This is a genomic window from Paraburkholderia sediminicola (assembly GCF_046030555.1).
GTDB lineage: Bacteria > Pseudomonadota > Gammaproteobacteria > Burkholderiales > Burkholderiaceae > Paraburkholderia > Paraburkholderia sediminicola_E.
Genome location: NZ_JAQQCH010000016.1, coordinates 115,343 through 171,837, shown reverse-complemented (window position 1 = coordinate 171,837; position 56,495 = coordinate 115,343). Strand labels below are relative to the sequence as shown.

Here is a 56,495-nt window from a genome sequence, read left to right as displayed (position 1 = left end):
CACGAGTTCAGCGTGCTGAAAAACCCACAAGTGCTGATGGTGCTCGGCATCAGCGTGCTCGCCTCGGCCAGCCTGTTTTCCACCTTCACCTACATCACACCGATTCTCGAAGACGTGACCGGCTTCACGCCGCACGCAGTCACGTTCGTGCTGTTGCTGTTCGGCCTCGGCTTGACGGTGGGCAGCACGCTCGGCGGCAAGCTCGCGGACTGGCGGCTGATGCCCTCGCTGGTCGCGTTTCTGCTGGCGATCGTTGTCATCCTGACCATTTTCGCCGGCACGATGCACGCGGAGATCCCCGCGATGATCACGATCTTCGTATGGGGCATTCTGGCCTTCGCAATCGTGCCGCCGCTGCAAATGCTAATCGTCGACCGCGCGAGCCATGCGCCGAATCTGGCCTCGACCTTGAATCAAGGTGCATTCAACCTCGGCAATGCAACAGGCGCGTGGCTCGGCGGCATGGCGATCGGCGCAGGCGCGCCGCTCACGACGCTGCCGTGGGTCGGCGTGGCGACATCCATCGGCGCGCTGGTGTTGACGCTGTGGTCGGTGTCGATCGACCGGCGCGCGCAGCGGATGGCGGTGGCGGGGTAATCGTTTAGCCATGCTTTTTGCGTAGCACGCGACGATATAGCCGGTCGCTTACGACTCGAGGCCGTAGTAGCATCTCGGCCGATGAAAGTCATCTTCACACGCGATTTCCTCGCACTCATTCTCAGCGTCGCTGTCGTCGGACTCGGCAGCGGCGCCACGCTGCCCCTCACTGCCCTTGCGCTGACGCAAGCCGGCTATGGCACCGACGTGGTCGGCCTGCTAACCGCCGCGCAGGCAGGCGGCGGCCTGATCGTCGTGCCGCTGGCCGGCTGGATCGCGGCGCGCTTTGGCGGCCGCCAGGTGATCGTCAGTGCGGTGCTGGTGGTTGCGCTCGCCACCGCAATGATGCAACTCACCTCGAACCTGTGGCTATGGGCCGTGTTACGCGTACTCTGCGGCGCGGCGCTGATGCTGCTCTTCACGATCGGCGAAGCATGGGTCAATCAGCTCGCCGACGACGCCACCCGCGGTCGGGTCGTCGCGATCTACGCGACCAACTTCACGCTGTTCCAGATGTCGGGCCCGATACTCGTCAGCCAGATCGATATGCTGACTCACTGGCGCTTCCTGATTTGCGGCGCGATCTTCCTGCTGGCTTTGCCGGCGCTCGCCAGCATCCGCAAAACGCCGCAAGCGTCGGAGGATGAACATGCCGCGCACGGCAGCTGGCGCCATGTGCTTCCGCAGATGCCGGCGCTCGTCATCGGCACGGGTTTTTTCGCGTTGTTCGATACGATCGCGCTGTCGTTACTGCCGCTCTTTGCGATGGCGCATGGCATTACTAGCGAAGTGGCCGTCCTGTTCGCGTCGGCCTTGCTGCTCGGCGACACGACCATGCAGTTTCCGATTGGATGGCTCGCCGATCGGCTCGGGCGCGAACGCGTGCATATCGGCTGCGGTGTGATCGTTGTGGTGCTGCTGCCGTTTCTGCCGTGGGCGATTAGTTCACCGTGGCTGTGCTGGCCCCTGCTCTATGTGCTCGGCGCTGCGGCTGGGGCGATTTATACGCTGTCGCTGGTCGCTTGCGGTGAGCGTTTTCGCGGCGTCGCGCTGGTGTCGGCGAGTTCGCTGGTGGGGGCGTCGTGGAGCGCGGCGAGTTTTGGTGGGCCGTTGGTGGCCGGCGCTCTGATGAAGGGGGTCGGTAATGATGCGATGGTGGGGGTGTTGCTTGTTGCCGCGATTGCGTTTTTGGCTGCCGTTTGGTGGGAGAGGCGGCGTGCGGTGATGCGGGTTGTTGGGTCGTGAGGTTGGTTTTTTTGCCTGCTCGGCGCGTTGTGTCTGGTTGCCTGTGGCGTTGGCCTTTCCTTGAATTGTTATTGGTCTATTAGTGTTGCCCCTGTGCGGGGCGGCACTTACTTTCTTTGCCGCCGCAAAGAAAGATAAGCAAAGAAAGCGGCTTTGCACCGCTAATTCTTAAGCGGGTCCCCCGCGCAGTCGCGGTAGTGGCACATCTGGAATCTGTGTTCTCGCACATTCCGCCTCGGTGACAAAGCCGTCTCACCTCCCGTCTCGCACTACGTGCTCGCCGGAACGGTCCATCCCTTAGCCAAGGGCTTCGTCTATGCGTCAGCGCAAGCCCTCGGCTTTGCCTCGGCGAGATGCCCCGGCACACCTCCGTGTTTGACGTCGGGACGCGTTGTGCGCGTTGTGCGCGCTGTGCTGTGCTGTGCTGTGCTGTGCTGTGCTGTGCTGTGCTGTGCTGTGCTGTGCTGTGCTGTGCTGCCGATACTCAAACGGGGAAGCCATCATGGCTTCCCCGTTTTCTTGCGTGCCGGCGGCTTCATTGGTGCCGTTACTTTTGCCCCGCTCGTTACTTCCGCGCCGGCAAAATCTCTCCCACACATGTCCCGAAGCCCACACGGTACCCATCGCCCTGGCACCAGCCGGCGAGCTTCAGTTCGTCGCCGTCTTCAATAAACCCGCGGGTGCCGCCTTCCTTCAATTCCAACGGATTCTTGCCGTTCGATGTGGACTCCAGCAGGCTGCCGCATGAATCTGCAGTGGGGCCGCTGATCGTGCCCGAACCCATCAGGTCGCCAACCCGCGTATTGCAGCCCGATACGGTGTGATGCGCAAGCTGCTGCGCCATCGTCCAGTACATGTGCTTGAAGTTGGTCCGCGAGATCGTGGTTGCCTGCCTCGCCGTTTTGGGTCGCAGGGTCACTTCCAGCGAGATGTCGAACGCATGCTTGCCATCGTGGCGCAGGTAAGCCAACGGCTGCGGCTCCTGCGTCGGCTGCTCGACGCGGAACGGTTCAAGCGCGTCGAGCGTCACGATCCAGGGCGAGATCGTTGTAGCGAATGTCTTCGCGTTGAACGGGCCGAGCGGTACATATTCCCATTGCTGAATATCGCGCGCGCTCCAGTCGTTCAGTAGCACCACGCCGAAGATGTGCGCCTCGGCATCCGCACAGGCAATCGGTTCGCCCAGCACATTGCCGCCGCCGATCACGAAACCCGTCTCCAGTTCGATATCCAGCTTGCGACATGCGCCAAACACCGGACGCTCCTGATCCGGCAGCTTCAACTGGCCGTTAGGACGCCGCACCGGCGTGCCGCTCACCACCACCGACGATGCGCGTCCGTTGTAGCCGATCGGCATCTCCGACCAGTTCGGCAACAACGCATTCTTCGGATCGCGGAACATCGAGCCGACATTCGTCGCGTGTTCCTTCGACGAATAAAAATCGGTGTAGCCTGGGATCTGCACAGGCAGATGCAGTTGCGCATCAGACTGACGCACAAGCGCCTTCGAACGCAAGGCTGCGTTGTCGCGCAAAGTGGCCGTGTCACGCGCTAACAGATTGCTCAGCTGGATGCGCACGCTGCGCCATGCATCGCGGCCAAGCGAGATGAAATCGTTGAGGGTGTCCTGCTCGAACGCCCGATCCTTCACCGCAATCAAGGGATCGGCCGAGGCGATCGGAAGCTTGAGCAAGCCGGCAGACTTGAGGACAGCCAGATCGACGATCTCATCGCCGATCGCCACGCCCACACGGCGTGTGTCGTTATTCCTGTCGCTGAAAATACCGAACGGCAGGTTCTGGATCGAAAAATCGTTGGTCGAGTCGTTAGCCGACTCGACCCAGCTCTTGCGCGACGGATCGAGCGTCGCCTGAAGATCGCTCAATGCGTTCATCGTTGCTCCGGGTTGAAATGTTTCTTGAGACCTTGCCAGCACTCGTAGTAATGCGCCTGCAGTTGCGCAGTTTCGAGCGCGAAACGGGTCGGCTTGATCAGCGTGCGTGTTTCGAACATGAAGGCCATCGTGTCGCCGACTTTCTTCGGCGTGGACGTATCGCTATGCGACGCTTTCTCAAAGGTATCCGCGTCCGGCCCATGACCCGACATGCAGTTGTGCAGACTCGCGCCGCCCGGCACGAAGCCCTCAGCCTTGGCGTCGTACACACCGTGCACGAGGCCCATGAACTCGCTCGCGACATTGCGATGGAACCACGGCGGACGGAACGTATCTTCAGCCGCGAGCCAGCGTGGCGGGAAAATCACGAAGTCGATCGTATCGACGCCCGGCGTATCGCTTTGCGATTGCAACACCAGAAAGATCGACGGGTCCGGATGATCGAAGCTGATCGAGCCAATCGTGTTGAAGCGGCGCAGATCGTATTTGTACGGCGCATAGTTGCCGTGCCACGCCACCACGTCGCGCGGCGAATGACCAATGTCCGCGCGCCACAAATTGCCGTTCATCTTGGCAACGAGTTCGAAGTCGCCTTCGCGGTCTTCATACGCGGCATGCGGCGTGAGGAAGTCGCGCGGGTTGGCCAATCCGTTCGAGCCGATCGGGCCGAGATCCGGAAGACGCAGCAACGCGCCGAAGTTTTCGCAGATATAGCCGCGCGCGGTGCCGTCCGGCAGGCTCACCGCGAAACGCACGCCGCGTGGGATCACCGCGATCTCGAACGGCTCGACATCGAGTTGGCCCATTTCGGTCGCGATATGCAGCCGGCCTTCCTGCGGCACGATCAGCAATTCGCCGTCGGCGCTGTAGAAGAAGCGATCCTTCATCGAGCGGTTTGCTGCGTACAGGTGAATCGCGCAACCGTTCATCCCTTCGGCTGAGCCGTTGCCCGCCATCGTCAACCAGCCGTCGACGAAATCGGTCGGTGCGGTGGGCATCGGCAACGCATCCCAGCGCAGCTGGTTCGGGGGTGTCGGTGGCACCTCGGCGAAGTTGGCGACGAGCCGGTCCGAAGGCAGTTGCGTGAACGGCATATGGACTGCCGCCGGACGAATCCGGTACAGCCACGAACGGCGGTTGTGGCCACGCGGCGCGGTGAACGCGGTGCCCGACAGTTGCTCGGCGTACAAGCCATAGGCCGCGCGCTGCGGCGAATTGCGGCCTTCGGGCAACGCGCCCGGCAAGGCCTCCGTCGCGAATTCGTTCGCGAAGCCCGACTGATAGCCCGGCTCGATTTCGAGCCGCGAGCTGGCGGTATTCGGTGTGCGGGTTGGGGTATCCATGCAAGGTTCTCCGTTAATACTTGATCTGTCGACTTGCGCGGCCTGTCTCAGGCCGTTTGCGGCTCGGATGGGCGCTCGCGCTGCCGCGTTGCCGCGGCCAACGCGATCACCAGCAACGCGGAGCACAGCACCGGCACCGCGGCCGCATGAAACAGCGATTCGTTCGACCAGTTCAGCGCGATCAATTGTCCGCCGACCAGCGGCCCGATCACCGAACCGATGCGTCCGATACCCAGGCTCCAGCCGATGCCGGTGGAGCGCAGCGTGGTCGGATAAAAATGACCGGCCAGTGCGTTGACCGCCGGCTGCCCGCCGACTACGCAGAAGCCGCCCGCGAACACGACCAGCAACAGCCACGGCAACGCATGCGCCACCGTACCGATGGTGCCGACCGCCAGCGCCGCGCCCGCGAAACACACGAACAGCACGCGCACAAAACCAAAACGCTCGATGAACCAACCGAGCAACAAGGTGCCCACCACGCCACCCGTCTGCAATACGGTACCGACGATCACCGCCGTGCTTGGCGAGTAACCGGCATCGCGCATCACGGTGGGCAGCCAGTTCGACAGAAAGTAAAGATCGATCAGGTTCATGAAACTGATCGCCCACAGAATCAGCGTGACCGGGCCGCGGCCCGAGCGGAACAGTTCAGCGACGGGTGCGCCGCCGTTGCCCTTCTCTCTTACGACGACACGCGTATTCGCATCGATCGGCAACGTCGGATCGAACTTTGCGAGCCAGCGCAACGCGCGCTCGCTGCGTCCTTTGATGACGAGGAATTGCAGCGACTCCGGCAACGCCGCCAGCATCCCGAACGCGAGCAGCAAGGGCACTGCGCCACCCACCCAGAATACCGCGCGCCAGCCATACGCAGGAATCAGCGCGGCGCTGATGAAACCACCTAAAGCCGCGCCCAGCGTGAAGCCGCACGACACCAGCATCATGCGCTTGACGCGATGCGCGGGGGTGGCGAACTCACCGACCAGCGCCATCGCGTTCGGCATGATGCAACCGAGGCCGAGCCCGGTGATGAAGCGCAACGTGATCAATGCGGGGATCGTCGTGACGAAGGGCGTGGCCAGCATCGACAACGCGAAGAAAAACGTCGCGCCGATCAATACCGGACGCCGGCCAATGCGGTCGGCCAGCACCGACAAGCCCAACGCGCCCAGCAGCATGCCGAACAGACTGGCGCTGAACACGGGCCCGAGGGCCGCCTTCGAGACATGCCATTCGCCGATCACGCTCGGTGCGACGTAGCCCATTGCTTGCGCGTCGAAGCCGTCGATCACGAGGCACAGCCCGCATAGCACGAGCAGCATCAACTGAAATGCCGGGTGATGCGTTTCGCCGAGCACGCGCTCGACTTCGATCACATTGGCGGCAGCCGCAGCCGGTTTGGCGCTCATTGGGTCGTCCCCTCTTCCTGACTGAATTGTTCGGTCACGGCGCAGGCTCAGGCGGCGATCAGGAAACGCTCCCTTTCCGGCGAAGGCAACGCAGACGCAACCGTCACTGCAGCCGCGCTGCAATTTACGTATAGTAAAACCAATTACGAATAGTGAAATTAACGTATACCCTGGAAGCGTGCCGCGAAAACCCCGGCAGCCTGTGATGACAAGCGTTCGACCGATAACGTTATGAGCATTTTGTTCAAGTGCGCGCGACGCGGACTGCTACCATCAATGGATGCGGCAACTGAGTCGCGTTGCCGAGCGCTCAGCGCGCACCTATTGCCATCCATTTGCCTACATGATTCCGCCGACCATCCGCAACCTGATTAAACGCGCCGCCGATCACCCCTTTCTCGGCGAACATCTGGTGATGGGAACAGGCGTGCATAGCGAGATCGCGCTGGCGCAGTTCGGCGGCGTCGAACTCGCCAGTGCCTATGAGCCGATCTTCGATATCAGCGTGCATGCGTTGGCGCAGTCGTTGTCGTCGGGTGCGGAAGGCGTGGATCGTTTCGGTGACGAGCTCGGGTTTCAGGCGGTCACGCAGCGTCTCGACGGCGCGCCTTTCGATGTCTTCGATCCATTCGACCGTGTCGCCGACGATCAGGAACTGGTCGCACTCGACCGCATGTCACGTGCGCTGCACGCGATCAATTTCTTCGGCGCGCAACGGCACGGGCTGCTGTTTCTGCGCGTGCACGAGCGGCTGCTCAAGAGCGTCAAGTACGACCATGGACGGCATTTTTCCACGGTGCTGGTGTCGTTCGGCCTGAACCCTTCGCGGGTAGTGATCGAGTTGCCGGCGGCAGCGGTCGCGCACAAGACATTCCTCGGCTATCTGACCACGAGCTATCAGCGCTATGGCTTCAAGGTGGCGGGCAATCTGTCGAACGCGGGGCAGATTCTGTCGGTGTCGGAAACGGCGCGGCTCGACTTCATCAAGATGGATGCGGCGATCGCGTTGCGCGATGCGATGGTGAAGCCGCTAGTCGGCTATGCGAGCCGGCTGCGGATTCCGCTGATCTTCAATCGGGTAATGGATGAGCCGCAGTTCCTCGCGCTGCAGCAGTACGATGTACGCTTCGTGCAAGGGCCGTTGTTCACCGCGCATTATCATGACCGGGCGGTGTGATTGGGTTAGCTGCTACTCGCCTCAACCGGTATCCCCCAGACGGCGTGCTAATGCCTTCAGGCGCGGTGCCACGGTTTCCCGAAACACCTCCTCCCCCATGGACGACGCCGGCCCGCTGCAACTCAGCACCAGCCAGCGGCCTTCGCGCGGCTCGCGAAACGGCACCGCGACCGCATTCACGTCGTCATGCCATGCGCGGAACGAATAGCAGCAGCGTTCCTGTGCGAAGGCCTCGATTTCCTTTTCGGCATCTGCCAGCAATGCAGCACCCTCTTTGCCGGCGCCCTTCCTAAGCTCGGCCAGCAATGCGGCGCGCACGTCCAACGGCTGCACTGCCAGATATGCACGCCCCATCGAACTGGTCAGCATCGACAGTTTCGAACCGGAGGCGAGCCCGAGCGTCAGCGCGGTCTCGCTGCGAATCGTCTCCAGATAAATCATATCGAGGCCGTCGCGGCATCCGAGCGACACCGCCGCGCCCACTTCGCGCGCAAAGGTGCGCATATGCGGACGCGCGAGTTCAAGCGTGTCCGTTCCCGAGAGCAATGCGAAACCGAGCGACAGCACGCCGGCATCCAGCGCATATTTGCCCAGGGTTTCGTCGAGCCGCAAATAGCCGAGCACGGTCAGCGTGTAGGCCAGACGGTTGACGGTCGCCTTCGGCAAACCCGTGCGTTCGACGAAATCGCGATTGCCGAGCATCGTTTCGCCCGGCTTGAACGCGCGCAGCAAGTCCAGCCCACGTGCGAGGGCGACGACGAATTTGCGCTCGTCGAGTGGTTCGGAGAGAGTAGATACGGGCGTCATGGGGTGGTACACTCGGACGTGGTTTGCAAAACATTGTTTCGCATAGCGGAACTTAAGTCAAGCTCAAGCAAGTTTTAGCCAAGCAAGGAATCAGGAGATACGTCATGGCAGAGGCCGCGCAGTTTCACTGGGAAGACCCGTTGCTGCTGGATCAGCAACTCACCGAAGACGAACGCATGGTGCGCGACGCCGCCGCCGCTTACTCGCAGGACAAGCTGCAACCGCGCGTACTCGAGGCGTTCCGTCATGAGAAGACCGACATTGAGATCTTCCGCGAGATGGGCGAACTCGGCCTGCTCGGCCCGACGATTCCCGAGCAATACGGCGGCCCCGGCCTGAACTACGTGGCGTATGGTCTGATCGCGCGTGAAGTGGAGCGCGTCGACTCCGGCTACCGGTCGATGATGTCGGTGCAGTCGTCGCTCGTCATGGTGCCGATCTACGAATTCGGCTCGGAAGCGCAAAAGCAGAAGTACCTGCCCAAGCTCGCCACCGGCGAATGGATCGGCTGCTTCGGCCTGACCGAACCGAACCACGGCTCCGACCCGGGCAGCATGGTCACGCGGGCGAAGAAGGTCGACGGCGGCTATTCGCTGTCGGGCTCGAAGATGTGGATTACCAATTCGCCGATCGCCGACGTGTTCGTCGTGTGGGCGAAGCTCGAAGAAAACGGCAAGGATTCGATCCGCGGCTTCATTCTCGAGAAAGGGTGGAAGGGGCTGTCGGCGCCGACCATCCATAGCAAGGTGGGCTTGCGCGCGTCGATCACCGGCGAGATCGTGCTCGACGAAGTGTTCGTGCCGGAAGAAAACCGTTTCCCCGAAGTCAGCGGCTTGCGCGGTCCGTTCACGTGCCTGAATTCGGCGCGCTACGGTATTGCCTGGGGCGCGCTCGGCGCGGCTGAAGCGTGCTGGCACACGGCGCGTCAATACGTGCTGGATCGCAAGCAGTTCGGCCGGCCGCTCGCCGCGAACCAGTTGATCCAGAAAAAGCTCGCCGACATGCAAACCGAAATCACGCTTGGCCTGCAAGGTGTTTTGCGTCTCGGCCGCATGAAAGACGAAGGCACTGCCGCTGTCGAAATTACGTCGATCATGAAGCGCAACTCGTGCGGCAAGGCGTTGGACATTGCACGGCTCGCGCGTGACATGCTCGGCGGCAATGGTATCTCGGACGAGTTCGGCATCGCACGGCATCTGGTCAATCTGGAAGTGGTGAACACGTACGAAGGTACGCACGATATTCACGCGCTGATTCTCGGGCGCGCGCAGACCGGCATTCAAGCGTTTTTCTGATGCGCTGATTGCTTCGACGGCGATTAGTCCTGGCTGTCGGGTCGAAAAGTATGAAAAGAAAAAGGCCGGTTCTTTTGAACCGGCCTTTTCCCGTTGCCGCGCCGCAGTGAGGCTAACGGCGCGCTTCGTGACGCATCAGCTGCTTACTTGTTCGGCTGCGGTGTCATACGCAGGTACGGGCGCAGCGCCTTGTAGCCTTTCGGGAATTTCTGCTTGATCACTTCTTCGTCCTTCAACGACGGCACGATCACCACGTCATCGCCCTGCTTCCAGTTACCGGGCGTGGCGACCGAGTGATTGTCAGTGAGTTGCAGCGAGTCAATCACGCGCAGCACTTCGTCAAAGTTGCGCCCGGTGCTGGCCGGGTACGTAATGATCAGACGCACTTTCTTCTTCGGATCGATCACGAACAGCGACCGGACCGTGAGGGTTTCATTGGCATTCGGGTGGATCATGTCGTACAACTCAGCGACCTTGCGATCGCCGTCGGCGAGAATCGGAAAACCGACATTGGCCGCTTGTGTCTCGTTGATGTCCTTGATCCATTCCTTGTGCGACTCCGCGCTGTCGACCGACAACGCAATCGTTTTCACATTGCGCTTCTCGAATTCGCCGGCCAGCTTCGCCGTCAAACCCAGCTCGGTCGTGCAGACCGGCGTGAAATCAGCAGGGTGCGAGAACAGCACGCCCCAACTATCGCCCAGCCATTCGTGGAACTTGATGCGGCCGACACTCGACTCCTGTTCGAAATCCGGTGCGATGTCGCCAAGACGTAGACTCATGATGCAGCTCCTTGATTGTATTCGGACATTCAGCGCGAGCGATGCTCTGCTAAAGCGCGCCTACCCAAAGTACAGCATACGGGAGCGGCGGACCATAACGAACGAACATCGCGTCACTACTTTATGCGTTTTTGTAATTTTCACCGATTTAGTGGAAACTTTGCGGGACAGATCAACTCCATCTTAGGCAAACTTTGCTGCAGGGTGCGGCAGATGTGGAGTTTTTAAGGCGTTGCTCCAACCAGGAACGGTTCATGCGTTCGTTTTCATGAATCGAGCACTGCGCTCGCCAGCAGCCGTTTCTTTGGTTACGATTCACGCGTGGCGTGATACGAAGGGAGCTGTCAATGTCGGAAGTCAACAAGGAGAGATTGATGTCGGATATCAAAACCGTCCTCGCGGACGCTGAAGATTTGCTGAAACAGGCCGCGAGCGCCACCGGCGAGCGCGCTTCGGAACTGCGTGAAACGGCGCTTACGCGCCTGAAGCAAGCCAAAGAAAAGGCGGCTGACGTCCAGGTCGTGGTGGTTGAGAAAGGCAAGAAGGCCGCCCGTGCCACCGACGACTACGTGCATGAGCATCCGTGGGCATCCATCGGCATCGCCGCGGGCGCCGGCGTACTACTGGGGCTGTTGATCAACCGCAAGTAACATGGGTTACGCTGCCGGGCGAATCGCGTCCGGCACATCAGCGAATCGAGTTGACCGGCGCGCGTATGGCCGGTCCGCTTCTCTTGGCGCGCTCGTTTTCACGCGCCGGTTAGGTTTTCACGCGCAACGCCCAAAGCCATGACGATAGAAACACAATCGCAGCACGGCGAACATAGTCCGTTGCGCCGCATCATCGGATCCGTGTTTGCCATTATGCAAACGCGGCTTGAACTGGTCGGCATCGAACTCGCCGAAGAAAAAGACCGTCTGATCGGTGTGCTGTTCCTCGGTCTCGCGGCCATGATGCTCGCAACGATGGCATTGATCGCATTAACAGCACTGATTGCCATCGCGTTCTGGGACACCTACCGATGGCAAGCGCTCGCCGGCATCACAGCGGTTTATGCGATTGCAGGAATAGCCTGTGCACTGAAAGCGCGCAGCGGTTTGCGCAATGCCCCAATAGTGTTCGAAGCCACGCTTGCCGAGTTCGAAAAAGACCGCGACCTGTTCCGCAAGCCGTGATACGGCAGGCATAAGAGGCTTATGCGCGTGCGTCGACCGCCCTCTGCGCCTTTACGGATACTTAGCATCATCAAACACCTCGAGCGATTTGCAGCACTGTTGTACCGCCCCATTTCCACTGCCGCCGACACGCCATGAGCCAAACCCATCCCGATACCGCATTCCGCAACAAGCGCCACCAGGCCAAAGATCTGAGTGCGCCGCACCTGCGAGCGCTGCGCAAGGAATTGCTGCTGGTGCGCGCGGATGTCGAGCGCATGGAACTTGCCCAGGCGACCATCGAATTGCGGCAGGCAGTCACGCACTTCAGCTGGCTCAAATTCATTCTGCCGGGGTTCGGTGGCATGCGCGTGGGCACTGGACCGAAGGCGCGTTTCCTCAACGCCGGGAATATCGGCGCGCTCCTTAAACAGTATCCATTCATCAGTTCGATCGCTTCGCTGGTGTTGGCCAAGCCGCTGCGCGCGACCATTGCGGCGGGCGCAAAACCCGCGCTCAAATGGGGCGGCCTTGCGCTTGCTGGCTGGGAGGCGTATCGAATCTGGCAGCAGATGAAGAATGAATCCGCTGCCTCTACCGACAAGGAAAAGGCTGTCGATAGCGGTTACTGAAGCGCCAGCACCCTTCAACTCGCCGACACCGCGCTATCCAGTAGCGCTATCCAGTAGCGCTTTCCAGTAGCGCTAGCTCGCGTTCCAGCATTCGCCGCTTGCCGGCGCCGTACCGTTCGCGCCGCTTCTATTGCCTCGCAGCCCCGTTCCGTCCAGGGTGAAGGTGCCGCAAGCATCGTCGCGCATGGGGCCGATTTCGGTCGGCGCGGCCTCTACCGAATAGCCACCGTTCGCGTCGTCCGGCGGCAGCACGTGCAACCGGTAGATTGGCGTGCCGAATTGCGGCGCCTGATCCAGACCCGGCGGCAATGTCGCGGTGCCATCGCTTGCCGATCCCTCGACGAATTGCGCTGCCCGATAGAGGGCGGACGCCGCGTCGACCCGGTGTGTCCGCGCGACATGACTCCGGTACGAAGGCACGGCAAACACCACCAGCGTCGCAGCTATCGCCAGCGCGATCATCAGTTCCAGCAGCGTAAATGCCGATGTGTGCTGCCTTGTCATGAGCCTCCCGTCAAAATGGGCGTGCGGCGACGCGACGCCAATGGCGTTCGATCTGTTCGCCTGTGATCACGAGTTCCATTTGCAACCACACCTGCGATTCCTTGGTCCGGCCGAAGCCGCGCGAAGTCAGTAGATAGGCTCGTGCATCGACGCGAGTACCCAGACGCCACGCTTCGATCAGACATTGCGGCGCTCGCAGCGATCCGGGCCATCGCGCGACGGGCGCCACGGCCCCGGCATCGAACGCGGCTTCTTGCTTCCATTGCGTGGGCTCGCCGGGTGAGAGCGACGCCACTGGCGGCGACTCGAAAGCTGCCGCGGCGACCACATTCCGGGCACATAAGGTCAGCGCCGAATCCGCGGCATGAAATGCCTGCAAATAGTCGCGCACGTTGCGGCTACCGCGCGCCGCCGCAAGCGATGTTTCGAACCAGGCCGCGGAGGTGGTCAACATCATCGCGGAAATCAGCAGGACGATCGGCAGGACGGTGCCGCTATTGCGAGCGCGTGATCCGCGACTGACGCGGATAAGCGGCGCCAGATGTCCCGGCTGCTCGCGGCGCGGCGCGCGTTCCCTGCATACGAAGCGTCCCCGGCATATTCCGCGAGTCAGTCGCACGAAACGGCACTGCGTATTTGACAAGCCCGGGCGCTCCAGTTGCGTGATGCGCTTTCCCCTTCCATCTACTGTCGCAACATGCACGTCTGGATTCCGCTGAACCGACTGCGCGCGGTGCATTGAATGGCAAGATCCTCCTGTCACAGGGAATCCTCCGCGTGATTGCGTATCGCTACCCGCCGCGAGAAGGCCTGACGCGCCCGCATATCGGTACCAAGCGCGCTCACACCGTCGCAATCGACATAGCGCACGCGCCGCCCTCCCGGCGCCCCGCGGACGAGCACGCAGAGATCGACGGCGACAATCCTTGCCCATTGATCGGCCGTCACTGCCACCGCATCTATTGCGGTCTGCCCGCCGGGCAGCCAATACTTGAGTCGCACGCGCTCGACGCCCTCGACCAGCGGCTGAGCGGACCCCGTCTTGCCATTGCCTTCACAGTAAAGTTCGGGCTCGCCCGTCGACCCGCTGATCCTGGCGAAGTATCGATTGACCACCAACACACCCTGCCCGCCGAGGGCCGCGTTATTGTTAGCTACAGCCTGACCGAGGCAGTCAGTTGATTGGCCGGTGGTTGACGGCCACGTCGAAACATTGTCCCCTACATAACGAACCGCGATGCCGTCCGAGCGGCTCGGCAAGGCCTCGCAAGCAACGCTGTCGTCCGCACCGATCGGACGGCCGCCCGAACAACCGAATAGCGGCGGCGGACTATTGAACCTCACGACGTCCGCCGGCACGAAGCCGGCCATTTGAAGTTGCTGGCCCATCAGCGTAAGCGCGGTCAGGCCCGCTTCGCGGATCCGCATCGCATCGGCCGAGCGCTCAAACACGTTACGCTGCGTTGTATAAAGCGAGACTGCACCAGCGGTCACCACTAGTCCCAGCGCAATTGCAATCACAAACTCAACGAGCGTATGGCCACGCGCGATATACATACGTTGCGTCATTTTGCGAACGCCAAGGCTACGCAAGAGGAGCCCGCAGGGATATTCGCAGCGCCACACGACTCGGGCTTGTCGATGACATCGTCGGCGCGCGGCATGTCACGCAGCGCAGTCCACGTGACACGTGCGGCGGACACACCGCTGCTTTCCTCCACCGACGCTTCGCCGTGCGGCAACAGGGCCGTTGCGCGCGCGCTCCATGGCCTGATTGCAGAGTCGCCTGCTGAGGGTTCGCGCATCGCTTCGGCGACGGAATCGGCTATCCATGCTGCGTGCTCGCGCATTGCCATCGCACGCGCTTCGCGCGCGGTCCACAATTGACCGGCGATCAAGCCGAGCGCAGTCACCGCCATCAGGGCAACGGCCAGCATCACCTCAATCAGCGAACTGCCAGTGCGCCTTGTCAAGCGCCTCATCGGACAGTTGCGCTTCCGTGAATTCGACGGGTATCGGCTCACGATGCGGCTCCACATGCGCCCTCGACGATCCGCGCGCGCCCGCCCGCCGCAACGCGGATGCAGCGCCGCCACCTGTCGCCCTGAGTCGCTTTCGACGGCACGCGCGGCGCGATATCAAAGCTGCGGAAGGTGCCGATCAGCTGTCCCGCTGGCGGCGTAAACGTGAGATTTGTCTGCGTCCCCGTGATGCTGACCGCTGCGAGCAAAGGATGCGCGCGCAGTAGCGAGAGCGTGCCGTCTCGATCGGCCAATACGGCCCAGCCGCACGACCAGTCGGTGACGCCGTTGCCGCAGGCTTGTCCCGCAGCAAGACAATGCCGCGCGGCGTCGATTCGGCACACCGTGACGCGCGCACCGCGGCGCAATGCTTCGCTGCGCGCATAGGCCAGTGTCGAAGCGAGCGCTTTCGCACGCGCGTCGACCTGGTCTCGCAAGTGCCACGCAACGAACGATGGCGTGGCCATCACCGCAATGATCGCCAGCAGCGTGACAACAGCCAGCGTTTCGACAAGCGTAAAGCCGCGGCGCGGCCGCAAACAGACTGCATCCCATTTCATCTGCATCCCTGATCGTTTCAAAGAATGCAACCAATCTATCGATTCGCAAACGAGTCAACAATCGGCCGAATGGCCAGGTGGCACTCAGACGCTGGCCCGCGCAAAAATGCACGCGTGACGAACCATAACGGGAACGGAAATGCAGATGCGCGAACCTACGCAGCGGAAAACAGAATCTGGAGCGCACCCTCAGGCGCGGCAGCAATCAGCGCTTGCGGGTCGGCTTGGGAGGAGAAGAGGCACGGCGAAATTCTTCGATCACGTCTTCGAATTCGGAGACGTCTTCGAAGCGCCGGTAGACAGAGGCGAAACGAACATAGGCAATCGTATCGAGCGCACGCAACTCGTTCATCACGAGTTCGCCGAGGCGCTCGCTGCGCACCTCACGCTCGCCGCTGCCGAGCAGTTGATACTCGATGCGGGCAACTGCCGCGTCGATCGCGTCCGCTGCCACCGGACGCTTGCGCAGCGCCAGTTGCATGCTCGCGACGATCTTGCGGCGGTCGAATTCCGTGCGGCTGCCGTCCTTCTTGACGACCGACGGCAACGCCAGCTCGACCCGCTCATACGTCGTGAAACGTTTGTCGCAGGCCGGGCAGCGGCGGCGCCGGCGAATCGTCGCGCCGTCTTCGGATACGCGGGAATCCACAACTTGCGTATCCGCGTGACGGCAGAAGGGGCAGTGCATGGTGGCTTAGCGGTAAACCGGGAAGCGCTGGGTCAACTCGGCGACTTGCGCACGCACACGTTCGATCGTGGCTGCGTCTTCCGGGTTGTCCAGCACGTCGGCGATCAGATTACCTACCTGCTCCGCTTCCTTGACGCCGAAGCCACGCGTGGTCATGGCCGGCGAGCCGAGACGCACGCCGCTCGTGACAAATGGCTTTTCCGGGTCGTTCGGAATCGCGTTCTTGTTGACCGTGATGTGCGCGGCGCCGAGCGCAGCTTCCGCCGCCTTGCCCGTGATCTTCTTCGCGCGCAGGTCGACCAGCATCACGTGGCTTTCGGTGCGGCCCGACACGATGCGCAGACCGCGCTTAACCAGCGTTTCAGCCAGCACGCGCGCGTTATCGACGACTTGCTGCTGATACGTCTTGAACTCCGGCGACAGCGCTTCCTTGAACGCGACGGCCTTGCCGGCGATCACGTGCATCAGCGGACCACCTTGAATGCCCGGGAAAATTGCCGAATTGATCTGCTTTTCGAACTCGGCCTTCATCAGGATCACACCGCCGCGCGGGCCGCGCAGGCTCTTGTGCGTGGTGGTGGTGACGAAGTCGGCGTGCGGCACCGGGTTCGGGTAGACGCCCGCGGCGATCAGGCCGGCATAGTGCGCCATGTCGACCATGAAATACGCGCCGACCGACTTCGCGATCTTCGACATCCGTTCGAAGTCGATGCGCAGCGAAAACGCCGATGCGCCGGCCACGATCAGCTTCGGCTTATGTTCTTGCGCAAGCTTTTCAGCCGCGTCGTAGTCGATGTCTTCGGCTTCGTTCAGGCCGTAGCTCACCACGTTGAACCACTTGCCCGACATGTTGACGGGCGAGCCGTGCGTCAAGTGACCACCGTGCGCGAGGCTCATGCCCATGATCGTGTCGCCCGGCTTGAGCATGGCGAAGAACACGCCCTGGTTCGCCTGCGAGCCGGAGTTCGGCTGCACGTTGGCGGCTTCGGCGCCGAACAGTTGTTTGACACGGTCGATCGCCAACTGCTCGGCGATGTCGACATATTCACAGCCGCCGTAGTAGCGCTTGCCCGGATACCCTTCGGCGTACTTATTCGTGAGTTGCGAGCCTTGCGCAGCCATCACGGCCGGGCTCGTGTAGTTTTCCGACGCGATCAGTTCGATGTGCTCTTCCTGACGGCGGTTTTCCTGCTCGATGACCTTCCAGAGTTCAGGATCGACGTTGGCGATGGTGCTTTGGGCTCTATCAAACATACGGATTCCGTTGAGTGTGTTCAGGTTGACCGGATCGTGCGCCGAATCTTGCGTAGAGGGTACGCAGCGCTGCTGGCGGCTGGGCCAGCCCTGACGTGGCGGATAGAGAGTCGCCGCACACGCGAGGCAGGACAGCCACCGCCAGCGCAGATAAATGCGCGCGGATCACGGCTGCCCAGGCGAACGGCAAAACGGCACCCTGCGCTTCACGGTGGGTTGTTCCACCTTGAACCCGATTGCTTGAATCGGTTCTATCGCCAGTCACGCAGGGGTGAGCGCGTTAGTTTATTGGAAGCGGATCGAATAGGCAACCAGCTTCCTGTAGGCCCGAAGGGCCCTCGGAAAGCCGGTTGCGGCGTCGCCGCGAGCGGCGCGCAAACATCTGACGAAAGCACCCCCGGAACCCGTTCCGCGTCCCTGCCGCAGCCACTCGTACGGCTCGTTCATCCTTGCCGCAGCGCCGCATTGGAAGTAGGCTTGGGTCCTTTCTCTCCTACCAACCAGGAAACTGCAATGATCGTGTTCGTCACCGGAGCGTCCGCGGGATTTGGCGCCGCTATCGCTCGCGCTTTCGTCAAGGGCGGCCATCGCGTCGTCGCCACCGCGCGCCGTAAGGACCGCCTGCAGGCGCTCGCCGACGAACTCGGCGATGCCCTTCTGCCGTATGAGCTCGACGTGCGGGACCGCGCCGCCGTCGAAGCCGTGCCGGCCTCGTTGCCCGCCGATTTCGCCGCGCTCGACGTACTCGTCAATAACGCCGGCCTCGCGCTCGGCGTCGAGCCGGCACAAAAGGCGAGTCTGGACGAATGGAACACCATGATCGACACCAACTGCACGGGCCTCGTGCAGATCACGCATGCGCTCCTGCCCGGCATGGTGGAGCGCAACCGCGGCCACATTTTCAATCTGGGTTCGGCTGCCGGCAGCTGGCCGTACGCCGGCGGCAACGTCTATGGCGCCACCAAGGCGTTCGTGCGCCAGTTCAGTCTGAATCTGCGCGCCGATCTGGCCGGCACCGCGCTGCGGGTGACCGACATCGAGCCGGGCCTGTGCGGCGGCACCGAGTTTTCGAACGTGCGTTTCCGTGGGAATGACGAAAAAGCGGCCAAAATGTACGAGAACGTACAAGCGCTGACACCCGAAGATATCGCCGACTCGATCTACTGGATCGCCACCCGCCCGGCCCATGTCAACATCAACACGATCGAGCTGATGCCGGTGGCCCAATCGTTCTCCGCTTTGTCGGTTCATCGCGGTTGAAATTCCAGCTAAGACCCGCCAGGCGGGACGCACATCTTGAAACAGACCTGCGGGTGTGCGTTCCGGTAAAATGCGCCGCATGAATATGTCGACCAGCCAGCCCGGCACGGAAATCGGCTTCACGTGGCCAATCCGCGTGTACTACGAAGATACCGACGCCGGCGGCATCGTGTTTTACGCGAATTACCTGAAATTTTTTGAGCGGGCGCGCACTGAATGGCTGCGCGCGTGCGGTGTCGACCAGAACCGGCTCGTCGACGAAGTGGGCGCAATCTTTATTGTGCGCAGCACCGCAGTCGACTATCGGGCGCCGGCCCGGCTCGACGACGTCGTCAACGTGGTGAGCCGAATCGAGCGTCTTGGCCGCGCATCTGTCGATTTCGCGCAGGAAGCGTGGCGTGACGGCACGCTGCTTGCTTCCGGTTCCATCCGGGTCGGCTGCGTCGATCGCATTGCGCTGCGGCCGGCCGCGATTCCTCCGCCGGTTCTCGCTGCTTTGCGGCGCGGTCCGAGCGTGAACGATGGCGGCATGTCAACGGACAACGACTGAACCCCGTTGTTACGGGGCCAGTGAACTCATACCGATCAAGCAACACAAAGCATGGTTCGGCTTGCAATATCGCCGATGCTTCCGTTTTGCTCACGGCAAGCTTCGAGTGACCTTGCAGCCGGACGCCCCCTTCCGGGACGTTAAAACGAACCTTTATGAACACTACACAAGATCTGTCGATCGTTTCACTCGTACTCAATGCGAGCCTGCTGGCGCAGGCCGTCATGGCGCTGCTGCTTCTGCTGTCGCTATTGTCGTGGACTTTTATCTTCCGCAAGTGGTTTGCGATCCGCCGGGCCCGCGCGCAAACTGAACGCTTCGAACGCGATTTCTGGTCGGGCGGCGACCTGCAGGCGCTCTATCAGAGCGCCGCGAACAACCGCCACACGATCGGCGCACTGGAACGGATTTTCGAGTCCGGCATGCGCGAATTCCTGAAAGGCAAGGAAAAGCGCCTCAACGATTCAGGCGCGATTCTCGACGGCGCACGCCGTGCAATGCGCGCTGCGTTCCAGCGTGAAATGGACGTGCTCGAGGCAAATCTGGCGTTTCTCGCGTCGGTCGGCTCGGTCAGCCCGTATATCGGTCTGTTCGGCACGGTGTGGGGGATCATGAATGCGTTTCGCGGCCTCGCCAACGTTCAGCAGGCTACGCTTGCGAACGTCGCGCCGGGCATTGCCGAAGCGCTGACCGCCACCGCGATCGGCCTGTTCGCCGCGATTCCGGCCGTGGTCGCCTACAACCGCTACGCGCACGACATTGATCGTCTCGCGATCCGCTTCGAGACCTTCATCGAAGAGTTCTCGAACATTTTGCAGCGTCAGGCACAGTAAGGAGTCCACGATGGCAGGCTCTTCCTCCAGCATGCGCGGCTCCCGTCAGCGCCGCGCGATGGCCGACATCAACGTCGTGCCGTACATCGACGTGATGCTCGTGCTGCTCGTGATCTTCATGGTGACCGCGCCGCTCGTCGCTCCGTCAATCGTCAATCTGCCGACAGTCGGCGGTGCTGCGCCGCAGCAGCAGACCCCGCCTGTGATCGTCAATATTCGCGCGGACGGCAATATGAGCGTCAAATACAAGGACGACGCGGGGGTACAGCAACAGGAAAACATGACGAAAGCCGACCTGAGCGGCTTCATCGCCGATCGCGCGCAGTCGCATCCCGATCAGCCGGTCGTGATCGCCGCCGACAAGACCGTGAAGTACGAAGTCGTGATGAATGTGATGTCCGAGCTGAAAGCTCAGGGCGTCAAGCGCGTTGGACTGCTCGTCAAATCGCAATGATCCGCCAGAATTCCGAATACCCGCTCCAGCCACCGCGTGAACGCGGCACCGGGCGAGCCTTTGCGTTCGCGCTGGTAATGCATGCGCTGCTCGGATTCTTCCTGTACCACGGCATTCAATGGCAGAACAGCACGCCAGCCGGCGCGGAGGCCGAACTGTGGACCGAGGTGCCCGATACGGCCATCCCGCGCCAGCCGCCTCCGCCGCCCGTGCCGGTAGCGCCTGCCCCGCCGCTGCAGGACGAACAGGCCGACATCGCGCTGCAGGAAAAGAAACGCCAGCAACAGGAAGCAGCGCGCCAGGCGCAACTCGCCGAGCAGCAGCGTCAACAGAAGCTGCAAGCCCAGCAGGAAGCCGACGCGAAGCGCCAGCAGCAACTGGCGGCCGATCAGGCAGCGCAACTCGCCGCGCAAAAAGCAGCGGCGATCAAGCAGAAACAGTTGCAGCAACAGCAGGCCGATAAACAGAAGCAGCAGCAATTAGCCGATCAGCAAAAGCAGCAGCAGTTGAAAGAACAACAGCAGCAGGAGCAGGCTCAAGCCGACGCGCAAAAGAAGGCTGATGCGCAGAAAGCGGCGAAGGCCAAGGCTCAGGCCGATGCTGCGGCGCAAGCAAAGAAGCTGGACACGGAACGCCGGGCGCGGCTTGCCCAGATGCAAGGTTCGGCGGGCGAAAGCTCGAGCGGCAATGGGCTTGCGAAGAGCGGCACGGGCAGCGGCTCGGGTGGCACGGCGACATCGCCGGGTTACGCGGACAAGGTGCGTCGTCTGGTACGCCCGAAGATCTCGTGGGGCGGTGAAACGGAAGGCCTGGAGACGGTCGTCTCCGTGCGCTGCTCGCCGACTGGCACGCTGTTGGACGCGCAAATTTCGCGCAGCAGTGGCAACTCGGCGTGGGACGATGCCGCGCTGCGGGCTGTCCAGCTTTCGAATCCGATGCCTCAGGATATCGATGGGAAGACGCCGACCAGCTTCAAGATTACGTTGCGCCCGGCAAGTTGATAGCAACAGTTTGACAGTCAGTTGACAGCAGACGCGGCGCCCCGCCCAGCGCGGCGCGCCCGGGAACGAATTAGATATTTGCGGGTCTCTCTGCTGTCATGAAGTGTTAGTAAAACCGTTTTTGGGGAAACCATTCAGCATGAGTTTGATGACCAAGCTAGGCCTGCGGACACTTGTAGCGTCGTGCCTGATCGCCGTCGGCAGCGCCGCCAACGCACAACTCAACGTCCTCGTTACGGGCGTCGGGTCCACACAGTTTCCGATCGCAACGGCGAATTTCGCCAATGAAGCGAACTCGCCGCAGCAGGTCAGCACGATCGTGCGCCAAGATCTGCAGCGCAGCGGCAAATTCACGAATATCGACGCGGGCAGTACGCCAGTTTCCGAAACCGATTCGGTCGACCTCGGCAGCTGGAAAGCCAAGGGCGCGAATGCATTCGTCTCGGGCAGCGTGAACCGCCTGCCGAACGGCCAGTACGAAGTGCGCTTCAAGCTGTATGACACGGTCAAGGGCGAAAGCCTCGGTGGCCTCGTGCTCGTGAGCCCGGAGAGCGGCTTGCGCATGAGCGCGCACAAGGTCGCGGACTATATCTACGCCAAACTGATGGGCGGCCGCGGCGTGTTCGCCACGCGCCTTTCGTACGTCATCAAGACGGGCGGCCGTTATCAATTGCAGATTTCCGATTCGGACGGCCAGGACGCGCACATCGCGCTGTCGAGCCCCGAGCCGATCATCTCGCCGGCATGGTCGCCTGACGGCACCAAGGTCGCTTACGTTTCGTTTGAAAAGAAGAAGCCGATCGTCTACATCCACGATCTGCCTACAGGCCGTCGCGTGGTCGTATCGGACCAGAAGGGTAACAACAGCGCACCGGCGTGGTCGCCGGATGGCCGCACGTTGGCCGTCGCGCTCTCGCGCACCGGCAACACGCAGATTTTCGCCGTCAATGCAGACGGCAGCGGCCTGCGGCGCCTGACGCAAGGCAGCTCGATCGATACGGAGCCGTGTTTCTCTCCTGACGGCCAGTCGATCTATTTCACCAGCGACCGTGGCGGCCAGCCGCAGATCTATAAGATGTCGGCCCAGGGCGAGAACGCCGGCGCCGCGCAACGCGTAACCTTCACGGGCAACTACAACACCAGCCCGCGGGTCAGCCCGGACGGCAAGCAGCTCGCTTACATCTCGCGTGTCGGCGGCGCGTTCAAGCTCTATATCCAGGACCTGCAAGGCAATACGGCCACGGGTCTGACGGACACCACACACGACGAATCGCCGAGCTTCGCGGCGAACGGTCAGTACATTCTTTACGCCACACAGGTGAACGGCCGTGGCGTGTTGGCCGCAGTATCGACCGACGGTCGCACTCGGCAGGTCCTGTCCGTTCAGGGCGGCAGCGTACGCGAGCCATCCTGGGGCCCGTTTATGCAGTAACGTTGATGCAATAACACAAGGAGAGTAACAAAATGACGTCAAAACTTCGTTTCACATTTGCCGTATTGATGGTCGGTGCGCTGGCAGCATGTCACTCGGGCGTCAAGCTCGACGAAAACGCTAACAAGGGTGGTGCAGTTTCGACGCAACCGAATCCGACTGATGTCGCTCAGGTCAACGTCGATCCGCTGAACGATCCGAACAGCCCGCTCGCCAAGCGCAGCATCTACTTCGACTTCGACAGCTACTCGGTCAAGGACGACTACCAATCGCTGCTGCAACAACACGCGCAATACCTGAAGAGCCATCCGCAACGTCACGTCCTGATCCAGGGCAATACCGACGAACGCGGCACCAGCGAGTACAACCTGGCTCTCGGCCAGAAGCGTGCTGAAGCTGTGCGCCGTTCGCTGTCGCTGATGGGCGTGACGGACTCGCAAATGGAAGCCGTGAGCCTCGGCAAGGAAAAGCCGCAAGCGACCGGTCATGACGAATCGTCGTGGGCACAAAACCGCCGCGCCGACCTCGTGTACCAACAGTAAGTAACGGGTGATTAGCCGAATGACGCATCGTTTCTCCTGGCTGCGGTTTGCCGCAGCGGCCTGCGTCGCGGGCACGGCCTTCGCGGCTGTGCCCGCGCATGCGGGCATGTTCGACGACGATCAGGCCCGTCAGGCCATTCTCGATCTGCGTTCGAAGACCGATAGCCTGTCGAGCCAGCTATCGGCCGCACAGCGCACGATCCTCGATCAGTCCAACCGCCTCGATCAGCTGAATCAGCAGGTCGCGACGTTGCGCGGGCAGAACGAAGATATGGGCAACCAACTCACCACGCTGCAAAAACAGCAGAAGGACTACTACACCGATCTGGACACAAGGCTGAAGAAATTCGAGCCGCAGCAACAGACGGTAGACGGCGTCCAGGGCGAGGTGCAGCCGGGTGAAACCGATTCGTTCAATGCGGCTTCCCAACAGTTCCGCAACGGCGACTTCAAGAATGCGGCGGCGTCGTTCCGCAGCTTCATCTCCAAGTTTCCGAACAGCCCCTACCAGCCGACCGCGCAGTACTGGCTCGGCAACGCACTGTATGCGCTGCGTGACTACAAGGGCTCGACGGCAACCTGGCAAGGTGTGGTGAAGAACTACCCGCAGCATCCGCGTGCACCGGACGCGCTGCTCGCTATTGCGAACAATCAGCTCGAGCAAGGCCAGAAGGCTGCGGCCAAGAAGACGCTGGAGCAGATCGTCGCGCAGTACAGCGGCTCGGACGTCGCACAGTCGGCTCAGAGCAAGCTGTCGCAGATCAAGTAGTCGTAAAGGGTTTAGCGGTTGACGTAACGCGCAGTGGCCGTGCAGCTTCCAAAATCAACAGTCACGCGCGCCTCTCGCTGGAAAGCCCGGGGTAGTCATACCTCGGGCTTTTCACTATCCGAAGTGCGGATAGCTCGACTAACCGCCATGGGTTGACAGCTCGTCGGTGCTATCGCTATAATTTCGCTTCTCTTTTGGGTCGTTAGCTCAGCTGGTAGAGCAGCGGACTTTTAATCCGTTGGTCACAGGTTCGAATCCCGTACGGCCTACCAAAAGATTCAAGGGCTTGCACGCGTCAGCGTCGCAAGCCCTTTTCTTTTTGCGGCCCGCATGCCGCCCTCCTCGCTCGATCCCCCGAATAGTTCGACACCCCACAGACCGTCCGCGTCTTCCGCAAGCATGATCGTTTCACGGTGCCGGACGAGCACCCCCAAAAAGACCATAAGACAGGGCTGCCAGGCCAAACGACCCCGCGGCCCAACCGCCCAGGGGGGCGCCCATGAACACTGCAAAAGTAATCTGGGTAGTAGGTTTAGGTTTGGCAGCCTCGATCGAAACATCGCACGCTCAGGAAATATTCCTCGAGGGCGGGACGCTCGGTGTCGGCATCGGCGCAGCGCTGAATGTCACGTCCTGGTTCGGCATGCACGCGGACTTCAACGCGATCAACATCTCGCATGACTTTACGGTGGGCGGAAATCGCTATGCCGATGGCGTGCGTCTTCGCCAGGGCGGCCTCTACGGCGATCTGTTTCCGTGGTCGAACAGCGGGTTTCGCGTCACAGCCGGTCTTCGCTTCACGGACGATGAAGTCAGCGGAAATTCCGTTCCCACGAACGGCACTTACACATTCAAAGGCAAGACCACACCCGCCTTTCCGGGCGAATATGCGACCGCCACCGTCAAGTACCCGACTGCGATGCCCTATCTGGGGGTGGGCTATGGCTTGCAACCCGCGGCCAAAGGATTTGGCCTGGTGGTCGATCTTGGCGTCGCTTATGGCCTGCCGCACTCGTCCTATACATTGTCACCGGCCCTCACTCAAGCCGCGGGTCCTGCAATGAGCCAGGAGATTATCGCGACCGGCCTGCAACAACTGAGGGACAAGGCCTCGCCTTATCGATGGTATCCGACGCTGCAAGTTGGCCTTTCGTACCACTTTTGATCGCACGGGTAGGCGCACTTGCCGTCGCTGCGGCCTCTCGTACGCAGCGAAACATTCTCACAGCGCAAATCACAATAACTCACGCGACCACGAGACCCCTCTCACATGGCGCCGCCTAGATGCAGAACAGATACAACGGACTCCGAACATTGATATTTATTGAGACATAAAGACGTGCAATGATCGCCGCCGGTTCTGCGAATCACCCCGCAAGGCTGCGTGCGCAGACGCTCTGGACACCGCAGATTCCCGCACCCTCATTCCGTCACCATGTCCAATTTTCTGTTCGACCTCGTCTCGAACCTTGCTTTGCTGACTATCGTGCTGATCGCGTGTCATCTGTGCAACCGGCTTGTGCCCGGCGCCGCGCTCAATGGCGCGCACATTTTCGTCGCACTGGTTTCGGCTGCCTTGCTGCTCGATGCCGCGCTGACCTTTCTCGTGTTCGCCGATGCGCAGAGCCGCTATGGCAAGTTCGGCGCGTCGAGCGCGTTCTTCGAACGCACCGGCGCGTACGTGCTGGCAGCCACGGCCGCATTGGCATGGCGGTACGCGGCACGTCGCACGCGCCCCGCCAAATCTCACAACGCGAACACCCTGATCATCCGCACGTCACCGTATTCTGAATCACATCTGCCGATGTAATCCCACGCGGTCCGGACACGAGATTTCGTCAGCGACAAACCCACAACACGAGCGCGTGCCAAAGGGCGCTGAGGGCACCCTCGGCTCCCCTGGAAGGGCACGCCTCACCCTTCCAGAGCGCCGTAAAATGCGGTTCGTTTTCTCCCCTCACGCAATCCGCATCATCAACAGGAACGGACCTTGCGTATGGGCGCGCCGTCACCTATAACTTCCGAAGACCGAGAGTTACCGTTTGCGCCCGCCACCGGGCATTTGCCGCTGTATTGCGCTACCGCCGTTCAATCAGTCGAAGGCAACTTAACCAACGAGGAACATCTTGGATCTCGAAACCGTACGCGTGTTCATCATGACCCGAGGCATCGACCTCGGTACCAAGGTACTCGGCGCGATCGTGTTGTGGATCGTCGGCCGCTGGGTCATTGGCCTGATCACCGGCTTGCTGCGCAAACTGCTATCGAAAAACGGCCGCGTTGATCCAACGCTCGCTCATTACCTCGGTTCGATTCTCGGCGCACTGCTGAACCTGATGCTGATCCTTGCGATCCTGCAAGTGTTCGGCGTCCAGACTACTTCGTTCGCCGCCTTGCTCGCCGGCCTCGGTCTCGCAATCGGCACTGCGTGGGGTGGCTTGCTCGCCCACTTCGCGGCAGGCATCTTCATGCAGGTGCTACGGCCGTTCAAGGTGGGCGATTTTGTCACGGCAGGCGGCGTTACCGGCACGGTCTCCGAGTTGGGGCTGTTCGGCACGACCATCGTGACGCCGGACAACGTGACGACCATCGTCGGCAACAATAAGATCTTCTCCGACACGATCTCGAATTACAGCGTACTGCCGGTGCGGCGTGTCGAGTTGACAGCGAAGATCGCCAACGGCGTCGACCCTACGGATGCGATGAGTCGGCTGAAGGCGGCCATCACGAAGATTCCGAACGTGGTCGAAAGCCCGGCGCCGGATATCGAAGTGCTGAGCTTCACGCCGGAAGGACCGTTGTTGTGCGTGCGGCCCTATACCAGCAACGAGCATTACTGGCAGGTCTACTTCGACACCAATCGCGCGATCGTTCAGACGTTCAAGGAAGCCGGCTATCCGACACCGGAAACGCCACTTGCGCCGCGTGCTGTGACGTGAGCACGACTGGGATTTAGGTCAATGGCCGAAGCCTGACTCGCTGCCAGGCGACAAGCTTGCTCACAACTTCCGCGATCCATTCATCGGAGTCAGGAGCGCAAAATAAAAACGGCGTCGCGAGATTCGCGACGCCGTTTGTTCGTCCTGCTTCGCACTACCTGATGCCTCAGCGGCTGCCGGCCTTGGACGCGTTCTTGCGCGTCATTTTCCATACCGCACCCAGCACAACCGGCACAACGGCCGCGCCGATACCGACCAGCACGATCAGATTCAGATACTGTCGAATGAACGGAATGTTGCCGAAGAAGTAACCGAGCAACACCAGCAGCAACACCCAAAACAACGCACCGATGATGTTGAACAACTGGAACCGGCTAACCGTCATCTCCGAAGCGCCGGCAACGAACGGGGCAAACGTCCGCACCACCGGAATGAAACGCGCCAGCACGATGGTTTTGCCACCATGCTTTTCATAGAAGTTATGAGTCTTCTGCAGCGCGCTGCGGTCGAGGAAGCGCTCAAGAAAAGGGATGTGTGAATTAAACACCCGAGGCCCTATGGACCGCCCGATCGTGTAGTTCACCGTGTTGCCAGTGACCGCTGCTACGAGCAGCAGCACGATCAGCAGACCGAGGTTCATTTCACCGGTCGCGCAAAAAGCACCGCCAATGAACAACAGCGAATCGCCAGGCAGGAACGGCAGAACGACCAGCCCGGTTTCGCAGAACACAATCAGAAACAGCACCGCATAGACCCAGGCGCCGTACTCGTGAATAAAGACTCCCAGAAACTTGTCGATGTGCAAGACAAGGTTGGCGAACTGTAGCAGCGTGTCCAAAAAGCGTCCTTTATTAAGCGAATGTGGGTGTGGCGGGAACGGCCGCGTGAGCAGCCTTGCGGGCGACGAGCAGCGAACGCGTGCTCGCTGCCGGAAATTGACCGCGTCATGATACCGAAAGTGCCCGGGTGCGATTAAAAATCTGCCGCGCGTGGGCAATTTCGATGCTTTGCGTCAGTCCGGCCGTTCGGCTGTCGCCGGCCGCAAGAGCGCGGCGATCCATGCCATCGGGCCACATCCGGCCTGCTCGCGCCGAATCGCTATAATTTCGCCATGTCAGAATTCTCCGAAACGCCTGCCAGCACCACCGACGCGGCCGCAGTTTCCGCCGCCGTGCCCACCCCACGCCCGTTGCGGGCGATCCTGCCCCTTCCCGATCAGTTGATCAGCCAGATTGCCGCCGGCGAAGTGGTTGAGCGGCCGGCCTCGGTGGTCAAGGAATTGCTGGAAAATGCGCTCGACGCCGGCGCGCAGACGCTGCGCATCCTGCTCGACGAAGGCGGCGTCAAACGCATTTCGATCACCGACGACGGCTGCGGCATCCCCGAAAACGAACTCGCGCTCGCGCTGATGCGTCACGCGACCAGCAAGATCCGCTCGCTAGCCGAACTGGAAGCGGTCGCCACGCTGGGGTTTCGCGGCGAAGCGCTGGCGTCGATTGCGTCGGTCGCGCAGATGGCCATCACAAGCCGCACCGCCGAGGCTCCGCACGCCGTGCGTGTCGATGCGCAAACCGGTGTGCTGAGTCCCGCTGCCGGCACCCAGGGCACGACGATCGAAGTCCGCGAGCTGTACTTCAACACGCCCGCACGTCGCAAATTCCTGAAAAGCGAACAGACCGAACTCGGCCATTGCCTCGAACAGATTCGCCGCGCTGCGTTGGCGCGGCCGGACGTGGCGATTTCGGTCCTGCATAACGGCAAAGCGGTCGAACACTGGAACGCCAGCGAGCCGCCCGCGCGGGTCGCGAAAATTCTTGGCGAAACCTTTGCGACAGCGCATTTGCCGCTCGACGAATCCGCCGGACCGCTCGCTGTCTACGGCTGTGCCGGTCTGCCGACCGCGAGCCGCGGGCGCGCCGATCAGCAGTATTTTTTCGTCAATGGACGGTTCGTGCGCGACAAGCTGCTCACGCACGCCGTGCGGGCCGCCTACGAAGACGTGCTGCACGGCGACCGCTATCCGTCCTACGTGCTGTTTCTCGACCTGCCGCCAGAAGCGGTCGATGTGAACGTGCACCCCTCGAAAATCGAAGTGCGGTTTCGCGATTCCCGTTCGATTCACCAGTTCGTGTTCCACGCCGTGCAGCGTGCGCTGGCCCGGCACGCGGGTGCGTCGCCGGAAACGACAGCGGGTGGGCATGCTGCGCATCTGGAAGCGTCGGCGGGACCTGCTTCGTTTGGGGCGACGCCACTGGGTGGCGCGGGTGTGGGAGGCGGCACGGGTTTCGGTGCCGGCATGGGTGCGGGGATCAGCGCAGGCGGCCCTGGCGGCGGCTTCAACAGCGGATTCGGTTCATCGCAGCCAGGCAACACCTGGATGCGCCAGGCACGCATGACGCAAGGCACGCTGCCGGTTGCGCAACCCTTGGCGTTCTACGACGCGCTTTTCGGTCGTAGAGACACGAACACCGGCACAGCGGAAGGTGCGACGCTATTCGAAGCGCGCGACTCTGCAGCGGAAGGACCCTTCCCGTACAACGCCTCGGGGCCATACGCATCGCCTGCGTTCAATGCCTCAGACGAACAACCGCTCGGCTTCGCTCTCGGCCAGATTCACGGCATCTATGTGCTCGCGCAGAACGCGCATGGACTCGTGATTGTCGATATGCACGCCGCGCACGAGCGCATCCTGTACGAGCAGTTCAAGAACGCATTGGCCGATCGCACGATTGCCGTGCAGCCGCTGCTGATCCCGCAGACGATGCAGGCCGATCCGATCGAAATCGGCACCGTCGAAGAAGAGCGCGACACGCTGGACGCACTGGGTTTTGACCTCGCCGTCCTATCGCCGACCACGCTCGCGATCCGTGCCGTGCCTGCCTTGCTGAAAGACGCTGATCTGCAGGTGCTGGCACGCGCGGTTCTCTCCGACCTGCATGCGTTCGGCGGTTCACGCGTGTTGACCGAACGCCAGCACGAACTGCTCGGCACCCTCGCGTGCCATCACGCGGTGCGCGCGAACCGGCGCCTGACCCTCGATGAAATGAACGCGCTGCTGCGCCAGATGGAGGCAACCGAGCGCGCTGACCAGTGCAACCACGGGCGTCCGACGTGGTATCAGTTGACGCTATCCGATCTCGATCGGCTGTTCATGCGTGGGCAATGACGGTGCGCCTGATTACGCTTCTTCGGCGCGCGCCGTTTTGCCTATGACTTCACCCACTCCCACGCCGCTCCCTTGTTTGCTGGGCCCAACCGCATCCGGCAAAACCGCTGCTGCGCTGGCGCTGGCCGCGCGGCGGCCGGTAGAAATCATCAGCGTCGATTCGGCGTTGGTCTATCGCGAGATGGATATCGGCACGGCCAAGCCGACAGTTGAAGAACGCGCGGTGGCACCGCATCATCTGATCGATATCGTCGATCCGGCGGACGCGTACTCGGCGGCGGAATTTCGCAGCGACGCGTTGCGTCTGATTGCCGAGATCAGTGCGCGCGGGCGGCTGCCGTTATTGGTCGGCGGCACGATGCTGTACTACAAGGCGCTCACCCAGGGGCTGAACGACCTGCCCGCAGCCGATGCCGACGTGCGTGCAACGCTCGATGCCGACGCCGCACGTGATGGCTGGCCGGCTATGCATACCCGGCTTGCCGCTGTGGACCCCATTACGGCTGCCCGCCTCGCACCGAACGATTCGCAGCGGATTCAGCGGGCGCTTGAAGTTTTCATGCTGACTGGGCAAGCGATGTCCGCTCTGCTGGCCACGCCCGTTCGAATGGATGACGCCGCTTCAGCGTGGCGCTTCGTGCCGATTGCTTTGGAGCCTTCCGACCGGAGTGTGCTGCACGCGCGCATCGAAAAGCGCTTCGATGCGATGCTGGCCGACGGTTTTATCGACGAAGTAGTGAAATTGCGCGAACGCGGAGATTTACTGCCCGAGATGCCGTCCATGCGCTGCGTGGGGTATCGGCAGGTTTGGGAATATCTCGACGGGGCGGTCGATTATTCGACCATGCGGGATAAAGGGGTCTTTGCTACCCGGCAATTGTGCAAGCGGCAACTCACGTGGCTGCGCAGCATGACAGAGCGGGTTGTGGTTGATTGCTGCGATCCCAACGCGACTGCGCAGGTCGTCAGCTTGATTGAAGCGTTGATTTGAGGTTTTTTACCCACGCGGCGCTTACTTCCTGTGCGCCGCGCGGGCAAACCAGCCTTGCGTCAAGCGGGTTAATCTGGCTGTTTAGACCACGACCGTCTGAGCTTCACCGGCCGCGCTCTCGCGGATCACACCGATTTTCCAGACCTGCTCGCCGGCAGCCGACAACAGGCCGATCGCTGCGTCCGCATCAGCAGCAGACACAACCACCGCCATCCCGATCCCGCAGTTGAACACGCGATGCATTTCCGCATCCGCCACGCCGCCGTGCTTCTGCAGCCACGAGAACAGCGGCGGCAGCGGCCAGCCACGGTGATCCAGCTCAGCCGTGAGACCTTCACGCAGAACGCGCGGAATATTCTCGACCAGGCCGCCACCGGTGATGTGCGCCATACCCTTCACAGCGATCTGCTGCATCAAGGCCAGCAAAGGCTTCACATAGATATGCGTAGGCGCCATCAACGCGTCGGCCAGCGAGCGGCCATCAAAATCCGCATTCAGATCCGGCTGCGCACGCTCGATGATCTTGCGCACCAGCGAAAAACCGTTCGAATGGATGCCGCTGGAAGCCAGACCCAGCACCACATCGCCCGGGGCGATCGTGCTGCCGTCGATAATCTTGCTCTTTTCCACCGCGCCGACCGCAAAACCGGCCAGATCGTATTCACCGTCCGGATACATGCCCGGCATTTCAGCCGTCTCGCCGCCGATCAGCGCGCAGCCGGACAGTTCGCAGCCATGTGCGATACCCTTCACGACCGTTGCCGCCGTAGCGACGTCCAGCTTGCCGCAAGCGAAATAATCGAGGAAGAACAGCGGCTCGGCGCCCTGAACCAGAATGTCGTTGACGCTCATCGCCACCAGATCCTGGCCGACGGTGTCGTGTTTGTTCAGTTGAAACGCGAGGCGCAGCTTGGTGCCGACACCGTCGGTGCCCGACACGAGCACCGGTTCCTTGTACTTCTTCGGCACTTCAAACAGCGCGCCAAACCCGCCGATGCCGCCCAGCACGCCGTCGCGCATCGTCTTTTTGGCAAAGGGCTTGATCGCGTCAACAAGGGCATCGCCCGCGTCAATGTCCACGCCGGCGTCGCGATACGACAACCCTTGGGCCGAATCACTTGAATTCGGGGCGGATTTCGGTTGATTCATGGGGACGAGCTCGAAGGTCGGTAAAATGCGATTTTACCCGATGCCGACCAGAGTTGGCGCTTCAGCGCTTACTCTGGTCCCATACAGAGTTGCCGGCCGTCTGGCTGGAATTTGAATCATCCTGAATCTTCCGGTCGGGACGACACCTGGGAAACAACTTTGCAACAGAACCCCTCGATCCTGACGCCTGTGCAGCGCCGCGCCTTCATTTGGCTGGCGATCGCGCTGGGCGTCGGCATTCTGCTCTGGCTACTGAGTCCGGTCCTCACGCCGTTCCTGCTCGGTGCCATTCTCGCGTACATTCTGCAACCGGGCGTCGCGTGGATGGTGCGCCGGCGTGTGCCGCGCGGACTCGCCGCCTTGATGATGATGCTGCTCTTCTCGTTGGTGATAACGCTGCTCGTGCTGCTGGTGCTGGCCGTCATCCAGAAAGAAGGTCCGCAGTTGCGGCAACAGGTGCCCGTTTTCTTTGCGCACGTGAGCGCCTGGCTGCAACCCAAGCTCGCCATGCTGGGCCTCGCCGACTCGCTCGATTTCGCCAGTATCCGCGATCTCGTGATGGGGCAGCTGGAAGGCAGCGCGCAAACCGTCGCGCTGTATGCATGGACCTACATCCGCACCAGCGGCAACGTGATGATGACGGTGGTCGGCAACGCCGTGCTGGTGCCGCTCGTGCTGTTCTATCTGCTGTACGACTGGAACCGCATGCTCGCCCGTATGCAGATCGTGGTGCCGCGCCGCTGGCTCGACAAGACGCTGCAACTCGCGCGCGACATGGACCAGATGCTGTCGCAATACCTCCGCGGCCAGTTGCTCGTGATGGGGGTGCTCGCGGTCTATTATGCAATTGCGCTGACCATCGCCGGCTTCGAGATCGCGCTGCCGGTGGGTATTTTCACGGGCCTTGCGGTGTTCATCCCGTACATCGGTTTTGCAACCGGTCTCGCGTTGGCGCTGCTCGCGGCACTGTTGCAGTTCGGCGACTGGTACGGCTTTGGCGCGGTCGCGTTGATTTACGGCGTCGGCCAGATCGTGGAGAGCTTTTATCTCACGCCGCGCCTCGTCGGCGAACGGATCGGCCTGCACCCGCTCGCGGTAATCTTCGCATTGCTCGCGTTCGGTCAACTGTTCGGCTTTTTCGGCGTGCTGCTGGCGCTGCCGGTCAGCGCCATTCTGTCGGTAGCGATGCGCGAGTTGCGTCAAAGCTATCTGGAAAGCACGCTTTACAACAACTGAGTCACTGACTGCTCATTGACTGTCCATTCACGTTTTAGGGCCCGAAGTCTGGGCCAATTGCGGCCTAGGCCTCATTTTCGGCATTAACCTACTGTGCTTCGTCAACTGACGCTCGATCTCGGCACACCGCCGCCATCGACATTCGACAATTTCTTCGCTGGCGCCAACGCCGAGCTGGTCACGCGGCTGCGCGAGCTCGACAACGCGCTCGCAGCCGGGCCAGTGGCCGATCGCACCTTCTACATCTGGGGCGAAGCCGGCAACGGCCGCACGCATCTGCTGCAGGCGCTGGTTCACGAAGCGCCGCCGGGTCATGCACGCTTTGCCGGCCCACAGAGCAGCCTCGCCGCCTTCACGTTCGACCCGCGCGTCGCGCTGTATGCGATCGACGATTGCGACGGCCTGTCCGCGGCACAGCAGATTGCCGTGTTCAACCTGTTCAACGAAGTGCGCGCGCACCCCACCAGCGCGCTCGTCGCCGCGGGCAATGCGCCGCCGATCGGCATGACGGTGCGCGAAGATCTGCGCACGCGCCTCGGCTGGGGCCTCGTGTTTCACCTCGCGCCGCTGCCGGACGAAGGCAAAGCCGCAGTGCTGAAACACGCGGCGCGCGAGCGCGGCATCATGCTTGCCGACGACGTCCCCGCCTACCTGCTCACGCATTTTCGCCGCGATATGCCGAGCCTGATGGCGTTGCTCGACGCGCTCGACCGCTTCTCGCTCGAACAGAAACGCGCGGTGACGCTGCCGCTCCTGCGCACCATGCTGGCCTCTCCCGACGCCGATGAACGGCGAGCGGCGCCCGCCTCATCCGTGTCGGCCGCCGCTTCATCCACGTGCCCCGACGCCGCTTCAAGTAAAATAGGCCCCCATGGCTAATCTCGCACTCTTCGACCTCGATCACACGCTCATTCCCACCGACAGCGACCACGAATGGGGCCGCTTCATGGTGAAACAAGGCATGGTCGACGCCGAAAATTTCGCCCGTGAAAACGACCGCTTTTTCGCCGACTACAAAGCCGGCAAGCTCGACATTCACGCTTATCTGATCGCCATGCTCACGCCGCTCGCCAAGTACACGCGTGCGCAACTCGCCGATCTTCACGCCCAATACATGCATGAAGTGATCAAACCGGCGATCTTTCCGGTCGCGCTGGAACTGGTCAGGGAGCACCGTGAAGCCGGCGATCTCTGCTGCGTGGTCACGGCGACCAACGAATTCATCACCCGCCCGATCGCTCAGGCGTTCGGCGTCGATGCGCTGATCGCCTGCGAAGCGGAAACCGTCGACGGCCAGCCGCATTCGCCGTACACCGGCCGCCCCACCGGCACGCCGAGCTACAAAGAAGGCAAGATCGTCCGTACCGAGGCGTGGCTGGCATCGCTTGGCAAGACCTGGAGCGACTTCGAGCACAGCTATTTCTATAGCGACTCGCACAACGACATCCCGCTGCTCGAAAAGGTCACCGATCCGATCGCGACCAATCCCGACGACACATTGCGCGCCCATGCGCAGGCCAAAGGCTGGCGCATCCTCGAACTCTTTCAACCCTCGTGATCAAAAAACTTATACGCAAGCTATTCGGCCAGGACTCGGCGCCCGCTGACAACACCACGCCCGCCGAAGCCGAATCAGACGAAGCCGGCGAGGCACCGGCACGCAACGCGTCCAGCGCCAGCAAAGCGCGCCGCAAACCGGCCCGGCCGGCCGCCAAAGCCGTGCGAGACCCCGACGTGCCGGTCATCATTCCGCACGACGTGCATGGCATCGATCCGTCGCTGATCTCCAGGAACGCGATTCGCGTCACCGAGGGTCTGCAGGAGGGGGGGCACCGCGCGTTTATCGTCGGCGGCGCGGTACGCGATCTCCTGCTCGGCATCAAGCCGAAAGACTTCGACGTCGCGACCGACGCTACGCCCGAACAGGTGCAGAAGCTGTTCCGCCGCGCGCGCATCATCGGCCGCCGGTTTCAGATCGTGCATGTGCAGTTCGGCCAGGAAATCATCGAAACCTCGACGTTCCGCGCGCTGGTCGATCCGCCCGCAGCCGACGCCGCGCCGCCGCGCCGCCTGAAGCGCGACGAGCTCGACCGCCGCACGCATGCGGTGGATGCAAGCGGCCGCGTGCTGCGCGACAACGTCTGGGGCGAGCAGCACGAAGACGCCACCCGCCGCGACTTCACGATCAACGCGATGTACTACGATCCGGCCACGCAAACCGTGCTGGACTATCACAACGGCATGGCCGACATGCGCGCGCGTCTGTTGCGCATGATCGGCGACCCGGCCACGCGTTATCGCGAAGACCCGGTGCGCATGCTGCGCGTGGTGCGTTTTGCCGCCAAGCTCGACTTCGAGATCGAAGACACGACCCGTGCACCGATCGCCAACATGGCCGATCTGATCAACAACGTGCCGGCCGCGCGTCTGTTCGACGAGATGCTCAAGCTGATGCTGTCGGGTCACGCGCTCGCCTGTTTGAAACGTCTGCGCCAGGAAGGCCTGCATCATGGCCTGCTACCGCTGCTGGATGTGGTCCTGGAGCAGCCGATCGGCGAGAAATTCATCACGCTCGCGCTGACCAATACGGACTCCCGTGTGCGCGCCGGCAAGCCGGTTTCGCCGGGCTTCCTGTTCGCCACCCTGCTGTGGCACGACGTACAGACGCGCTGGCAACAATTTGAAGCGAAAGGTGAATATCCGGTTCCGGCCCTGCATCGCGCAATGGACGAAGTCCTCGACATGCAAACCGAGAAACTCGCGATCCACAAGCGCTTTTCGTCGGATATGCGCGAGATCTGGGGGCTGCAACTGCGCCTCGAGAAACGCTCGGGAAGAAGCGCGCTAAAGCTGCTGGAACACCAAAGATTTAGAGCGGGGTATGATTTCCTCCTGTTGCGCTGCGAATCGGGCGAACTCGATGAGTCGGTCGGTGCGTGGTGGACGGATTTCATAGAAGGAGACGTCGCTGCGCGTGAGACATTGCTCACGCAAGGCGGGAACGACCGAAGCCCCAGAAAACGACGGCGGCGCAGCAGTGGCGCCAGGACCCGCAAACCGGGCGACGGAATGGAGGGCGGTTCGCCAGAACGCACAGCCAGCGACGTGGGCCATGACGGCCCGCACGAAGACTGACACAGCGTTGGCGGTTACCGTCGAACGATAGTCGCAGGAAGTTATGCCATGACGGTTGCTTATCTCGGCCTCGGCGCGAATCTCGGGGACGCGCGCCAGACCCTGAAAGACGCGGTGGTGTGTCTGGCACAACAGCACACCATCAACGTGCTCGCCAAGTCGAGCCTGTATCGCACCGCCCCGATCAACGCGGGCGGCGACGATTATTTCAACTGCGTCGTGAAGGTCGAAACGACGCTCCCCGCGCGGCATCTGCTCGCGCTGTGCCATAAGATCGAGCATCAGTTCGGCCGCGAGCGGCCGTTTCGCAACGCACCGCGCACGCTCGATCTGGACATTCTGCTCTACGGCGATCAATCGATCGACGAAGCCGATCTGATCGTGCCGCATCCGCGTTTGATTGAACGCGCCTTTGCCCTCGTGCCGCTCGTCGAAATCGACGCAGCGCTGATCATCCCGCAACACGGCCGCGCCGAGGCCTTGCTTGACGGCGTGAGCGATCAGTGCATCGAAAAGGTGAAGGGGCCTTGCCAGTGTCCAATGCTCAATGCATTGACTGCTGACGCCCCTGCCAGAGACAAAGGCCGTTGCGAATGAATTCGCCGCCACTCACCGTCACTGCGCCGCAATTACGGCCGCCTTTCGGCTATCTCGCGATCGAAGGACCGATTGGCGTCGGCAAAACCTCGCTCGCACGGCGGCTCGCACAGCGCTGGTCGATGCAGGAACTGTTCGAACGGCCGCAAGACAATCCCTTTCTCGAACGCTTTTATCGCGACACCGCGCGTTATGCGTTGCCCGCGCAATTGCATTTCGCCTTGCAGCGCGCGCAGCAGGCCCAGGAAGTGGTGGCCGCGCATGTGGCGGGCACATCGCTTATTGCCGATTTCATGACGCAGAAGAACGACATCTTCGCGCGTCTGACGCTGCAGGAAGACGAGTGGCAGTTGTATCGCGCCCTCGCCGCACGACTCGACGTGAGCGCGCCGGCGCCGGATTTCGTGGTCTATCTGCAAGCCAGTCCTGAAGTGCTGTTCGCACGTATCCAGAAGCGCGCCGTGCCAATGGAGTTGCAAATCTCTGATGCGTACCTGCACGCGCTCTGCGACGCCTACAACGAGTTTTTCTATCACTACGACCGCGCGCCCGTGTTGACGGTCAACGCTGAACATCTGAATCCGCTCGACTCGGACGCGGACCTTGCGCTACTCACAGATCGCATCGAAACCATGCGCGGTCGCAAGGAATTCTTTGTCAAAGGCACGTCGATTTAAGCGGCGTGCCCTCTCTTTTTTCCAACGGATTTTCCCCATGACCTATTTGCAGGAAGCGAGCCGGAACGCCATCACCGTGCCGAAACTGCAGGCGATGCGCGACGCCGGCGAAAAGATCGCCATGCTGACCTGTTACGACGCGAGCTTCGCCGCGCTGCTGGATCGTGCGGGCGTCGACGTGCTGCTGATCGGCGACTCGCTCGGCAACGTGCTGCAAGGCCAGACGACCACGCTGCCGGTGTCGCTCACCGACATCGCGTATCACACGGCGTGCGTCGCGCGGGCCAAGCCCTCGGCGCTGGTGGTAGCCGACCTGCCGTTCGGCACGTACGGCACACCGGAGGACGCCTTCAGGAGCTCGGTGGAACTCATGCGTGCCGGCGCACAGATGGTGAAGCTCGAGGGCGGTGAGTGGCTCGCGGACACGGTGCGCTTTCTGGTCGAGCGGTCGATTCCGGTGTGCGCGCACGTCGGCCTGACGCCGCAATCGGTGCATGCGTTCGGCGGCTTCAAGGTGCAGGGCAAGACCGACGCCGGCGCGAGCCAGGTACTGCGCGACGCGCTCGCCGTGCAGAATGCGGGTGCCCAGCTAATCGTGATCGAAGCGATTCCGACGCTGCTCGGGAGTGAAGTCACGAAGCAGTTGCGGATTCCGACGATCGGCATCGGCGCGGGCGTTGATTGCTCGGGTCAGGTGCTGGTGCTGCACGACATGCTGGGGATTTTCCCCGGCAAACGGCCGCGTTTTGTTAAGGATTTCATGCAAGGGCAGCCGAACATTCAGGCTGCCGTGGAAGCGTATGTGCGCGCCGTGAAGGACGGCTCGTTCCCTGGTCCGGAGCATACGTTCTGAACGTGTGGTCTGATAGCGGACTACGTTGAGCGGGCGCGGTTGCGCCTGTTTGGGAGCCGTCTGATGTCGGCTGAAAACCTGGTCATCTATCTTCGTCTACCCATTAACGCGGCTTAGCCGCGAGCCGAAGAGAGATGACCATGAGCCCCTTTTGCCTGATCGACGTAGCGGGAATTCGCGACCACGCCACCGCACCGCATGTCGTGCGGAAATCGATATGGCAAGCACGCCTGTCCGGATGGATGGCCCGCTTGCTGCGCGTTCCCTACGGTTGATCTACTGCTGCGGCATGTAACGCTCAAGGCCGGCTGTGTAGACGTGTTCCGCTTTGGCTTTGGCTTTGGCTTTGGCTTTGGCTTTGGCTTAGTCCAGCACGTGCGCCTGTACCGCGCCTCGCAGTGCGTTGCACACCAGCAGCGCTTCGGCATTCAGCACATCGACGCTTGTCAGCACGCGTTCAGTCGCCTGAAGGCCGGCATCCTCCAGAAGCACACCTCGCATGATCCCGGGCAGCACGCCTGACTTTAACGGCGGCGTCCACCACTGTCCCGCCAGCTTCACAAATACGTTCGACCGGCCACCTTCGGTCAACTCGCCGCGCGCGTTAAAGAACAGTGTGTCGAAAGCACCCTTCGCTTCCGCTTCGCGCCAGCCGCGATCATATTCGGCGCGGCGGGTGGTTTTGTGACGCAGCAGCAGATCGTTGGCGTCCATCGCGGGGAACGCGTGGTACGGCCCGAGCAGCACGCCGACGGTCGAGTCGGGCAGCGGCGTCAGCATTGCCGTGGTTATTTGCACCGTGCCGTTTTTGCTTAACGCGAGGCGCATACGGTGTGGCGTTTGCGCTGCCAACGCCGCACATTTCTCCGCGATTTGCGCGCGAATTTCGTTTTCATCGTCGAGCTTGAAACCCAGCGTCGCGGCGCTCTCCGAGAGTCGTGCGAGATGGCGCGACAGATGGCGCACGCCCTCTTCCCGCGTCGCATACATCGTTTCGAAGAGCTCGAAACCCGGCTCGGCGCCGGTCAGAAAGCTGGCCTTCAATTGGCACTCCGCATATTCGTCGGCGGCGACGCTGTCGAGCACGATGCCCGCGCCGACGCCCATCTTGCCTTGTAGTTCGCCCATCTGCATCGCCGGGCTTAACGTCAACGTGCGGATCGCAACGGATAGGCAAAAGTCGCCGCAGGTGTTTTCGTTTGTGGTCGCGGAGGGGGTATCGGCAGCGGCGGTCGTGGTGGCCGCCGTGGCTCCTGCGGTGGCAGTGGCCCCGGCGGCAGCGACAGTGGGGGCGGGGGTGATAGCCGCACCGCAAGCAGCCGTGGGATAGGCTAAGACACCCGGGGCGCCAGAAGCAGCAGCGACATCGGCAGCAATCGCAGGGGCGTCGAGCCAACCGATCGCGCCGGTATAGAGACCGCGCGGCGTGCTTTCGAGTTCGTCGATCAATTGCATCGTGCGATGCTTCGGCGCGCCGGTGATCGATCCGCATGGAAACAACGCGCGCATGATCTGGGCGAAAGATGTGCCGGCGCGCAGCGTCGAATGCACCGTCGACGTCATCTGCCAAACCGACGCATACGGCTCGACCGAAAACAGCGCCGGTACATTCACCGAGCCCGTCTGCGCCACACGCGACAGATCGTTGCGCAGCAGGTCGACGATCATCACGTTTTCGGCACGATTCTTCGGGTCGTTTGCAAGGAATTCGGCGGCGTGCCGATCGGCCACGGGATCGGCTGATCGCGGCGCCGTGCCTTTCATCGGCCGGGCGCGCAACATGACGCCGTCCTTCTCGATGAACAGCTCCGGCGAGCATGACAGCACCCAGTTGCCGCCCGATAGCGCGATCAGCGCACCGTACGGAACCGGCTGACGCGCGCGCAGGCGCCGATAAAGCGCGGTCGGCGAGCCGAATACATCGAAACCAAGTCGGTACGTGTAGTTGACCTGATAAGAATCGCCCACATGCAGGGCGGCATGGATCGCATCGATCGCTTCGTTGAATTGCCTGGGGTCGACGCTCGCGCGTACGTTCGCCGTGCCCGCCACCGACGCCTCGGCCGCGCCGCCGTCGCGTCCCATGAGCCACGCGTCCACGCCGTCGCGTGACAGTTTCTCGCAACGTTCAAACAATAAAAAACGCAGCGTGGCATCGCCACGCTGCGTTTCTTTCAATGCCCGGTGAGCAAGGCCGCCGTCGAGAAGATGCCGGCCAAACTCATAGTCGGCGAGCACGACGGCATGCAAACCACGCTGTGTGTCCGCGACTACGGTCTCGCACACGGTTTCGAGTTGCGCGGCGTCCGCGCAAACCCGTTCATGCACAAAACCCGTGTACAGACGACTCGAACGGCGCGCCGCCGTCGCGTCGCAATCGTCGAGCAACGCGAAAACTGCGTCGCGCTCATCTGCCGTCATGCTTACCGCCAAATCAAACTGCTATTAATCGAAGAAGCTCTTCACCCGATCAAACCAGCTCTTGCTTTGCGGGCTATGCCGCGCGCCGCCTTCCACCAGCGCCTTCTCGAATTGCTGAAGCAACTCGCGCTGCGGCTCGGTGAGCTTGACCGGTGTTTCGACTTGCACATGCACGTACAGATCGCCGGCAATGCTGGAACGCAGCCCCTTGATACCCTTGCCACGCAGACGGAACGTTTTGCCCGACTGCGTGCCTTCCGGCACCGTGAAGCTCGCGCGACCCGCGAGGGTCGGCACTTCGATTTCGCCGCCGAGTGCCGCCGTGGTGAACGGAATCGGCATCTGACAATGAAGGTCGTCGCCGTCGCGTTCGAACACCGAGTGTTGCTTGATGTGAATCTCGACGTACAGATCGCCCGACGGACCGCCGTTGATCCCCGGCTCACCGTTGCCGGCCGAACGGATACGCATGCCATCGTCGATACCTGCCGGGATCTTCACTTCCAGCGTCTTGGTTTCCTTCACCTTGCCCGCGCCGTGGCAATGGCCGCACGGTTCGGGGATGTAGGTGCCGGTGCCATGACACTTCGGGCAGGTCTGCTGGATGCTGAAGAAGCCTTGCGACATCCGCACCGAACCCGAACCGCTACAGGTCGGGCAGGTTTCCGGCTTGGTGCCGGGCTTCGCGCCCGAACCGTGACAGATTTCACACGACACCCAGCTCGGCACGCGAATCTGCGTGTCGTAGCCGTGCGCGGCCTGTTCCAACGTGATTTCCATGCTGTAGCGCAGATCGGCGCCGCGATACACTTGCGGGCCGGCACGGCCTGCGCCGCCGCGTGCTGCACCACCGGCAGCCTGGCCGAAGATGTCGCCGAAAATATCGCCGAACGCATCGGCAAAACCGCCGAAGCCTTGCGCACCGGCTCCGCCCATGTTCGGATCGACACCCGCGTGGCCGTACTGATCGTACGCAGCACGCTTTTGCGAGTCCGACAGCATTTCATAGGCTTCCTTCACCTCTTTGAAATGCTCTTCCGCATCCTTGTTGCCCGGATTACGGTCGGGGTGATGCTTCATCGCAAGCTTGCGATAAGCCTTCTTGATTTCGTCGTCGCTCGCGTTCTTTGCGACGCCCAGAACCTCGTAGTAATCCCGTTTCGCCATATCGGTTCAACGCCACTCGCGCAATGGGGCGCGGTGGCTCCTCTTGAATGCTGGAGTCTTGCGACTCGTCCGGCCGCTGTTCACACCGTTTTGACGCGGTTCAAACAACGCCCTCCATAAAACAAATGTGCCCGGAGAGCCCAAAAAGGCTCACCAGGCGCGATAACCGCTTTGCAGGTTCATGCACCCGGACGGGAGCAAACCGTTTTGCAGCCAGGCCGCGCACATCGCTGTGCGCGGCTTTACGGTCAAATTGCGACCCGGCTTTAGTCTTTCTTCACTTCCTTGAAATCAGCGTCGACCACGTCGTCCTGCTGCTGGCTCGCACCACCCGCCGATGCACCCGCACCGGCCGCGCCCGCGGCCGCTGCTTCGGCACCTTGCGCAGCTTGCATGTCGGCGTACATCTTCTCGCCCATCTTCTGCGAGGCCGTGGCCACCACTTCGATCTTGGCTTCGATCGCCGCCTTGTCGCTCGAACCGCTCTTCAGCGTTTCTTCAAGGTCCTTCAGCGCGGTTTCGATCGCTTCCTTCTCGCTGGCGTCCAGCTTGTCGCCGTATTCGGTGAGCGCCTTCTTCGTGCTGTGGACCAGCGCGTCGCCCTGGTTGCGAGCATCGGCCAACTCACGCAGCTTGTGATCTTCTTCCGCGTTCGCTTCGGCGTCCTTCACCATCTTTTCGATTTCGGCTTCGGACAGACCCGAGTTCGCCTTGATCGTGATGCGGTTTTCCTTGCCGGTCGCCTTGTCTTTCGCGCCGACGTGCAGAATACCGTTCGCGTCGATGTCGAAGCTCACTTCGATCTGCGGCGTGCCGCGCGGTGCCGGCGGAATGCCCTCGAGGTTGAACTCGCCCAGCAGCTTGTTGCCCGCTGCCATTTCGCGCTCGCCCTGGAACACCTTGATCGTCACGGCGCCCTGATTGTCATCAGCCGTCGAGTAGACCTGTGCGTGCTTGGTCGGGATCGTGGTGTTCTTGTTGATCATCTTCGTCATCACACCGCCGAGCGTTTCGATGCCAAGCGACAGCGGGGTCACGTCGAGCAGCAGAACGTCCGTACGGTCGCCCGACAGAACCTGACCTTGAATCGCGGCGCCAACAGCCACCGCTTCGTCCGGGTTCACGTCACGGCGCGGATCCTTGCCGAAGAATTCCTTAACCTTTTCCTGCACCTTCGGCATGCGGGTCATACCGCCGACCAGAATCACGTCGTCGATTTCGCCAACCTTCACGCCTGCGTCCTTGATCGCCGTGCGGCACGGTTCGATCGTGCGGTCGATCAGTTCCTCAACCAGCGCTTCCAGCTTGGCGCGCGTGATCTTCAGGTTCAAGTGCTTCGGACCCGACGCGTCGGCCGTGATGTACGGCAGGTTGATTTCGGTTTGCTGGCTCGACGACAGTTCGATTTTCGCCTTTTCAGCCGATTCCTTCAGGCGTTGCAGCGCGAGCACGTCTTTCGACAGGTCGACGCCTTGTTCCTTCTTGAACTCGCCGATGATGTAATCGATGATGCGCTGGTCGAAGTCTTCACCGCCGAGGAACGTGTCGCCGTTCGTGGACAGCACTTCGAACTGCATTTCACCGTCAACGTCAGCGATTTCGATGATCGACACGTCGAACGTACCGCCGCCCAGGTCATACACCGCGATCTTGCGGTCGCCCTTTTCGGCCTTGTCCAGACCGAAAGCCAGAGCGGCTGCGGTCGGTTCGTTGATGATCCGCTTTACTTCCAGACCGGCGATGCGGCCTGCGTCTTTGGTGGCCTGGCGCTGGCTGTCGTTGAAGTACGCGGGAACCGTAATCACCGCTTCCGTGACCGGTTCGCCGAGGTAGTCTTCAGCGGTCTTCTTCATCTTGCGCAGCACTTCCGCCGAGATTTGCGGCGGAGCCAGCTTGTCGTCGCGCACCTGGACCCATGCGTCGCCGTTGTCAGCCTTCATGATCTTGTACGGCATCAGGCCGATGTCTTTCTGCACTTCTTTTTCTTCGAAGCGGCGGCCGATCAGGCGCTTGACGGCGTACAGCGTGTTACGCGGGTTCGTGACCGACTGACGCTTAGCCGGCGCGCCGACGAGAATCTCGCCGTCTTCCATGTAAGCGATGATCGACGGCGTGGTGCGCGCACCTTCCGAGTTCTCGATCACTTTGACCGAATTACCTTCCATGATCGCCACGCACGAATTGGTCGTGCCGAGGTCGATACCGATGATTTTGCCCATTTTTACTAATCTCCTGACTTTGATCGCTGCGGGAATCGCCGTTTTTTGCCCATCTGGCGGTACGGCGATCCGCTCTCAATTCCTACCTGCACTCAACATAAGTGCGTCCGCATCGTTTTCAAGACCTCTTTTACGATGCGGTCTTTAATTTTTTTCAATCGGCCGAACTTTTGCCGCTTTTTTCACCATTTGTCGCGCTGCCGGCCGCATTGGCCGCCCGGATCTTTTCCCGCGCGGCTGCGACCGCCGCCTCGAACTGCCCAAGCCCGTGCCAGCCGGTTGCCCGGCCGAGCCGTTTGCCTCGGTAAAAGAAGAACCAGGTGGGCACGCCGTGAAGCATGAAACGCCTGCCCAGTTCGCGATGCTCGTAGACGTTGCTGTGAAACCATCTGAGACCGAGCGCACGAATCGCGTCCGGCTGAGCCAGCATCGCTTTCTTGGCGATCTCGCAGTTGAAGCAGTCGAGACCCCAGAAAAACACCACGGCCAGCTCATCACCGGCTTCGGCGAGCCCCGCGTCGAATGACTCGGGGCTGAGCTCCTGCATGCCAAAGGCGGTGAACGCCGTGGCGTCGACGGGAATGTTGGCCATGACGGTGCCTGTCAGGCGGAACGGCAATAAGCGGCTGTGATGCCTACTTCGGTGCCGCGACGGTCACAAGGGCCGGACGCAGTACGCGGTCGGCGATCACGAAGCCTTTTTGCAGCACAGCAACGACGGTGTTCGGTTCCTGATCGGCCGGCACCATCGAAATAGCCTGGTGACGGTGCGGGTCGAACTTCTCGCCAACCGGATTCAGGGCGACGACACGGCCCTTCTCCAGCGCGCCGCTAAGCTGGCGCAGCGTGAGTTCGACGCCTTCCCGCACTTTCTGCAGGTCGTCGGAAGAGTGGGCAACCGCTGCTTCGAGGCTGTCGACCACCGGCAGCAAATGCTCAGCGAAGCTTTCGATCGCGAACTTGTGGGCCTTGGTGACATCTTCCTGGGCGCGGCGGCGCACGTTCTCAGTCTCAGCCTTTGCCCGCAGGAAGCTTTCCTGCAGCTCGACGATTTTCGCCTCTGCTTCGGCCAATGCGGCTTCCGCACCGGTTGCCGGTGCTTCAGGAGCGTTTGCAGCCGCGTCCTGCTGGGATCCTGCGGCCTCGGCGGCCTGGCGCGCGGTTTCGTCGGCGGGGGTGGGATTCTGGCTCGTCGGGTTCTCTTGCGTGTTTTCCATGTCGCTAAAAGTCGTTAAAAAGTTAAAGCTAACGGTGGCGGGAACGCCTCAAAAATTGTCGCAATTGGTGCGTTGCAAAATAGCGACAGACAACTTGATGCGTTAACGCGTATCGAAACGGCAGATGGGGCCGGAAACACCCGATTCAAGCGCCTCTCCCGGAACTTTTCGCACCACGAGCGTGCGGCAGAAATGCCCGGTTACAACCATTATTGCGCCGCAATCAGATTGAGATTGAGTGCGCCCGGCAAGTGGCCTATGCTCCATTAAAGCATCGGAAAAGACGCGTTAACCCTAAGCTGACGTATACCTTTCCGATATTTTGCAATTCCACCTGATTAGCCTGTTTCCATCCTGAATCTTCCCAAGGGGAGTACCGTGAAACTGACCTTTGCAATATCGGTGGTCGCATTGGTACTGATCGCGGGCACCACGACCATCTGCATGTCCGGGGCCGTCAACGATCACACCACCGAGTACGGCGGTGTGCACGCGACGATGGAACAACTGTTCAATCCCCACCTGAAAGTTTGTCGATAGTGCGCCGGTCGCGCTTGGTCGGCCTGCCGTGTAAAGCGGCGGCCGGTTCGCGGTACGTCTTGCGCCGCTCCTGTTCGACCTGCCGCTTCAGCTTGCTCTCCTCGGTTTCCGCATAAAGCGTCTGCGCGATGCTGGCTGGGCCACGCACGTCGCAAACGCCCAGCACTTCCACGTGCCACACAATCCGCTCAATCTCGATCTCGACCAGATCGCCGACGCGCACATCTTTGGCCGGCTTGACGCTCGCGCCGCCGATCCGCACATGCCCTTTGTCGACGGCATCCGCCGCCAGCGAGCGGGTCTTGAAGAAGCGCGCCGCCCACAGCCATTTGTCGATGCGCAGTTTCGCGCCCGGTTCAGTTGAAATCCTGTAATTCATGAGCCTGCTCAAGCCCCGCTCGTATGCGGCACCGGCACCGCTTGCACGGGCCAGCCCTGCAGATTCTGCGCGACGATTTCGCCTAGCGCGGCGATCCACGCGTGCGAAGCGTTCACGCAGGGAATCCGATGAAACTCCTTGCCGCCCGCCCGCAGGAAGTCGTCGCGCACTTCCATGCCGATTTCTTCAATCGTTTCAAGGCAATCGGCGGTAAAGCCCGGACAGAACACGTCGGCACGCCGCACGCCAGCCGAGCCCAATTCCTTCAGCGTGGGGGCGGTATACGGCTGCAGCCACTCGGCCTTGCCGAACCGCGACTGAAACGTGATGCGGCATTCCACCTGCGTCAACCCCAGCGCCTGCATCAACAACGCGCCGGTCTGCTGGCATTGCTCGTGGTATGGATCGCCGAGATCCATCGTGCGCTTGGGCACCCCGTGAAAGCTCAGTACCAGCTTGTCGCCCGCCGCGAAGACCGGTCTGCCGTACTGATGCCAGTACTGGTGCACCTGCGCGGCGAGCGCGGCGATATACGCCGGATGATCGGCATACTGGCGCACCGTGCGGATTTCCGGCTGATTGCGCATGCGCTTGAGGGCCGAAAAGGCGTCGTCGAACGCCGTGGCCGTGGTCGACGACGAGTATTGCGGGTACATGGGCACCAGCAGCACGCGCTCGGCGCCGGCCAGCTTCAGCTGGTTCAGCATGGCCGGAATACCGGGCGTGCCGTAGCGCATGGCGTAGTCGACCAGCACCGTGTAGTCGTTCAATTGCAACAGATGGCGCAAACCCTCCACCTGCTTCTCCGTGAAAACTCGCAGCGGCGAACCTTCCGGCATCCACACGGCCGCGTATTTCTTCGCGGACGAACGGCTCCGGGACGGCAAAATCAACAAGCGCAGAATCACCTGCCAGAGCAGCGCCGGAATTTCGACCACGCGAGGATCGGACAGGAACTGCGCAAGATAGCGACGGACCGCGCGCGGCGTCGGCGCGTCAGGCGTGCCGAGATTGATCAGCAACACGGCGACACGATGTGACGTGGCGTTCTGCGATGGCCGCTCGAGGTCGAAGCGCATAGGCAGCAGGGATAACCGCCTTAGGCGGAAAGTCGGTTCAGGTGGGATTCATTATAGCGGCGCAGTCCATTGCGAGGTCCGCCAGGGACCCCTGGCCATTCGGCCAATTGGCAAGCGGCGCGCCGTCGCGCATCATTTGCAGCACGCGGTGTCACAGCTTGGAGATACCGCTGGCTATTGCTGGTTACTGCTGGTTACTGCTGAGCGTCAGGGAAAGCAGCCGCGCGGTGATGTCCACAATTGGAATCACGCGGTTGTAGGCCATGCGGGTCGGCCCGATCACGCCGAGCGTGCCGACGATCTTGCCGTTCACCTCATAAGGTGCGGTCACCACGCTCATTTCCTCGATCGGCACGAGATTCGACTCGCCGCCGATGAAAATCTGCACGCCCGCGGCGTGACTCGACACGTCGAGCAACTGAAGGAGACTGGTCTTTTGGTCGAACACATCGAACAGCTTGCGCAAGCGCGCCATGTCCGACGAAAGGTCGGCGACTTCGAGCAGGTTGCGCTCGCCGGAAATCAGCACGGTCTCGCCGGTGTCGGATTCGTCCGTGCTGGCCGTGACCGCGGCATGCATCAGCGTGGTCATGTCGCCGCGCAGCTCGTCGATTTCTTCACGCAGGCGGCGGCGCACGTCGTCGAAAGAGAGACCCGCGAAGTGCGCGTTGATGTAATTGGAGGCTTCCACCAGCTGCGACGGCGAAAAGTCGCGCTGGGTCGCCATGATGCGGTTCTGTACGTCGCCCTCGGGCGTCACGATGATCAGCAGGATGCGCTTGTCCGACAGGCGCATGAACTCGATCTGCTTGAACACGTGGCTGCGGCGCGGCGTGAGCACGACACCGGCGAACTGCGACAGATTGGACAGCACGCTGGCTGCCGCGGCGACGACTTTCTGCGGGTCGCCCGCCTGCAGCGTGGTCTTGACGATGCGCATCACCGCTTCTTCGTCCGCGGCGGATTCCACCGTCAGCATGGTATCGACGAACAGGCGGTAGCCGCGCGGTGTCGGAATCCGACCCGCTGAAGTATGCGGACTGATCACGAGCCCCAGGTCCTCGAGATCGGACATCACGTTGCGGATCGTTGCCGGACTCAGTTCGAGACCGGAATAGCGCGACAACGTGCGCGAGCCGACCGGCTGACCTTCGGCGATGTAGCGCTCGATCAGCGTTTTGAGGAGGGTTTGTGCGCGAGGATCTAGCATGACGGAAAATTTTAGCTCAATGATGCAACTACAGCGATCGCTAACGTCGCCGACCCCAGACTGTCGTGCTACCGGTTGGCGGGGCGGCGCCTGGTATTCTGTGCGGCGCCTTGACCGGCGCTGTGTCCAGCATGCTTGCAGGCACCTCGTCCAGACCCAGGCCCGGCGCCTCGCCAGCCGCCCGTTCCACGAGTCCGCTCGCCGCACACCGCCGGACTATAACCGGCGCGGATGTCATCAAAGCTTCACCATTCTAACGATAATCGCCCAATGCGCTGAGAGCCCGTCTGCGCAGGCCCGCCACCGGGTCTGTCTGCGGTTCTTTTCAGGCCCTACCTATGGTGTAATGCCGGCATGCAAGTGACTAGCCAGTTCAAGACCGTCGCGCTCGTCGGGCGCAACAATACGCCAGGCATCGGGGAGCCGCTGACCGCGCTCGCCTCGTGCATCGCGAAGCGCGGCTTCGAGGTCGTGTTCGAAGCCGACACCGCCGCCGAAATCGGCGTCACCGACTATCCGGCGCTGCGTCCCGCCGAGATCGGCGCGCGTGCCGACGTTGCCGTGGTGCTGGGCGGCGACGGCACGATGCTGGGCATCGGCCGCCAGCTTGCGCCCTACCGCACGCCGCTGATCGGCATCAACCACGGGCGGCTCGGCTTCATTACCGACATTCCGATCTCCGACATGCGCGAGATCGTGCCGCAAATGCTCGCCGGCAACTTCGAGCGCGAAGAGCGCATGTTGCTCGAAGCGCGCATCATGCGCGGCGGCGCCCCGATCTATCACGCGCTTGCCTTTAACGACGTGGTGGTCAACCGCAGCGGTTTCTCGGGGATGGCGGAACTGCATGTCTCGGTGGACGGGCGCTTCATGTACAACCAGCGCTCGGACGGCCTGATTGTCGCCACGCCCACGGGTTCGACCGCTTACGCGCTGTCCTCGCAGGGGCCGATCCTGCATCCGCAATTACAAGGCATCGTGCTGGTGCCGATCGCGCCGCATGCGTTGTCGAACCGGCCAATCGTGCTGCCGGACGATTCGAAGGTGAGCATCCAGATCGTCTCGGGCCGCGAAGTGAACGTCAATTTCGACATGCAGTCGTTCACTTCGCTGGAACTGGGCGACACGATCGAAGTGCGCCGCTCGCGTCATACGGTGCCGATGCTGCACCCGGTCGGCTACAGCCATTTCGCGACGCTGCGCAAGAAGTTGCACTGGAACGAATACCCGTCGCACGAAGAAGATCCCAAGCCCTGAGCGGCCAGACCGCCCGCCACCGGCCACCGGAATGCCGGCCACCGGAATGCCGGCCACCGGAATGCCGCCCGCCTGACTGTGAACGCCGCCGCTACCGAACCCTCAATCTCAAGCCCAATCGACGACCTCCATGCTTCGCCACCTCTCGATACGCGACTTCGTCATCGTCGCCGCGCTCGATCTCGAATTCGACAGCGGCTTTACCGTTTTCTCCGGCGAAACAGGCGCCGGCAAGTCGATCCTGATCGACGCGCTGGCCCTCGCGCTCGGCGCCCGTGCCGATGCGAGCGTGGTGCGCACCGGCGAGAGCCGCGCCGACATCACCGCGGAGTTCGAAGCGCATGCGCAAGTCGAGCAATGGCTCGACGAGCAGGCACTCGGCACGACCGCCGACGAGAGCCATCACGGCAGCACCGTGATGCTGCGTCGTGTGGTGGATGCGAACGGCCGCTCGCGTGCCTTTATCAACGGCACGGCGGCGACGCTTGCGCAGTTGCGCGAAGTCGGCGAGATGCTGGTGGACATTCATGGGCAGCATGCGCACCAGTTATTGATGCGCCCAGACGCGCAACGCGAACTGTTCGACACTCATGCCGGCCTCACGGAAACCGCGGCAACTGTCACGCGCGCATGGCGGTCGTGGCGTGAAAAGGTTCAGGCCATCGAGCATGCGCAAACGCGCGACCGCGAACTGCAACTGGAGCGTGAGCGCCTCGCCTGGCAACTCACCGAACTGGACAAACTTTCGCCACAACCTGGCGAATGGGAAGAGGTCAACAGCGAGCACCGTCGCCTGTCGCATTCAGCTAACCTGATCGATGGCGTTCAAGGCGCGCTCGGCGCGCTGTCCGAATCCGACGAGGCAATGATCACGCATCTCGCCTCGATCGTGTCGAAGGTGCGCGATCTGGCTGACATCGACCCGGCGCTGAACGACGTCCTGGCTGCGCTGGAGCCAGCCGAGATCCAGTTGCAGGAAGCGGCGTATTCGCTCAGCCATTACGCGCAGAAGCTCGAACTGGATCCTGACCGGCTCGCCCAGGTCGAAAAACGTCTCGACGCACTGCACTCGGCCGCACGCAAATTCCGCTTGCAACCTGAGACGCTGCCTGAAGAACACGAAGCGCGTCGAGCGCAACTTGCCGCGCTCGACGCCGCAGCCGATCTCGACAGCCTGCACGCAGCCGAAGCGAAAGCTAAAGAAGGCTTCCTCACCGAAGCGAAAAAACTGTCGAAGGCGCGCGTCAAGGCCGGTAAGGCTCTGGGCGCCGCAGTAACCACCGGCATGCAGGAATTGTCGATGAAAGGCGGCAGCTTCGAAGTGGCGCTGGTGCCGTTGCCGGAGGGTGGTGCGCACGGACTCGAGCAGGTCGAATTCCGCGTCGCCGGCCACGCCGGAGTACCGTTGCGGCCGCTCGCGAAGGTCGCTTCAGGTGGCGAACTGGCGCGGATCAGTCTCGCGTTGGCTGTCATTGCGAGCGCCGCGAGTCCGATACCGACACTGATCTTCGACGAAGTGGACACGGGGATCGGCGGTGGCGTCGCCGAAGTGGTTGGACGGCTGCTGCATCAACTCGGACAGGCGCGTCAGGTGTTGTGCGTCACGCACTTGCCGCAGGTCGCCGCGCGTGGCGATCATCATTTCCAGGTGGCGAAGGCAGGCAATGGCAAGGGCGGCACGGTTAGCAGCGTGACTTCGCTGGACAAGGCAAGCCGCGTCGAAGAAGTCGCACGGATGCTCGGCGGACTGGAGATCACCGCGACGACCCGCAAGCATGCAAAGGAAATGCTGGCGGCCTAGGAACCCGGGCTGAAAATCATCGCGGCCATCCGCGCACGCAAGACACGGTCGGCGGCCGGCGCCGTGGTGCACGCCACCGCTACGGGCAGTGCCGAGCGAATTCAGTTAGTCGCGGCGCGGGGGCAGCGCACCTTGCACCTGTCGTCTGGCACCTGGCCTCTTCCGCCTCAGCCAAACACCCGCTTCCAAAGCCCCAGCACCGCCTCTCGCTCAGTCACCACCAGCGCCGGGTCGACGCGCGCCTTCTCCATCCCGTCCAGCCGCAGCTTGTGCTGCAACTTGCGGTAGGTCCGATACGCCGCGCCGACGGTCTCCGCCTCCCCCTCACTCATCAAGCCGAAGCGCGACACTTCACGCAACAACGCGATGTTGCCGGTATTGCGGATCAGCTCGGGATCGCTTGCCGCATGCAGCAGCACCCAGTACTGCACGGTGAATTCGATATCGACCATGCCGCCGCGATCGTGCTTCAGGTCGAACAGCGCCGTATGATTCGGATGCCCCGTCTCGACGCGCTCGCGCATCTCGACGATTTCCTTCGCGAGCGGCGCAGCCTCGCGCGGCGTGGTCAGCACCTGTTCGCGAATCTGCTCGAATTTCGCGCCGATGTCGGCGTCGCCGGCACAGTAGCGCGCGCGACTCAACGCCTGATGCTCCCACACCCACGCGGTATTGGCGGCATCGCCTTCGCGCAGTTGATAACGGCGGAATGCGTCCAGATCGGTGACGAGCAGGCCCGACTCGCCGTTCGGCCGCAACCGCAAGTCGACATCGAACAAGGTGCCCGCACCGGTTGCCGTCGTCAGCCAGCTAATGAGTCGGCGAGTGTAGGTGGCGTAGACGTCGGCGGCGGCATCGTCCGGATCGTCGTAGAGGAAGATGATGTCGAGGTCGGACGCGTAACCGAGCTCCTTGCCGCCCAGCTTGCCGTAGGCGATCACCGCAAACTTCGGCACCTCGCGATGGCGTTTGGCCAACTGCTTCCAGACGGCTTCGAGCGTTACGTCGAGCACGGCGTCGGCGAGCTCGGACAGGCGGTCGCTCACATGCTCGACACTCAGCTTGCCGGCCAGGTCGATCAGCAGGATGCGGAACACCTCGGCCTGGTGCGCGTGACGCAGCAGATCCATCTGTTGCTCCACACCATCCGCCGCGGCCAGACGCAAGCGCAGCGTGCGCTTGAATTCAGGCCAGTCGAACGGACTGTCCATCGCCTCGTCGTCGAGGAGTTCGTCGAGCAATTGCGGGTGGCGAATCAGATAGCCGGCGGCCCAGCGCGAACCACCCAGCACCGACAGCACCCGATGCAGCGCTTGCGGATATTCGGTCAGCAACGCAAGGTACGCGCCACGCCGGCTCACGGCTTCGAGCAGGTCGAAGAAGCGCGCCACCGTATCGCCGCGCCGTTCGGGCGGCTCCAGCGTACGTGCGGCTTCCAGCGCCCGCTGCGCGACAATGTCGAACCGTTGCCGGCTACGCTCGGCGAGCCCCGCGTAACGCGACGACTGCCACACCGCGCGCAAGCGCGCCAGCAGTTCGCCCGGCTCGGGCACGCCCAGCTCGACCAGGCGCGCGCGGAGCGCTTCGTCAGCACTGTCGTCGGCGAGCGCGCTGCTCCATACCCACGCCGCCGCGCCGTCTTCCGGCGCGCCGCAACCATCGCGGCCACTCACCTTGTCGGCGAAAATCTGGTCGAACTGCTGTTCGACGAACTCGCGATGCGTGTCGAGCTTGAGCATCAGTTCGGCATAGTCGTCGCAACCCATGGCGTGCGCGAGCGCCACACGCTCCTCAGGATCGACCGGCATCGCGTGAGTTTGCGCGTCGTTGCGGTATTGCAAACGGTGCTCGAGTTCGCGCAAGAAACGGTACGCCTGGGAAAGCTTCACGCAGACCGAGGTGTCGATCAGTCCGTGCGTGGCCGCGTGCCGCAAAACGGCGAGCGTCGGACGCACCCGGAAGCCGGCATCCTGGCCGCCGCGGATCAGTTGAAATACCTGCGCGCTGAATTCGATTTCGCGGATGCCGCCGCGGCCCAGCTTGATGTCGTCGGCCTTGTCGGGCCGCATCGAGGCGCGCCGCTGCGCTTCCTGGCGAATCTGCAGATGCAGCGCGCGAATCGCGCTGATCACGCCGAAATCCAGATAGCGCCGATAGACGAACGGCATAACGATCGCGTCCAGCTGCTTCTGCAGCCGCTCCGCCGCCTCGCTCGCGCCTTCGGACACGAGCCGGCCCTTGATCCACGCATAGCGCTCCCACTCGCGGCCCTGCACGTAGAAATACTCTTCGAGCATGCCGAGGCTGCATACGAGCGGCCCCGAATCGCCGTTCGGCCGCAAGCGCATATCGACCCGGAACACGTAGCCGTCGGCGGTCACCTCGGCCAGTGCGCCAATCAGGCGCTTACCCAAACGCGCAAAAAAGTCCTGCGTCGCGATCGGCGAACGCTGACCGCCCGCGGTCTCACCGTCTTCTTCGTAGATAAAGATCAGGTCGATATCCGACGACACATTCAGCTCGCGGCCACCCAGCTTGCCCATCCCGACCACGCCGAGCGCGAGCCGCTCGCCCTGCGGTCCGCGCGGTTCGCCATAGAGCGTTTCGAGCTCGGCGGACACGACCGCCAGCGCACGCTGAATTGTTGTCTCCGCCAGATCGGTCATCGCGCCAGTGACTTCGGCGACATCCGCCTCGCCTGCCAGGTCACGCTCCATCACGGCGCAAAATACCTCAGTTCGCAACTGACGCAAGGCCCGTTTGAGTGCATCCTCGCTCAATGGACCCGCGCCCGCGCCGGCCGCCTCGGCGCACAGCACGTCGAAGCGCGCGTCGATCCGTTCACGTGTGAGGGGGGCGGACGCGAGCGCCGCCACATGGGCCACGATTTGCGGACGAGCCGCCGCGGCGCGTGCCGCGTAATGTGAATAGTTGGAACTCAGGAGAGTGGCGTCGGTCATCAAGGGTCTGGCTCGCTCGTTGCTTTATCAGCGTTGTTCAGTTCGCCGCAACACACAGGTCCGGTGGCCTCGCGCAGGTCGCGAGACGGCATGCAGAAAGGGTTTGCCGGAAGTTCGCCGACGCTTTCCCGTGTGTTACATTTCGTCGTTAATTCGCAAAACTACCATACGCCCACCCGCCGCAGCATGTCCGAGCGAAACGAATCCGCCGACCCGCACGAAACCAGGCAGGTCCGGCCCGCGAGCGGAAGCGCCCACGTGCTGCTGCATCGGACGTCCCACGTGGTGCTGGCGCTCGCGCTCGCCTTCTACTTCATCGCGGCAGGTCTCTTTTTCGGCTTGCGCTACGTGCTGCTGCCGCGCATCGATTCGTTCCGGCCGCGCATTGAAGCCACCGTCTCCGGGAAGCTGCACACGCAGTTCACCATCGGCAAGCTGGCGCCGCATTGGAGCGGCTTTCAGCCAGGACTCGACGTCACCGATATCGTCATCCGCGACCCTGAAGGCAAAGCGGCGCTGACCATTCCGCACGCCACCGCCACACTCTCGTGGAAGTCGCTTTGGCAATTCCACCCTGCGCTTTCCAGCCTGATCGTCGATCAGCCCGACGTGCTGGTGTCGCGCGGCAGCGACGGCGTGATTTCGGTAGCGGGCGTGCCGGTGCCGACCCGGCACAGCGGCAACGACACCCTCTCCACGTGGCTATTGCGGCAACAGGCGATCGTGGTGCGCGGCGGCGTGCTGCGCTGGCGCGATGCACAGCATGACGCACCGGAACTCGCCCTGCGCGACATCCGGATCGCGATTCTCAACGACGGCTACGATCACCGGCTCGCGTTGCAGGCGCCCGCCGACGGCCACGTCTTACACGGTCCGATCGATTTCCGCACGCATTTCAAACACGCCCGGCTCTCCGCGATCGGCAAACCCGTCAACTGGGCCGGCCAGGTCTATATGTCGACCGGTCCCGTCGATCTGCCGACCCTCGCGCGCTACATCAATTTCCCGATCGAGATGTTCGCCGGCCGCATCGACAATGCGATCTGGGCCGACTTCGCCGATGGCCACATGAAGTCCGCGAGCGGACAACTGGCCGGCATGGATGTCTCAATGCGGGTGCGCCCCACCCAACCCAAGCTGGTCGTGCCGGTGGCCAATTTCGCGTGGCGCCTCGAAGCAGACCAGGGCGACTACAAGCTGCAACTGAACGACTTGCACGCAGAACTGGGCCAGCCGCCGCTCGAAGACGGCACGCCGCTCACTCGCACCCTTGCACTATCCACACTGAGCGGCCGT

Annotated in this window: 54 protein-coding genes, 1 tRNA gene and 1 riboswitch (2 of these 56 running past the window's edge); of the genes, 32 read left to right on the top strand and 23 right to left on the bottom strand. The window is 62.1% G+C overall.

Annotated features, from left to right (window positions below):
• Together PQQ52_RS22830 and PQQ52_RS22825 are read left to right on the top strand one after the other, a co-directional pair.
• Window positions 1–597 carry the 3' portion of an MFS transporter gene (locus tag PQQ52_RS22830; protein ID WP_408216186.1) on the top strand. Its footprint begins 570 nt before the window's first position, so only the last 597 of its 1,167 coding nucleotides appear in the window; its start codon lies off the left edge, out of view; its stop codon occupies window positions 595–597.
• An 81-nt stretch (window positions 598–678) separates the two neighbouring features.
• Entirely contained in the window at window positions 679–1,842 is a 1,164-nt protein-coding gene (locus PQQ52_RS22825; protein WP_408216183.1) for an MFS transporter, read from the top strand.
• 565 nt (window positions 1,843–2,407) lie between these two features.
• On the opposite strand, the gene fahA is transcribed toward PQQ52_RS22825, so the two are convergent.
• Genes fahA through PQQ52_RS22810 form a run of 3 tightly spaced genes read right to left on the bottom strand, consistent with a single transcriptional unit; the run spans window position 2,408 to window position 6,491 of the window.
• Window positions 2,408–3,736 (bottom strand): fumarylacetoacetase, encoded by a 1,329-nt coding sequence (gene fahA, locus PQQ52_RS22820; protein WP_408216180.1) that lies wholly within the window; start codon window positions 3,734–3,736, stop codon window positions 2,408–2,410.
• Window positions 3,733–5,079 carry a homogentisate 1,2-dioxygenase gene (gene hmgA / locus PQQ52_RS22815; protein ID WP_408216177.1) on the bottom strand — a complete coding sequence of 449 codons (1,347 nt, stop codon included), beginning with the start codon at window positions 5,077–5,079 and terminating at the stop codon, window positions 3,733–3,735. Before hmgA ends, fahA begins: the two co-directional genes overlap by 4 nt.
• A gap of 47 nt (window positions 5,080–5,126) precedes the next feature.
• A complete protein-coding gene (locus PQQ52_RS22810; RefSeq protein WP_408216174.1) occupies window positions 5,127–6,491 on the bottom strand; it encodes an MFS transporter in 1,365 nt (454 codons plus the stop codon).
• A 343-nt stretch (window positions 6,492–6,834) separates the two neighbouring features.
• Between PQQ52_RS22810 and PQQ52_RS22805 the strand changes: the two genes are divergently transcribed.
• Entirely contained in the window at window positions 6,835–7,668 is an 834-nt protein-coding gene (locus PQQ52_RS22805) for a diguanylate phosphodiesterase (RefSeq protein ID WP_408216226.1), read from the top strand.
• A gap of 21 nt (window positions 7,669–7,689) precedes the next feature.
• Here PQQ52_RS22805 and PQQ52_RS22800 read toward each other — a convergent pair whose 3' ends face one another.
• The gene (locus tag PQQ52_RS22800) at window positions 7,690–8,475 is read right to left on the bottom strand and encodes an IclR family transcriptional regulator (protein WP_408216171.1); all 786 of its coding nucleotides are present in this window, start codon (window positions 8,473–8,475) and stop codon (window positions 7,690–7,692) included.
• Between the two features lie 104 nt (window positions 8,476–8,579).
• Here PQQ52_RS22800 and PQQ52_RS22795 point away from each other — a divergent pair, with 104 nt between their 5' ends.
• Entirely contained in the window at window positions 8,580–9,770 is a 1,191-nt protein-coding gene (locus PQQ52_RS22795) for an acyl-CoA dehydrogenase (RefSeq protein WP_028198796.1), read from the top strand.
• Window positions 9,771–9,913: 143 nt separating this feature from the next.
• Here the strand turns inward: PQQ52_RS22795 and PQQ52_RS22790 are convergent, their stop codons facing one another.
• Window positions 9,914–10,552, bottom strand: coding sequence for a peroxiredoxin (locus tag PQQ52_RS22790; protein WP_325047718.1), 639 nt, complete (start codon window positions 10,550–10,552; stop codon window positions 9,914–9,916).
• A 347-nt stretch (window positions 10,553–10,899) separates the two neighbouring features.
• Between PQQ52_RS22790 and PQQ52_RS22785 the strand changes: the two genes are divergently transcribed.
• The 3 genes from PQQ52_RS22785 (at window position 10,900) to PQQ52_RS22775 (ending at window position 12,338) form a co-directional block, all read left to right on the top strand.
• The gene (locus PQQ52_RS22785) at window positions 10,900–11,202 is read left to right on the top strand and encodes an ElaB/YgaM/YqjD family protein (protein ID WP_028198798.1); all 303 of its coding nucleotides are present in this window, start codon (window positions 10,900–10,902) and stop codon (window positions 11,200–11,202) included.
• 138 nt (window positions 11,203–11,340) lie between these two features.
• Window positions 11,341–11,727: a phage holin family protein gene (locus PQQ52_RS22780; protein ID WP_408216167.1), complete on the top strand. Its 387-nt coding sequence runs from the start codon at window positions 11,341–11,343 to the stop codon at window positions 11,725–11,727.
• Between the two features lie 134 nt (window positions 11,728–11,861).
• A complete protein-coding gene (locus PQQ52_RS22775; protein ID WP_408216165.1) occupies window positions 11,862–12,338 on the top strand; it encodes a DUF3318 domain-containing protein in 477 nt (158 codons plus the stop codon).
• 72 nt (window positions 12,339–12,410) lie between these two features.
• Here PQQ52_RS22775 and PQQ52_RS22770 read toward each other — a convergent pair whose 3' ends face one another.
• The 7 genes from PQQ52_RS22770 to glyA all read right to left on the bottom strand — a co-directional run bounded on the left by PQQ52_RS22770 (window position 12,411) and on the right by glyA (window position 17,365).
• Entirely contained in the window at window positions 12,411–12,842 is a 432-nt protein-coding gene (locus tag PQQ52_RS22770) for a type IV pilin protein (RefSeq protein ID WP_408216162.1), read from the bottom strand.
• A 10-nt stretch (window positions 12,843–12,852) separates the two neighbouring features.
• Complete coding sequence (locus tag PQQ52_RS22765) at window positions 12,853–13,299, bottom strand: pilus assembly PilX family protein (protein ID WP_408216161.1); 447 nt, start codon at window positions 13,297–13,299, stop codon at window positions 12,853–12,855.
• Window positions 13,300–13,601: 302 nt separating this feature from the next.
• Complete coding sequence (locus tag PQQ52_RS22760) at window positions 13,602–14,411, bottom strand: PilW family protein (protein ID WP_408216159.1); 810 nt, start codon at window positions 14,409–14,411, stop codon at window positions 13,602–13,604.
• On the bottom strand, window positions 14,408–14,779 hold the full coding sequence (locus tag PQQ52_RS22755; RefSeq protein ID WP_408216224.1) for a hypothetical protein: 372 nt from the start codon (window positions 14,777–14,779) through the stop codon (window positions 14,408–14,410). Before PQQ52_RS22755 ends, PQQ52_RS22760 begins: the two co-directional genes overlap by 4 nt.
• An 83-nt stretch (window positions 14,780–14,862) precedes the next feature.
• Window positions 14,863–15,429: a GspH/FimT family pseudopilin gene (locus tag PQQ52_RS22750; RefSeq protein ID WP_408216156.1), complete on the bottom strand. Its 567-nt coding sequence runs from the start codon at window positions 15,427–15,429 to the stop codon at window positions 14,863–14,865.
• A 199-nt stretch (window positions 15,430–15,628) separates the two neighbouring features.
• Window positions 15,629–16,111 (bottom strand): transcriptional regulator NrdR, encoded by a 483-nt coding sequence (nrdR, locus tag PQQ52_RS22745; protein ID WP_280997910.1) that lies wholly within the window; start codon window positions 16,109–16,111, stop codon window positions 15,629–15,631.
• A 6-nt stretch (window positions 16,112–16,117) separates the two neighbouring features.
• Entirely contained in the window at window positions 16,118–17,365 is a 1,248-nt protein-coding gene (glyA, locus tag PQQ52_RS22740) for a serine hydroxymethyltransferase (RefSeq protein ID WP_408216153.1), read from the bottom strand.
• A gap of 166 nt (window positions 17,366–17,531) precedes the next feature.
• Window positions 17,532–17,640: riboswitch (ZMP/ZTP riboswitch) on the bottom strand.
• 238 nt (window positions 17,641–17,878) lie between these two features.
• On the opposite strand from glyA, the gene ydfG reads away from it, so the two are divergent.
• The 12 genes from ydfG (at window position 17,879) to PQQ52_RS22680 (ending at window position 27,145) form a co-directional block, all read left to right on the top strand.
• The gene (gene ydfG / locus PQQ52_RS22735) at window positions 17,879–18,625 is read left to right on the top strand and encodes a bifunctional NADP-dependent 3-hydroxy acid dehydrogenase/3-hydroxypropionate dehydrogenase YdfG (RefSeq protein ID WP_408216150.1); all 747 of its coding nucleotides are present in this window, start codon (window positions 17,879–17,881) and stop codon (window positions 18,623–18,625) included.
• A gap of 70 nt (window positions 18,626–18,695) precedes the next feature.
• Window positions 18,696–19,175: a tol-pal system-associated acyl-CoA thioesterase gene (gene ybgC, locus PQQ52_RS22730; RefSeq protein WP_408216148.1), complete on the top strand. Its 480-nt coding sequence runs from the start codon at window positions 18,696–18,698 to the stop codon at window positions 19,173–19,175.
• Window positions 19,176–19,330: 155 nt separating this feature from the next.
• Complete coding sequence (tolQ, locus tag PQQ52_RS22725) at window positions 19,331–20,008, top strand: protein TolQ (protein ID WP_012431821.1); 678 nt, start codon at window positions 19,331–19,333, stop codon at window positions 20,006–20,008.
• A 10-nt stretch (window positions 20,009–20,018) separates the two neighbouring features.
• Entirely contained in the window at window positions 20,019–20,462 is a 444-nt protein-coding gene (gene tolR, locus PQQ52_RS22720; RefSeq protein WP_408216145.1) for a protein TolR, read from the top strand.
• Entirely contained in the window at window positions 20,459–21,463 is a 1,005-nt protein-coding gene (tolA, locus tag PQQ52_RS22715; protein WP_408216143.1) for a cell envelope integrity protein TolA, read from the top strand. The genes tolR and tolA overlap by 4 nt, the downstream gene beginning before the upstream one ends.
• Window positions 21,464–21,602: 139 nt before the next feature.
• Entirely contained in the window at window positions 21,603–22,895 is a 1,293-nt protein-coding gene (tolB, locus tag PQQ52_RS22710; protein WP_408216140.1) for a Tol-Pal system beta propeller repeat protein TolB, read from the top strand.
• Between the two features lie 32 nt (window positions 22,896–22,927).
• A complete protein-coding gene (gene pal, locus PQQ52_RS22705) occupies window positions 22,928–23,437 on the top strand; it encodes a peptidoglycan-associated lipoprotein Pal (protein WP_408216137.1) in 510 nt (169 codons plus the stop codon).
• A 19-nt stretch (window positions 23,438–23,456) separates the two neighbouring features.
• Window positions 23,457–24,206, top strand: a complete 750-nt coding sequence (gene ybgF / locus PQQ52_RS22700; RefSeq protein WP_408216135.1) for a tol-pal system protein YbgF — start codon at window positions 23,457–23,459, stop codon at window positions 24,204–24,206.
• Window positions 24,207–24,402: 196 nt separating this feature from the next.
• Window positions 24,403–24,478, top strand: a tRNA-Lys gene (locus tag PQQ52_RS22695).
• A gap of 227 nt (window positions 24,479–24,705) precedes the next feature.
• The gene (locus tag PQQ52_RS22690; RefSeq protein WP_408216132.1) at window positions 24,706–25,371 is read left to right on the top strand and encodes a hypothetical protein; all 666 of its coding nucleotides are present in this window, start codon (window positions 24,706–24,708) and stop codon (window positions 25,369–25,371) included.
• A gap of 270 nt (window positions 25,372–25,641) precedes the next feature.
• Entirely contained in the window at window positions 25,642–26,016 is a 375-nt protein-coding gene (locus tag PQQ52_RS22685; protein ID WP_408216129.1) for a hypothetical protein, read from the top strand.
• A 316-nt stretch (window positions 26,017–26,332) separates the two neighbouring features.
• The gene (locus tag PQQ52_RS22680; RefSeq protein ID WP_408216126.1) at window positions 26,333–27,145 is read left to right on the top strand and encodes a mechanosensitive ion channel family protein; all 813 of its coding nucleotides are present in this window, start codon (window positions 26,333–26,335) and stop codon (window positions 27,143–27,145) included.
• Between the two features lie 166 nt (window positions 27,146–27,311).
• Here the strand turns inward: PQQ52_RS22680 and PQQ52_RS22675 are convergent, their stop codons facing one another.
• Window positions 27,312–27,983: a DedA family protein gene (locus PQQ52_RS22675; protein ID WP_408216123.1), complete on the bottom strand. Its 672-nt coding sequence runs from the start codon at window positions 27,981–27,983 to the stop codon at window positions 27,312–27,314.
• A 273-nt stretch (window positions 27,984–28,256) separates the two neighbouring features.
• Between PQQ52_RS22675 and mutL the strand changes: the two genes are divergently transcribed.
• Entirely contained in the window at window positions 28,257–30,311 is a 2,055-nt protein-coding gene (gene mutL / locus PQQ52_RS22670) for a DNA mismatch repair endonuclease MutL (RefSeq protein WP_408216120.1), read from the top strand.
• A gap of 43 nt (window positions 30,312–30,354) precedes the next feature.
• On the top strand, window positions 30,355–31,302 hold the full coding sequence (miaA, locus tag PQQ52_RS22665) for a tRNA (adenosine(37)-N6)-dimethylallyltransferase MiaA (protein ID WP_408216117.1): 948 nt from the start codon (window positions 30,355–30,357) through the stop codon (window positions 31,300–31,302).
• An 81-nt stretch (window positions 31,303–31,383) separates the two neighbouring features.
• Here the strand turns inward: miaA and purM are convergent, their stop codons facing one another.
• The gene (gene purM / locus PQQ52_RS22660) at window positions 31,384–32,451 is read right to left on the bottom strand and encodes a phosphoribosylformylglycinamidine cyclo-ligase (protein WP_408216114.1); all 1,068 of its coding nucleotides are present in this window, start codon (window positions 32,449–32,451) and stop codon (window positions 31,384–31,386) included.
• 159 nt (window positions 32,452–32,610) lie between these two features.
• Between purM and PQQ52_RS22655 the strand changes: the two genes are divergently transcribed.
• The 7 genes from PQQ52_RS22655 to panB all read left to right on the top strand — a co-directional run bounded on the left by PQQ52_RS22655 (window position 32,611) and on the right by panB (window position 38,949).
• On the top strand, window positions 32,611–33,687 hold the full coding sequence (locus tag PQQ52_RS22655; protein ID WP_408216111.1) for an AI-2E family transporter: 1,077 nt from the start codon (window positions 32,611–32,613) through the stop codon (window positions 33,685–33,687).
• Between the two features lie 93 nt (window positions 33,688–33,780).
• Entirely contained in the window at window positions 33,781–34,566 is a 786-nt protein-coding gene (gene hda / locus PQQ52_RS22650; RefSeq protein WP_408216108.1) for a DnaA regulatory inactivator Hda, read from the top strand.
• A complete protein-coding gene (locus tag PQQ52_RS22645; protein ID WP_097391368.1) occupies window positions 34,559–35,245 on the top strand; it encodes a histidinol-phosphatase in 687 nt (228 codons plus the stop codon). Before hda ends, PQQ52_RS22645 begins: the two co-directional genes overlap by 8 nt.
• Entirely contained in the window at window positions 35,242–36,822 is a 1,581-nt protein-coding gene (pcnB, locus tag PQQ52_RS22640; protein ID WP_408216105.1) for a polynucleotide adenylyltransferase PcnB, read from the top strand. Before PQQ52_RS22645 ends, pcnB begins: the two co-directional genes overlap by 4 nt.
• Before the next feature lie 48 nt (window positions 36,823–36,870).
• A complete protein-coding gene (folK, locus tag PQQ52_RS22635) occupies window positions 36,871–37,419 on the top strand; it encodes a 2-amino-4-hydroxy-6-hydroxymethyldihydropteridine diphosphokinase (protein ID WP_408216102.1) in 549 nt (182 codons plus the stop codon).
• A complete protein-coding gene (locus PQQ52_RS22630; RefSeq protein WP_408216099.1) occupies window positions 37,416–38,096 on the top strand; it encodes a deoxynucleoside kinase in 681 nt (226 codons plus the stop codon). The genes folK and PQQ52_RS22630 overlap by 4 nt, the downstream gene beginning before the upstream one ends.
• Before the next feature lie 37 nt (window positions 38,097–38,133).
• Window positions 38,134–38,949, top strand: coding sequence for a 3-methyl-2-oxobutanoate hydroxymethyltransferase (gene panB, locus PQQ52_RS22625; protein WP_408216096.1), 816 nt, complete (start codon window positions 38,134–38,136; stop codon window positions 38,947–38,949).
• A 363-nt stretch (window positions 38,950–39,312) separates the two neighbouring features.
• On the opposite strand, the gene PQQ52_RS22620 is transcribed toward panB, so the two are convergent.
• The 5 genes from PQQ52_RS22620 to grpE form a co-directional block, all read right to left on the bottom strand.
• Window positions 39,313–41,370 (bottom strand): chorismate-binding protein, encoded by a 2,058-nt coding sequence (locus PQQ52_RS22620; RefSeq protein ID WP_408216093.1) that lies wholly within the window; start codon window positions 41,368–41,370, stop codon window positions 39,313–39,315.
• Between the two features lie 24 nt (window positions 41,371–41,394).
• Entirely contained in the window at window positions 41,395–42,537 is a 1,143-nt protein-coding gene (gene dnaJ / locus PQQ52_RS22615; protein ID WP_097391362.1) for a molecular chaperone DnaJ, read from the bottom strand.
• 266 nt (window positions 42,538–42,803) lie between these two features.
• The gene (gene dnaK, locus PQQ52_RS22610) at window positions 42,804–44,756 is read right to left on the bottom strand and encodes a molecular chaperone DnaK (RefSeq protein WP_408216089.1); all 1,953 of its coding nucleotides are present in this window, start codon (window positions 44,754–44,756) and stop codon (window positions 42,804–42,806) included.
• Between the two features lie 154 nt (window positions 44,757–44,910).
• The gene (locus PQQ52_RS22605) at window positions 44,911–45,348 is read right to left on the bottom strand and encodes a thioredoxin family protein (protein WP_408216086.1); all 438 of its coding nucleotides are present in this window, start codon (window positions 45,346–45,348) and stop codon (window positions 44,911–44,913) included.
• A gap of 43 nt (window positions 45,349–45,391) precedes the next feature.
• Window positions 45,392–45,973: a nucleotide exchange factor GrpE gene (grpE, locus tag PQQ52_RS22600; RefSeq protein ID WP_408216083.1), complete on the bottom strand. Its 582-nt coding sequence runs from the start codon at window positions 45,971–45,973 to the stop codon at window positions 45,392–45,394.
• Between the two features lie 378 nt (window positions 45,974–46,351).
• On the opposite strand from grpE, the gene PQQ52_RS22595 reads away from it, so the two are divergent.
• Window positions 46,352–46,513 carry a hypothetical protein gene (locus PQQ52_RS22595; protein ID WP_012431795.1) on the top strand — a complete coding sequence of 54 codons (162 nt, stop codon included), beginning with the start codon at window positions 46,352–46,354 and terminating at the stop codon, window positions 46,511–46,513.
• Here the strand turns inward: PQQ52_RS22595 and PQQ52_RS22590 are convergent.
• The 3 genes from PQQ52_RS22590 to hrcA all read right to left on the bottom strand — a co-directional run bounded on the left by PQQ52_RS22590 (window position 46,485) and on the right by hrcA (window position 49,181).
• A complete protein-coding gene (locus PQQ52_RS22590) occupies window positions 46,485–46,892 on the bottom strand; it encodes an RNA-binding S4 domain-containing protein (RefSeq protein ID WP_408216080.1) in 408 nt (135 codons plus the stop codon). The two genes, PQQ52_RS22595 and PQQ52_RS22590, sit on opposite strands and share 29 nt — an antisense overlap.
• 8 nt (window positions 46,893–46,900) lie before the next feature.
• Complete coding sequence (hemH, locus tag PQQ52_RS22585) at window positions 46,901–47,971, bottom strand: ferrochelatase (protein ID WP_408216077.1); 1,071 nt, start codon at window positions 47,969–47,971, stop codon at window positions 46,901–46,903.
• 184 nt (window positions 47,972–48,155) lie between these two features.
• Entirely contained in the window at window positions 48,156–49,181 is a 1,026-nt protein-coding gene (gene hrcA, locus PQQ52_RS22580) for a heat-inducible transcriptional repressor HrcA (protein WP_408216074.1), read from the bottom strand.
• Between the two features lie 354 nt (window positions 49,182–49,535).
• Between hrcA and PQQ52_RS22575 the strand changes: the two genes are divergently transcribed.
• Window positions 49,536–50,438: an NAD kinase gene (locus PQQ52_RS22575; RefSeq protein ID WP_408216072.1), complete on the top strand. Its 903-nt coding sequence runs from the start codon at window positions 49,536–49,538 to the stop codon at window positions 50,436–50,438.
• A gap of 130 nt (window positions 50,439–50,568) precedes the next feature.
• Window positions 50,569–52,239 (top strand): DNA repair protein RecN, encoded by a 1,671-nt coding sequence (recN, locus tag PQQ52_RS22570; protein ID WP_408216069.1) that lies wholly within the window; start codon window positions 50,569–50,571, stop codon window positions 52,237–52,239.
• A gap of 167 nt (window positions 52,240–52,406) precedes the next feature.
• Here the strand turns inward: recN and glnE are convergent, their stop codons facing one another.
• Window positions 52,407–55,199, bottom strand: coding sequence for a bifunctional [glutamate--ammonia ligase]-adenylyl-L-tyrosine phosphorylase/[glutamate--ammonia-ligase] adenylyltransferase (glnE, locus tag PQQ52_RS22565; RefSeq protein ID WP_408216066.1), 2,793 nt, complete (start codon window positions 55,197–55,199; stop codon window positions 52,407–52,409).
• Window positions 55,200–55,385: 186 nt separating this feature from the next.
• Here glnE and PQQ52_RS22560 point away from each other — a divergent pair, with 186 nt between their 5' ends.
• A protein-coding gene (locus tag PQQ52_RS22560) for a YhdP family protein (protein ID WP_408216063.1) crosses the window boundary here: on the top strand, window positions 55,386–56,495 show its 5' portion. Its footprint extends 3,093 nt past the window's final position; only the first 1,110 of its 4,203 coding nucleotides appear in the window; its start codon is at window positions 55,386–55,388; its stop codon lies off the right edge, out of view.

What these genes read in the sequence shown, in the direction of transcription:
- PQQ52_RS22825 (WP_408216183.1), top strand. Translation starts at nt 679, where the DNA reads ATGAAAGTCATCTTCACACGCGATTTCCTCGCACTCATTCTCAGCGTC.
- fahA (WP_408216180.1), bottom strand. Translation starts at nt 3,736, where the DNA reads ATGAACGCATTGAGCGATCTTCAGGCGACGCTCGATCCGTCGCGCAAG.
- hmgA (WP_408216177.1), bottom strand. Translation starts at nt 5,079, where the DNA reads ATGGATACCCCAACCCGCACACCGAATACCGCCAGCTCGCGGCTCGAA.
- PQQ52_RS22810 (WP_408216174.1), bottom strand. Translation starts at nt 6,491, where the DNA reads ATGAGCGCCAAACCGGCTGCGGCTGCCGCCAATGTGATCGAAGTCGAG.
- PQQ52_RS22805 (WP_408216226.1), top strand. Translation starts at nt 6,835, where the DNA reads ATGATTCCGCCGACCATCCGCAACCTGATTAAACGCGCCGCCGATCAC.
- PQQ52_RS22800 (WP_408216171.1), bottom strand. Translation starts at nt 8,475, where the DNA reads ATGACGCCCGTATCTACTCTCTCCGAACCACTCGACGAGCGCAAATTC.
- PQQ52_RS22795 (WP_028198796.1), top strand. Translation starts at nt 8,580, where the DNA reads ATGGCAGAGGCCGCGCAGTTTCACTGGGAAGACCCGTTGCTGCTGGAT.
- PQQ52_RS22790 (WP_325047718.1), bottom strand. Translation starts at nt 10,552, where the DNA reads ATGAGTCTACGTCTTGGCGACATCGCACCGGATTTCGAACAGGAGTCG.
- PQQ52_RS22785 (WP_028198798.1), top strand. Translation starts at nt 10,900, where the DNA reads ATGTCGGAAGTCAACAAGGAGAGATTGATGTCGGATATCAAAACCGTC.
- PQQ52_RS22780 (WP_408216167.1), top strand. Translation starts at nt 11,341, where the DNA reads ATGACGATAGAAACACAATCGCAGCACGGCGAACATAGTCCGTTGCGC.
- PQQ52_RS22775 (WP_408216165.1), top strand. Translation starts at nt 11,862, where the DNA reads ATGAGCCAAACCCATCCCGATACCGCATTCCGCAACAAGCGCCACCAG.
- PQQ52_RS22770 (WP_408216162.1), bottom strand. Translation starts at nt 12,842, where the DNA reads ATGACAAGGCAGCACACATCGGCATTTACGCTGCTGGAACTGATGATC.
- PQQ52_RS22765 (WP_408216161.1), bottom strand. Translation starts at nt 13,299, where the DNA reads ATGATGTTGACCACCTCCGCGGCCTGGTTCGAAACATCGCTTGCGGCG.
- PQQ52_RS22760 (WP_408216159.1), bottom strand. Translation starts at nt 14,411, where the DNA reads ATGACGCAACGTATGTATATCGCGCGTGGCCATACGCTCGTTGAGTTT.
- PQQ52_RS22755 (WP_408216224.1), bottom strand. Translation starts at nt 14,779, where the DNA reads ATGCTGGCCGTTGCCCTGATGGCGGTGACTGCGCTCGGCTTGATCGCC.
- PQQ52_RS22750 (WP_408216156.1), bottom strand. Translation starts at nt 15,429, where the DNA reads ATGCAGATGAAATGGGATGCAGTCTGTTTGCGGCCGCGCCGCGGCTTT.
- nrdR (WP_280997910.1), bottom strand. Translation starts at nt 16,111, where the DNA reads ATGCACTGCCCCTTCTGCCGTCACGCGGATACGCAAGTTGTGGATTCC.
- glyA (WP_408216153.1), bottom strand. Translation starts at nt 17,365, where the DNA reads ATGTTTGATAGAGCCCAAAGCACCATCGCCAACGTCGATCCTGAACTC.
- ydfG (WP_408216150.1), top strand. Translation starts at nt 17,879, where the DNA reads ATGATCGTGTTCGTCACCGGAGCGTCCGCGGGATTTGGCGCCGCTATC.
- ybgC (WP_408216148.1), top strand. Translation starts at nt 18,696, where the DNA reads ATGCGCCGCATGAATATGTCGACCAGCCAGCCCGGCACGGAAATCGGC.
- tolQ (WP_012431821.1), top strand. Translation starts at nt 19,331, where the DNA reads ATGAACACTACACAAGATCTGTCGATCGTTTCACTCGTACTCAATGCG.
- tolR (WP_408216145.1), top strand. Translation starts at nt 20,019, where the DNA reads ATGGCAGGCTCTTCCTCCAGCATGCGCGGCTCCCGTCAGCGCCGCGCG.
- tolA (WP_408216143.1), top strand. Translation starts at nt 20,459, where the DNA reads ATGATCCGCCAGAATTCCGAATACCCGCTCCAGCCACCGCGTGAACGC.
- tolB (WP_408216140.1), top strand. Translation starts at nt 21,603, where the DNA reads ATGAGTTTGATGACCAAGCTAGGCCTGCGGACACTTGTAGCGTCGTGC.
- pal (WP_408216137.1), top strand. Translation starts at nt 22,928, where the DNA reads ATGACGTCAAAACTTCGTTTCACATTTGCCGTATTGATGGTCGGTGCG.
- ybgF (WP_408216135.1), top strand. Translation starts at nt 23,457, where the DNA reads ATGACGCATCGTTTCTCCTGGCTGCGGTTTGCCGCAGCGGCCTGCGTC.
- PQQ52_RS22690 (WP_408216132.1), top strand. Translation starts at nt 24,706, where the DNA reads ATGAACACTGCAAAAGTAATCTGGGTAGTAGGTTTAGGTTTGGCAGCC.
- PQQ52_RS22685 (WP_408216129.1), top strand. Translation starts at nt 25,642, where the DNA reads ATGTCCAATTTTCTGTTCGACCTCGTCTCGAACCTTGCTTTGCTGACT.
- mutL (WP_408216120.1), top strand. Translation starts at nt 28,257, where the DNA reads ATGTCAGAATTCTCCGAAACGCCTGCCAGCACCACCGACGCGGCCGCA.
- miaA (WP_408216117.1), top strand. Translation starts at nt 30,355, where the DNA reads ATGACTTCACCCACTCCCACGCCGCTCCCTTGTTTGCTGGGCCCAACC.
- purM (WP_408216114.1), bottom strand. Translation starts at nt 32,451, where the DNA reads ATGAATCAACCGAAATCCGCCCCGAATTCAAGTGATTCGGCCCAAGGG.
- PQQ52_RS22645 (WP_097391368.1), top strand. Translation starts at nt 34,559, where the DNA reads ATGGCTAATCTCGCACTCTTCGACCTCGATCACACGCTCATTCCCACC.
- folK (WP_408216102.1), top strand. Translation starts at nt 36,871, where the DNA reads ATGACGGTTGCTTATCTCGGCCTCGGCGCGAATCTCGGGGACGCGCGC.
- PQQ52_RS22630 (WP_408216099.1), top strand. Translation starts at nt 37,416, where the DNA reads ATGAATTCGCCGCCACTCACCGTCACTGCGCCGCAATTACGGCCGCCT.
- panB (WP_408216096.1), top strand. Translation starts at nt 38,134, where the DNA reads ATGACCTATTTGCAGGAAGCGAGCCGGAACGCCATCACCGTGCCGAAA.
- PQQ52_RS22620 (WP_408216093.1), bottom strand. Translation starts at nt 41,370, where the DNA reads ATGACGGCAGATGAGCGCGACGCAGTTTTCGCGTTGCTCGACGATTGC.
- dnaJ (WP_097391362.1), bottom strand. Translation starts at nt 42,537, where the DNA reads ATGGCGAAACGGGATTACTACGAGGTTCTGGGCGTCGCAAAGAACGCG.
- dnaK (WP_408216089.1), bottom strand. Translation starts at nt 44,756, where the DNA reads ATGGGCAAAATCATCGGTATCGACCTCGGCACGACCAATTCGTGCGTG.
- PQQ52_RS22605 (WP_408216086.1), bottom strand. Translation starts at nt 45,348, where the DNA reads ATGGCCAACATTCCCGTCGACGCCACGGCGTTCACCGCCTTTGGCATG.
- grpE (WP_408216083.1), bottom strand. Translation starts at nt 45,973, where the DNA reads ATGGAAAACACGCAAGAGAACCCGACGAGCCAGAATCCCACCCCCGCC.
- PQQ52_RS22590 (WP_408216080.1), bottom strand. Translation starts at nt 46,892, where the DNA reads ATGAATTACAGGATTTCAACTGAACCGGGCGCGAAACTGCGCATCGAC.
- hemH (WP_408216077.1), bottom strand. Translation starts at nt 47,971, where the DNA reads ATGCGCTTCGACCTCGAGCGGCCATCGCAGAACGCCACGTCACATCGT.
- hrcA (WP_408216074.1), bottom strand. Translation starts at nt 49,181, where the DNA reads ATGCTAGATCCTCGCGCACAAACCCTCCTCAAAACGCTGATCGAGCGC.
- PQQ52_RS22575 (WP_408216072.1), top strand. Translation starts at nt 49,536, where the DNA reads ATGCAAGTGACTAGCCAGTTCAAGACCGTCGCGCTCGTCGGGCGCAAC.
- recN (WP_408216069.1), top strand. Translation starts at nt 50,569, where the DNA reads ATGCTTCGCCACCTCTCGATACGCGACTTCGTCATCGTCGCCGCGCTC.
- glnE (WP_408216066.1), bottom strand. Translation starts at nt 55,199, where the DNA reads ATGACCGACGCCACTCTCCTGAGTTCCAACTATTCACATTACGCGGCA.